Annotated in this window: 61 protein-coding genes and 1 pseudogene (2 of these 62 running past the window's edge); 30 read left to right on the forward strand and 32 right to left on the reverse strand. The window is 50.0% G+C overall.

Annotated features, from left to right (window positions below; genetic code table 11):
• The 6 genes from ESM_RS0113135 to rpiA all read right to left on the reverse strand — a co-directional run.
• On the reverse strand, positions 1-1,214 hold the 5' portion of the coding sequence (locus tag ESM_RS0113135; protein ID WP_000346404.1) for a PTS galactitol transporter subunit IIC. Its footprint begins 154 nt before the window's first position; the window shows 1,214 of its 1,368 coding nt (coding positions 1-1,214); the start codon lies at positions 1,212-1,214; its stop codon lies beyond the left edge, outside the window.
• A gap of 31 nt (positions 1,215-1,245) precedes the next feature.
• Entirely contained in the window at positions 1,246-1,524 is a 279-nt protein-coding gene (locus ESM_RS0113140) for a PTS sugar transporter subunit IIB (RefSeq protein ID WP_000725251.1), read from the reverse strand.
• A gap of 20 nt (positions 1,525-1,544) precedes the next feature.
• Positions 1,545-2,027, reverse strand: a complete 483-nt coding sequence (locus ESM_RS0113145; protein WP_000676303.1) for a PTS sugar transporter subunit IIA — start codon at positions 2,025-2,027, stop codon at positions 1,545-1,547.
• Positions 2,028-2,351: 324 nt separating this feature from the next.
• A complete protein-coding gene (locus ESM_RS1000000129655; protein WP_370567170.1) occupies positions 2,352-2,396 on the reverse strand; it encodes a hypothetical protein in 45 nt (14 codons plus the stop codon).
• A gap of 255 nt (positions 2,397-2,651) precedes the next feature.
• Complete coding sequence (serA, locus tag ESM_RS0113150; RefSeq protein ID WP_001151616.1) at positions 2,652-3,884, reverse strand: phosphoglycerate dehydrogenase; 1,233 nt, start codon at positions 3,882-3,884, stop codon at positions 2,652-2,654.
• 258 nt (positions 3,885-4,142) lie between these two features.
• Positions 4,143-4,802, reverse strand: coding sequence for a ribose-5-phosphate isomerase RpiA (gene rpiA, locus ESM_RS0113155; RefSeq protein WP_010378649.1), 660 nt, complete (start codon positions 4,800-4,802; stop codon positions 4,143-4,145).
• A gap of 375 nt (positions 4,803-5,177) precedes the next feature.
• Here rpiA and argP point away from each other — a divergent pair, with 375 nt between their 5' ends.
• The 5 genes from argP to scpC all read left to right on the forward strand — a co-directional run bounded on the left by argP (position 5,178) and on the right by scpC (position 11,706).
• Positions 5,178-6,071 carry a DNA-binding transcriptional regulator ArgP gene (gene argP, locus ESM_RS0113160; RefSeq protein ID WP_000828349.1) on the forward strand — a complete coding sequence of 298 codons (894 nt, stop codon included), beginning with the start codon at positions 5,178-5,180 and terminating at the stop codon, positions 6,069-6,071.
• Between the two features lie 202 nt (positions 6,072-6,273).
• Positions 6,274-8,418 carry a methylmalonyl-CoA mutase gene (gene scpA / locus ESM_RS0113165; protein ID WP_000073283.1) on the forward strand — a complete coding sequence of 715 codons (2,145 nt, stop codon included), beginning with the start codon at positions 6,274-6,276 and terminating at the stop codon, positions 8,416-8,418.
• Entirely contained in the window at positions 8,411-9,406 is a 996-nt protein-coding gene (gene meaB / locus ESM_RS0113170; RefSeq protein WP_000606737.1) for a methylmalonyl Co-A mutase-associated GTPase MeaB, read from the forward strand. The genes scpA and meaB overlap by 8 nt, the downstream gene beginning before the upstream one ends.
• A 10-nt stretch (positions 9,407-9,416) precedes the next feature.
• Positions 9,417-10,202, forward strand: coding sequence for a methylmalonyl-CoA decarboxylase (gene scpB / locus ESM_RS0113175; protein WP_000122073.1), 786 nt, complete (start codon positions 9,417-9,419; stop codon positions 10,200-10,202).
• A 25-nt stretch (positions 10,203-10,227) separates the two neighbouring features.
• Positions 10,228-11,706, forward strand: a complete 1,479-nt coding sequence (gene scpC, locus ESM_RS0113180; RefSeq protein ID WP_000063070.1) for a propionyl-CoA:succinate CoA transferase — start codon at positions 10,228-10,230, stop codon at positions 11,704-11,706.
• Here the strand turns inward: scpC and srsR are convergent.
• The 3 genes from srsR to argO all read right to left on the reverse strand — a co-directional run bounded on the left by srsR (position 11,703) and on the right by argO (position 14,236).
• Entirely contained in the window at positions 11,703-12,599 is an 897-nt protein-coding gene (srsR, locus tag ESM_RS0113185; RefSeq protein ID WP_000350787.1) for a LysR family transcriptional regulator SrsR, read from the reverse strand. The two genes, scpC and srsR, sit on opposite strands and share 4 nt — an antisense overlap.
• A gap of 168 nt (positions 12,600-12,767) precedes the next feature.
• A complete protein-coding gene (locus ESM_RS0113190) occupies positions 12,768-13,508 on the reverse strand; it encodes an oxidative stress defense protein (protein WP_000669823.1) in 741 nt (246 codons plus the stop codon).
• Positions 13,509-13,600: 92 nt separating this feature from the next.
• Positions 13,601-14,236 (reverse strand): arginine exporter ArgO, encoded by a 636-nt coding sequence (gene argO / locus ESM_RS0113195; RefSeq protein ID WP_000493344.1) that lies wholly within the window; start codon positions 14,234-14,236, stop codon positions 13,601-13,603.
• 214 nt (positions 14,237-14,450) lie between these two features.
• Here argO and ESM_RS0113200 point away from each other — a divergent pair, with 214 nt between their 5' ends.
• Entirely contained in the window at positions 14,451-15,380 is a 930-nt protein-coding gene (locus tag ESM_RS0113200; RefSeq protein ID WP_024257685.1) for a hypothetical protein, read from the forward strand.
• A gap of 50 nt (positions 15,381-15,430) precedes the next feature.
• Positions 15,431-16,474, forward strand: a complete 1,044-nt coding sequence (gene dctP / locus ESM_RS0113205) for a TRAP transporter substrate-binding protein DctP (RefSeq protein WP_000142897.1) — start codon at positions 15,431-15,433, stop codon at positions 16,472-16,474.
• Positions 16,475-16,515: 41 nt separating this feature from the next.
• Here dctP and mscS read toward each other — a convergent pair whose 3' ends face one another.
• From mscS to epd, 4 genes are all read right to left on the reverse strand, one after another.
• Positions 16,516-17,391 (reverse strand): small-conductance mechanosensitive channel MscS, encoded by an 876-nt coding sequence (gene mscS, locus ESM_RS0113210; protein WP_000389807.1) that lies wholly within the window; start codon positions 17,389-17,391, stop codon positions 16,516-16,518.
• Positions 17,392-17,749: 358 nt separating this feature from the next.
• Positions 17,750-18,829: a class II fructose-bisphosphate aldolase gene (gene fbaA, locus ESM_RS0113215; RefSeq protein ID WP_000034375.1), complete on the reverse strand. Its 1,080-nt coding sequence runs from the start codon at positions 18,827-18,829 to the stop codon at positions 17,750-17,752.
• Positions 18,830-18,920: 91 nt separating this feature from the next.
• A complete protein-coding gene (gene pgk / locus ESM_RS0113220) occupies positions 18,921-20,084 on the reverse strand; it encodes a phosphoglycerate kinase (protein WP_000111269.1) in 1,164 nt (387 codons plus the stop codon).
• A gap of 49 nt (positions 20,085-20,133) precedes the next feature.
• Positions 20,134-21,153, reverse strand: coding sequence for an erythrose-4-phosphate dehydrogenase (epd, locus tag ESM_RS0113225; protein WP_000218495.1), 1,020 nt, complete (start codon positions 21,151-21,153; stop codon positions 20,134-20,136).
• 371 nt (positions 21,154-21,524) lie between these two features.
• On the opposite strand from epd, the gene ESM_RS0113230 reads away from it, so the two are divergent.
• The 5 genes from ESM_RS0113230 to ESM_RS0113250 are packed head-to-tail and all read left to right on the forward strand — an operon-like array spanning position 21,525 to position 24,601.
• Positions 21,525-21,956 (forward strand): PPC domain-containing DNA-binding protein, encoded by a 432-nt coding sequence (locus ESM_RS0113230; protein WP_000988684.1) that lies wholly within the window; start codon positions 21,525-21,527, stop codon positions 21,954-21,956.
• A gap of 22 nt (positions 21,957-21,978) precedes the next feature.
• Positions 21,979-22,557 (forward strand): ECF transporter S component, encoded by a 579-nt coding sequence (locus ESM_RS0113235; RefSeq protein ID WP_000113901.1) that lies wholly within the window; start codon positions 21,979-21,981, stop codon positions 22,555-22,557.
• On the forward strand, positions 22,558-23,265 hold the full coding sequence (locus tag ESM_RS0113240; protein WP_000553213.1) for an energy-coupling factor transporter transmembrane component T: 708 nt from the start codon (positions 22,558-22,560) through the stop codon (positions 23,263-23,265).
• The gene (locus ESM_RS0113245) at positions 23,253-23,930 is read left to right on the forward strand and encodes an ABC transporter ATP-binding protein (RefSeq protein WP_010378667.1); all 678 of its coding nucleotides are present in this window, start codon (positions 23,253-23,255) and stop codon (positions 23,928-23,930) included. The genes ESM_RS0113240 and ESM_RS0113245 overlap by 13 nt, the downstream gene beginning before the upstream one ends.
• Complete coding sequence (locus tag ESM_RS0113250; protein ID WP_010378670.1) at positions 23,924-24,601, forward strand: ABC transporter ATP-binding protein; 678 nt, start codon at positions 23,924-23,926, stop codon at positions 24,599-24,601. Before ESM_RS0113245 ends, ESM_RS0113250 begins: the two co-directional genes overlap by 7 nt.
• Here the strand turns inward: ESM_RS0113250 and ESM_RS0113255 are convergent.
• From ESM_RS0113255 to cmtB, 6 genes are read right to left on the reverse strand one after another with little or no spacing between them, the layout of a single operon-like run.
• Positions 24,573-25,286, reverse strand: a complete 714-nt coding sequence (locus tag ESM_RS0113255) for a nucleoside/nucleotide kinase family protein (protein ID WP_000687729.1) — start codon at positions 25,284-25,286, stop codon at positions 24,573-24,575. The genes ESM_RS0113250 and ESM_RS0113255 overlap by 29 nt on opposite strands.
• Complete coding sequence (gene fumE, locus ESM_RS0113260) at positions 25,283-25,792, reverse strand: fumarase E (protein WP_000224155.1); 510 nt, start codon at positions 25,790-25,792, stop codon at positions 25,283-25,285. Before fumE ends, ESM_RS0113255 begins: the two co-directional genes overlap by 4 nt.
• Positions 25,793-25,813: 21 nt before the next feature.
• Positions 25,814-26,779, reverse strand: coding sequence for a class II fructose-bisphosphatase (glpX, locus tag ESM_RS0113265; RefSeq protein ID WP_000987293.1), 966 nt, complete (start codon positions 26,777-26,779; stop codon positions 25,814-25,816).
• A complete protein-coding gene (locus ESM_RS0113270; protein WP_000853166.1) occupies positions 26,776-28,053 on the reverse strand; it encodes a zinc-binding dehydrogenase in 1,278 nt (425 codons plus the stop codon). The genes glpX and ESM_RS0113270 overlap by 4 nt, the downstream gene beginning before the upstream one ends.
• A gap of 14 nt (positions 28,054-28,067) precedes the next feature.
• A complete protein-coding gene (gene cmtA / locus ESM_RS0113275) occupies positions 28,068-29,456 on the reverse strand; it encodes a PTS mannitol transporter subunit IICB (RefSeq protein WP_000428837.1) in 1,389 nt (462 codons plus the stop codon).
• Positions 29,457-29,483: 27 nt separating this feature from the next.
• Positions 29,484-29,927 carry a PTS mannitol transporter subunit IIA gene (gene cmtB, locus ESM_RS0113280; RefSeq protein ID WP_001236708.1) on the reverse strand — a complete coding sequence of 148 codons (444 nt, stop codon included), beginning with the start codon at positions 29,925-29,927 and terminating at the stop codon, positions 29,484-29,486.
• A gap of 378 nt (positions 29,928-30,305) precedes the next feature.
• On the opposite strand from cmtB, the gene ESM_RS0113285 reads away from it, so the two are divergent.
• The gene (locus tag ESM_RS0113285) at positions 30,306-31,142 is read left to right on the forward strand and encodes a prohibitin family protein (protein WP_000646932.1); all 837 of its coding nucleotides are present in this window, start codon (positions 30,306-30,308) and stop codon (positions 31,140-31,142) included.
• 42 nt (positions 31,143-31,184) lie between these two features.
• On the opposite strand, the gene tkt is transcribed toward ESM_RS0113285, so the two are convergent.
• Positions 31,185-33,176 (reverse strand): transketolase, encoded by a 1,992-nt coding sequence (tkt, locus tag ESM_RS0113290; RefSeq protein ID WP_000098628.1) that lies wholly within the window; start codon positions 33,174-33,176, stop codon positions 31,185-31,187.
• 277 nt (positions 33,177-33,453) lie between these two features.
• Here tkt and loiP point away from each other — a divergent pair, with 277 nt between their 5' ends.
• Positions 33,454-34,212, forward strand: a complete 759-nt coding sequence (gene loiP / locus ESM_RS0113295; RefSeq protein ID WP_000701822.1) for a metalloprotease LoiP — start codon at positions 33,454-33,456, stop codon at positions 34,210-34,212.
• Positions 34,213-34,352: 140 nt separating this feature from the next.
• Here loiP and speB read toward each other — a convergent pair whose 3' ends face one another.
• The 6 genes and pseudogenes from speB to ESM_RS1000000129395 all read right to left on the reverse strand — a co-directional run bounded on the left by speB (position 34,353) and on the right by ESM_RS1000000129395 (position 39,001).
• Positions 34,353-35,273, reverse strand: coding sequence for an agmatinase (gene speB, locus ESM_RS0113300; RefSeq protein ID WP_000105566.1), 921 nt, complete (start codon positions 35,271-35,273; stop codon positions 34,353-34,355).
• A 135-nt stretch (positions 35,274-35,408) separates the two neighbouring features.
• Complete coding sequence (locus tag ESM_RS0113305) at positions 35,409-36,140, reverse strand: hypothetical protein (RefSeq protein ID WP_000758927.1); 732 nt, start codon at positions 36,138-36,140, stop codon at positions 35,409-35,411.
• Positions 36,141-36,285: 145 nt separating this feature from the next.
• Entirely contained in the window at positions 36,286-38,262 is a 1,977-nt protein-coding gene (speA, locus tag ESM_RS0113310) for a biosynthetic arginine decarboxylase (protein WP_001517052.1), read from the reverse strand.
• 8 nt (positions 38,263-38,270) lie between these two features.
• A complete protein-coding gene (yqgB, locus tag ESM_RS01000000124860) occupies positions 38,271-38,402 on the reverse strand; it encodes an acid stress response protein YqgB (RefSeq protein ID WP_001338822.1) in 132 nt (43 codons plus the stop codon).
• Positions 38,403-38,495: 93 nt separating this feature from the next.
• Positions 38,496-38,639, reverse strand: coding sequence for a protein YqgG (yqgG, locus tag ESM_RS1000000129390; RefSeq protein WP_269446598.1), 144 nt, complete (start codon positions 38,637-38,639; stop codon positions 38,496-38,498).
• A 110-nt stretch (positions 38,640-38,749) separates the two neighbouring features.
• A pseudogene (locus ESM_RS1000000129395) lies at positions 38,750-39,001 on the reverse strand (hypothetical protein).
• 55 nt (positions 39,002-39,056) lie between these two features.
• Here ESM_RS1000000129395 and metK point away from each other — a divergent pair.
• The 8 genes from metK (at position 39,057) to ruvX (ending at position 46,327) form a co-directional block, all read left to right on the forward strand.
• Positions 39,057-40,211, forward strand: coding sequence for a methionine adenosyltransferase (gene metK, locus ESM_RS0113320; protein ID WP_001062125.1), 1,155 nt, complete (start codon positions 39,057-39,059; stop codon positions 40,209-40,211).
• A gap of 482 nt (positions 40,212-40,693) precedes the next feature.
• Positions 40,694-42,088, forward strand: a complete 1,395-nt coding sequence (gene galP / locus ESM_RS0113325; RefSeq protein WP_001517053.1) for a galactose/proton symporter — start codon at positions 40,694-40,696, stop codon at positions 42,086-42,088.
• A gap of 76 nt (positions 42,089-42,164) precedes the next feature.
• Positions 42,165-42,662 (forward strand): SprT family zinc-dependent metalloprotease, encoded by a 498-nt coding sequence (locus ESM_RS0113330; RefSeq protein ID WP_000856773.1) that lies wholly within the window; start codon positions 42,165-42,167, stop codon positions 42,660-42,662.
• 94 nt (positions 42,663-42,756) lie between these two features.
• Positions 42,757-43,464, forward strand: a complete 708-nt coding sequence (endA, locus tag ESM_RS0113335; RefSeq protein WP_000286521.1) for a deoxyribonuclease I — start codon at positions 42,757-42,759, stop codon at positions 43,462-43,464.
• An 80-nt stretch (positions 43,465-43,544) separates the two neighbouring features.
• Positions 43,545-44,276, forward strand: coding sequence for a 16S rRNA (uracil(1498)-N(3))-methyltransferase (gene rsmE / locus ESM_RS0113340; RefSeq protein ID WP_001517055.1), 732 nt, complete (start codon positions 43,545-43,547; stop codon positions 44,274-44,276).
• A gap of 12 nt (positions 44,277-44,288) precedes the next feature.
• Positions 44,289-45,239, forward strand: a complete 951-nt coding sequence (gene gshB, locus ESM_RS0113345; RefSeq protein WP_000593301.1) for a glutathione synthase — start codon at positions 44,289-44,291, stop codon at positions 45,237-45,239.
• A 108-nt stretch (positions 45,240-45,347) separates the two neighbouring features.
• The gene (locus ESM_RS0113350) at positions 45,348-45,911 is read left to right on the forward strand and encodes a YqgE/AlgH family protein (protein WP_010378695.1); all 564 of its coding nucleotides are present in this window, start codon (positions 45,348-45,350) and stop codon (positions 45,909-45,911) included.
• Positions 45,911-46,327, forward strand: coding sequence for a Holliday junction resolvase RuvX (gene ruvX, locus ESM_RS0113355; protein ID WP_000017106.1), 417 nt, complete (start codon positions 45,911-45,913; stop codon positions 46,325-46,327). Before ESM_RS0113350 ends, ruvX begins: the two co-directional genes overlap by 1 nt.
• Positions 46,328-46,490: 163 nt before the next feature.
• Here the strand turns inward: ruvX and ESM_RS0113360 are convergent, their stop codons facing one another.
• Positions 46,491-47,471, reverse strand: coding sequence for a PilT/PilU family type 4a pilus ATPase (locus ESM_RS0113360; RefSeq protein WP_001517057.1), 981 nt, complete (start codon positions 47,469-47,471; stop codon positions 46,491-46,493).
• Positions 47,472-47,488: 17 nt separating this feature from the next.
• Between ESM_RS0113360 and yggS the strand changes: the two genes are divergently transcribed.
• Genes yggS through hemW form a run of 5 tightly spaced genes read left to right on the forward strand, consistent with a single transcriptional unit; the run spans position 47,489 to position 50,794 of the window.
• Positions 47,489-48,193 (forward strand): pyridoxal phosphate homeostasis protein, encoded by a 705-nt coding sequence (yggS, locus tag ESM_RS0113365; protein WP_010378707.1) that lies wholly within the window; start codon positions 47,489-47,491, stop codon positions 48,191-48,193.
• A 17-nt stretch (positions 48,194-48,210) separates the two neighbouring features.
• Positions 48,211-48,777: an osmotic shock tolerance protein YggT gene (gene yggT, locus ESM_RS0113370; RefSeq protein ID WP_001094831.1), complete on the forward strand. Its 567-nt coding sequence runs from the start codon at positions 48,211-48,213 to the stop codon at positions 48,775-48,777.
• Positions 48,774-49,064, forward strand: coding sequence for a DUF167 family protein YggU (gene yggU, locus ESM_RS0113375; protein WP_001277217.1), 291 nt, complete (start codon positions 48,774-48,776; stop codon positions 49,062-49,064). Before yggT ends, yggU begins: the two co-directional genes overlap by 4 nt.
• Positions 49,065-49,071: 7 nt before the next feature.
• Positions 49,072-49,665 (forward strand): XTP/dITP diphosphatase, encoded by a 594-nt coding sequence (locus ESM_RS0113380; RefSeq protein WP_001174757.1) that lies wholly within the window; start codon positions 49,072-49,074, stop codon positions 49,663-49,665.
• Positions 49,658-50,794: a radical SAM family heme chaperone HemW gene (hemW, locus tag ESM_RS0113385; RefSeq protein ID WP_000239972.1), complete on the forward strand. Its 1,137-nt coding sequence runs from the start codon at positions 49,658-49,660 to the stop codon at positions 50,792-50,794. Before ESM_RS0113380 ends, hemW begins: the two co-directional genes overlap by 8 nt.
• A gap of 64 nt (positions 50,795-50,858) precedes the next feature.
• Here hemW and ESM_RS0113390 read toward each other — a convergent pair whose 3' ends face one another.
• The 5 genes from ESM_RS0113390 to trmB all read right to left on the reverse strand — a co-directional run bounded on the left by ESM_RS0113390 (position 50,859) and on the right by trmB (position 55,171).
• Entirely contained in the window at positions 50,859-51,866 is a 1,008-nt protein-coding gene (locus ESM_RS0113390; protein ID WP_000745199.1) for a DUF1202 family protein, read from the reverse strand.
• Between the two features lie 116 nt (positions 51,867-51,982).
• The gene (ansB, locus tag ESM_RS0113395; protein WP_000394192.1) at positions 51,983-53,029 is read right to left on the reverse strand and encodes an L-asparaginase 2; all 1,047 of its coding nucleotides are present in this window, start codon (positions 53,027-53,029) and stop codon (positions 51,983-51,985) included.
• Positions 53,030-53,204: 175 nt separating this feature from the next.
• Positions 53,205-53,924 (reverse strand): DUF2884 domain-containing protein, encoded by a 720-nt coding sequence (locus ESM_RS0113400; protein WP_000984801.1) that lies wholly within the window; start codon positions 53,922-53,924, stop codon positions 53,205-53,207.
• 201 nt (positions 53,925-54,125) lie between these two features.
• A complete protein-coding gene (locus ESM_RS0113405) occupies positions 54,126-54,452 on the reverse strand; it encodes a YggL family protein (protein ID WP_001107572.1) in 327 nt (108 codons plus the stop codon).
• Positions 54,452-55,171 (reverse strand): tRNA (guanosine(46)-N7)-methyltransferase TrmB, encoded by a 720-nt coding sequence (gene trmB / locus ESM_RS0113410; RefSeq protein ID WP_000786922.1) that lies wholly within the window; start codon positions 55,169-55,171, stop codon positions 54,452-54,454. Before trmB ends, ESM_RS0113405 begins: the two co-directional genes overlap by 1 nt.
• A gap of 160 nt (positions 55,172-55,331) precedes the next feature.
• Here trmB and mutY point away from each other — a divergent pair, with 160 nt between their 5' ends.
• From mutY to mltC, 3 genes are all read left to right on the forward strand, one after another.
• Positions 55,332-56,384, forward strand: a complete 1,053-nt coding sequence (gene mutY, locus ESM_RS0113415; protein WP_010378720.1) for an A/G-specific adenine glycosylase — start codon at positions 55,332-55,334, stop codon at positions 56,382-56,384.
• 26 nt (positions 56,385-56,410) lie between these two features.
• Positions 56,411-56,686: an oxidative damage protection protein gene (locus ESM_RS0113420; protein ID WP_000091700.1), complete on the forward strand. Its 276-nt coding sequence runs from the start codon at positions 56,411-56,413 to the stop codon at positions 56,684-56,686.
• 66 nt (positions 56,687-56,752) lie between these two features.
• Positions 56,753-57,043, forward strand: partial view of a membrane-bound lytic murein transglycosylase MltC gene (gene mltC, locus ESM_RS0113425; RefSeq protein ID WP_001517061.1) — the 5' portion only. The gene runs 789 nt beyond the window's last position; only the first 291 of its 1,080 coding nucleotides appear in the window; the start codon lies at positions 56,753-56,755; the stop codon falls past the right edge of the window.

A 57,043-nucleotide genomic window follows, 5' to 3' on the forward strand; every position in this document is an offset into this window, starting at 1 on the left:
CTATTTGATATGAGCTTACCTACAGGAATGTCTATCGCTTTGGTCACATTCCCCAGCTCAGTAATTATGGGTGCAAACTCAGTCCCCACAAATAAAAAGAATGGAATACCAATAAAACTAAGAATGACCATTCGTAAAGTATTACCCTGCGTTAACAGATAGGCCGGAACCACTAACACTATGTTAATAATGCCGGCAAAAGGAAGAATTTTATTCCCCGGTAAGATTATAGCCCAGAGCAAGGTAAGAGGAATTGCGACAATAATAACAAACCAAATTTCACTCGCCCCGCCAAGAAATGGCCAGTCAATACCAACAAAGAGCTTACGTCCTGAAAACCGTTTATTCATGTAATCACTAATCGCTTCAGAGAGTGGCGATAGTGCCTGCATAAAAAACTTCGAAATGACAGGAAATAGATGTAACGCCGTAGCCGCCTGTATTCCCAACATCAAGGTTTTCGCCACATCGTAACCCGCTACGATGCCAAAAAGTATCCCGAGGATGAAACCAATAACATGGTTTTCCGCAAAGATCCCGACTTTCTTACGTAACGTTGCCGCATCCATTGGTTTATTCAACAAAGGAATTTTGCGTAACAACACATCAAAGGGATAATAAATAGCACCGAGAAACATCATCCGGTGCGTGCAGGTAATTCCCGGGATCCCGGTCATTTTCTCGATACGATACTGGTGTAAGTCACCAGACTTTAGTTCGAGGATAATTTGCAAAGAGGCGATGATAAATGCTATCACTAATGCCCAGGTTGAGCCAAACAGTGGCGTTACCGTCCCCATAACGATAAATGCGGTAAATATTTTCCCCCAGACATTCCATAAATCTGCATTGAAAGTATCGGTCTTTTTTAACATCAGCATCAGGATATTGATGCCAATCTGCAATGGGAACATTAAAAACGCATATGGCCAGGCCCATGAAATATTTGCCATTGTGGTCCAGCCACCATCAATGATGCTAAGTTCAAGTCCTGTTCGTTTCATCATTGCTTCAGCAGCAACACCGATGGCTCCAACCATAAAGCCGATAAGCATACTCATGCCCACAAAAGCCACACCAAGTGTTATTGCAGCCGAACAGGCTTCTTTAAAACGCATTTTGACACAAAGCCCAGCTAACAGCATAATAAATGGCACGAAAACCGGAGCACCTAAATTCAGGATGTAATTAATTATTTGCGCAAGAAAATCCATAGTATTTATTCCTTGTAGACGTGATAATTGTCTATTGGCAAAGATTAATAATTTTTTGTAATTCTTGTTCCATACCGATCCCTGTTAAAAACGCGATGCCGTTTATAACAGGGATCGGATATTCCTTATCTATTTTTGTAATCGCCACATAAGCAACAGAATCCCGGAGATGATTATCCAGAGATTTGAGATCGACAACCTCAATTCTGATATCTTCAAATCCTTTTTCTTTTAACAAACGTCCCACTTTACTTGCTACTGTTTGTGAAGTTGCTACGCCACTACCACAGGCTACAACAATCTTTTTCATGATAATTCCTTATAATTTAATTAAATGTATTTATTAAGGTAATTAGTAGCGTCATGGCTACTTTGGGTTTTGCTTAACCAATCTGCATGATTCTCAGTTGAAAATAAGGTGATCAGATTTTGTAGAAAATCAATATGACTGGAAGTATCTACCAGTCCTAACAATATAATAAATTTGATTTTAAGTTTATTTTCGTCTGCCCCCATTTCATTCCATGGCATCTCTTCGGCAAGTTGATAAAAAGCGACAAATGGTTCTTTTATAAATTTAATATCTGTATGAGGAATAGCAATTGAAAACGATTCCAACGCCAATCCGGTAGGATATTCTCTCTCTCGCAAACGAATATTCTGAAGAAAGTCAATTGTTACCAAATTAGCAGCCAGAAGTTTTTCATTTACAGTATGAAAGAAATCATCAGAGTCGATAAAACGCTGTCGAAGAAAAACCAGGTCATCCGTGAATCTAATGACATTAGTAAAATTCTGATTAATTCCTTTCATAATAACACCCCATTAAATCGTAATAACGGAATAATAAATCTCATTTAAAAAACCACAAGATTATTTGCTCACAAATTTTCGGCAGCAAGTTGTCCACAATTGTGATGAAATGTGCGATTGAAATCACATATTCTGATATATGTAATTTACCTATATTCATTATGTGAATAGATCATATATAGTACTTTTCCCCAGCGCCCCAGAATACGACTGATACTGTTTATATAGATTTATATTGGCTCAAAACGACACACCTGCATCGCCCTGATTGACATCGTTTATTCTTTAACCTAATTTAGTGAGTAAGGGTCCTGAGATTGACTGTTAATAAGCTGGCAAATTTATCAGTAACAGTACAATCAGTATGATGACAAGTCACATCATACCCCTTCTCCTTTAAGCCCTCGCTTCGGTGAGGGCTTTACCGTTACAGCGCCATGCTGCACCGCCATCGTAAATCTTCTTCGAGTAAACACAACGTATTGATCTGGCTTTGATTTCTTTCTTCGAGCAGGCTCACAAAGGCGATTGCACAACCCTGCAAATGTGGTGAGAAGCATGGGGAAAAGGGACAAAAAAACGGGCAAGTCAGCGACCTGCCCGTTGTTTGTCAGAGAAGGGGAATCAGTACAGCAAACGGGCGCGAATGGTGCCAGGAATAGCTTTCATGGCCTGCAATGCTTTTTCGGCAACGTCTTCATCGGCTTCAATATCAATAACTACGTAGCCCATCTGAGCAGACGTTTGCAGGTACTGCGCGGCGATGTTAACGCCCTGCTCGGCAAATATTTTGTTCAGCGCAGTCAGCACGCCCGGACGGTTTTCATGGATGTGCATCAGACGACGACCACCGTGCAACGGCAGCGATACTTCCGGGAAGTTCACCGCAGAAAGCGTGGAGCCATTGTCAGAGTACTTGATCAATTTTCCTGCAACTTCCAGGCCGATATTCTCCTGCGCTTCCTGAGTCGAACCGCCAATGTGTGGCGTCAGCAGGACGTTGTCGAATTCGCACAGCGGAGAGGTAAACGGATCACTGTTGGTCGCCGGTTCCGTCGGGAATACGTCAATTGCCGCACCAGCAAGGTGTTTGCTCGCCAGCGCGTCACACAGTGCCGGAATATCGACTACAGTACCGCGCGAGGCGTTAATCAGTAGCGAACCGGGCTTCATCAGCGCAATCTCTTTCGCGCCCATCATATTTTTGGTGGACGGATTTTCTGGCACATGCAGACTTACCACGTCGCTCATATTCAGCAGGTCGGAAAGATGTTGCACTTGAGTCGCGTTGCCCAGTGGCAGTTTGTTTTCAATATCATAGAAGTAAACATACATCCCCAGCGACTCCGCGAGAATGCCAAGCTGCGTACCAATATGACCATAGCCAATGATACCCAGCTTTTTGCCGCGAGCTTCAAAAGAACCCGCCGCCAGTTTGTTCCACACGCCACGGTGCGCTTTAGCATTGGCCTCCGGCACTCCGCGCAATAGCAGCAAAAGTTCGCCAATCACCAGCTCAGCAACGGAACGCGTATTCGAAAACGGTGCGTTAAATACCGGGATCCCACGTTTTGCCGCAGCATTTAAATCAACCTGGTTTGTGCCTATGCAGAAACAACCAATAGCGACCAGCTTTTCTGCGGCATTGATCACGTCTTCTGTCAGATGGGTACGGGATCGCAGGCCGATGAAGTGGGCATCGCGGATGGATTCTTTTAATTGTTCATCATCCAGCGCGCCTTTGTGAAATTCGATGTTGGTGTAACCCGCCGCGCGAAGGCTTTCCAGCGCCTTTTGGTGCACGCCTTCTACCAGCAGAAACTTAATCTTGTCTTTCTCCAGCGATACCTTTGCCATTTACCCAATCCTGTCTTTGAAATGTTGTGTGTGGATTTACATCCGCCTTTCAACATATCAAAAAATAATATTGCGGCAATATGAACGTTTGCGTCGCGATGTTGAGGAAATATCACGCAAGGTTGATTAACAGAAGAAAATGCTGGAGATAAGACTTTGTTTAGAGCGTTAGGTAACAGAGGGTTAAAAACGTGACAGATGTCACCAAATTTAACAATGAAAAAAATTTTTAACGGGGGAGAGAACTCCCCCGTCAGATCATTTCACAATGGTTTTGACGCCGTCAGGTGTGCCAATCAGCGCGACATCCGCACCACGGTTGGCAAACAGACCAACAGTAACCACGCCAGGGATAGCGTTAATTGCGTTTTCCATCGCCACCGGGTCAAGAATTTCCATGCCGTGAACGTCGAGGATCACGTTGCCGTTATCAGTCACCACGCCCTGACGGTATTCCGGACGGCCGCCTAATTTCACCAACTGACGAGCTACTGCACTACGCGCCATCGGGATAACTTCTACCGGCAGTGGGAATTTACCCAGAATATCGACCTGCTTGGAAGCATCTGCAATACAGATAAACTTCTTCGCGACTGAAGCGATGATTTTTTCACGGGTCAGCGCCGCGCCGCCACCTTTGATCATCTGCATATGGCCGTTGATTTCATCTGCTCCGTCGACGTAAATTCCAAGGCTGTCCACTTCATTGAGGTCAAAAACGTGAATGCCAAGGCTTTTCAGTTTTTCAGTGGATGCATCGGAGCTGGAAACTGCCCCTTCAATCTGATCTTTCATCGTGCCGAGTGCATCAATAAAGTGTGCGGCGGTGGAACCTGTACCTACACCAACAATGGTCCCGGGCTGAACATACTGAAGTGCCGCCCATCCTACTGCTTTTTTCAATTCATCCTGCGTCATGATCGTTTCGCCTGTGGTATGAAATTTCACACGCATTATATACAAAAAACGCGGTTCAGACCCCGTCAGCAAGTCGTGCGACTAACTCATCCATGAATAACAGGCAATAGGGGGAATTCTCTTTCGTCCCTGCAAGCCTGGATATCAGCAGGCATCGGGTGACCCCTTTTATCAACCAGCGTGCATATCTGAAGCTGCACCGATAAAAGTGAAGCTCTACAGAACTTTTCCCGGGTCTCCACAAAGACAAAAAGACACGGTAACGCCACCCAAAATTTCCATTATAGCTACTTTTTCATACGCTAAATGCTCTGTACCCAAAGCAAAATTATGTCATAGTTCGGCATAAGAAAATTTGAGGAGTAGGTTAAAGCAATGAAACGCCCGGACTACAGGACATTACAGGCACTGGATGCGGTGATACGTGAACGAGGATTTGAGCGTGCGGCACAGAAATTGTGCATTACGCAATCAGCCGTCTCACAGCGCATTAAGCAGCTAGAAAATATGTTCGGGCAGCCGTTACTGGTGCGCACTGTCCCGCCGCGGCCTACTGAGCAAGGGCAAAAACTGCTGGCACTGCTTCGCCAGGTTGAGTTGCTGGAAGAGGAGTGGCTGGGCGATGAACAAACCGGTTCAACCCCGCTACTGCTTTCGCTTGCAGTCAACGCCGACAGTCTGGCAACCTGGCTGCTTCCGGCGCTCGCTCCTGTGCTGGCTGACTCGCCTATCCGTCTGAATTTACAGGTGGAAGATGAAACCCGTACCCAGGAGCGCCTGCGTCGTGGCGAAGTGGTCGGCGCGGTGAGTATTCAACATCAGGCGCTACCAAGCTGTCTTGTCGATAAACTTGGCGCGCTTGACTATCTGTTCGTCAGCTCCAAACCGTTTGCTGAGAAATACTTCCCCAACGGAGTAAGCCGCTCCGCGCTGCTCAAGGCACCGGTGGTGGCGTTTGACCATCTTGACGATATGCACCAGGCATTTTTGCAGCAAAACTTCGATCTGCCGCCAGGTAGCGTACCGTGCCATATCGTTAACTCGTCAGAAGCCTTCGTTCAACTCGCTCGCCAGGGAACAACCTGCTGTATGATCCCACACCTACAAATTGAGAAAGAACTGGCTAGCGGCGAGTTAATAGACCTGACACCGGGGCTGTTTCAACGGCGAATGCTCTACTGGCATCGCTTTGCCCCAGAAAGCCGCATGATGCGTAAAGTCACTGATGCTTTGCTCGACTATGGTCACAAAGTACTTCGTCAGGATTAATCAATCACTTAATGCCTGATAGCACATATCAGGCATTTTCCTTCTTTCTTTTTACCTTCTTTGAACAACGTCACAAAAGAGACAAATCTCACACGGCAAAAAACGACGCCTCAATGCATTTTTTTTGCTGGCGACAAACCCGTTTAAAAAGCTCACCGTAAGCGCAAATCCCCTATTTTTATTGCGCTTTATGGAGCAAATAATGTCAAACGTGCAGGAGTGGCAACAGCTTGCCAACAAGGAGTTGAGCCGTCGGGAAAAAACCGTCGACTCACTGGTACGGCAAACGGCGGAAGGGATCGCCATCAAGCCGCTGTATACCGAAGTCGATCTCAACAATCTGGAAGTGACAGGCACCCTTCCTGGCTTGCCGCCCTACGTTCGTGGCCCCCGCGCCACCATGTACACAGCCCAGCCATGGACCATCCGCCAATATGCCGGTTTCTCAACGGCCAAAGAGTCTAACGCCTTTTATCGCCGTAACCTCGCGGCCGGGCAAAAAGGTCTTTCCGTTGCCTTTGACCTCGCCACCCACCGCGGTTACGACTCCGACAATCCGCGTGTTGCTGGCGATGTCGGAAAAGCGGGCGTTGCTATAGACACCGTAGAAGATATGAAGGTGCTGTTCGACCAAATTCCACTGGATAAAATGTCGGTGTCAATGACCATGAACGGCGCAGTCCTGCCAGTACTGGCGTTTTATATCGTGGCCGCTGAAGAGCAAGGAGTTCCCCCCGATAAACTTACTGGCACCATCCAGAACGACATCCTGAAAGAGTACCTCTGCCGCAATACCTATATTTACCCGCCGAAACCGTCTATGCGCATTATCGCTGATATCATCGCCTGGTGTTCCGGCAATATGCCGCGCTTTAATACCATCAGTATTAGCGGCTACCACATGGGCGAAGCGGGTGCAAATTGCGTGCAGCAGGTGGCATTCACCCTGGCTGATGGGATTGAATACATCAAAGCTGCACTCTCTGCTGGTCTGAAAATTGACGACTTTGCCCCACGTCTGTCGTTCTTCTTCGGTATTGGCATGGATCTGTTTATGAACATCGCCATGCTGCGTGCCGCACGTTATCTCTGGAGCGAAGCGGTAAGCGGATTTGGAGCCAAAGATCCGAAATCACTGGCGCTGCGTACCCACTGTCAAACCTCCGGCTGGAGTCTCACCGAGCAAGATCCCTATAACAACGTTATCCGCACCACCATTGAGGCACTGGCCGCGACTCTGGGCGGTACTCAGTCGCTGCATACCAACGCTTTTGATGAAGCTCTTGGTCTGCCGACCGATTTCTCGGCACGTATTGCCCGCAACACTCAGATCATTATTCAGGAAGAGTCAGAACTCTGCCGCACCGTCGATCCGCTAGCCGGTTCTTATTACGTTGAGTCACTAACTGATCAGATCGTGAAACAGGCCAGAGCCATCATTGATCAGATCGACGAAGCCGGTGGCATGGCGAAAGCGATCGAAGCGGGCTTGCCAAAACGAATGATCGAAGAAGCATCTGCGCGTGAACAATCGCTGATCGACCAGGGCAAACGGGTGATAGTTGGCGTGAACAAGTACAAACGGGATCACGAAGACAAAACCGATGTACTGGAGATCGACAATGTGATGGTTCGTAACGAGCAAATTGCTTCGCTGGAACGCATTCGTGCCACCCGTGATGATGCAGCCGTAACCGCCGCGCTGAACACCCTGACTAACGCTGCGCTGCAAAACGAAAACCTGCTGGCTGCCGCTGTTAATGCAGCACGCGTTCGCGCGACATTGGGTGAGATTTCCGATGCACTGGAGGCCGCTTTTGACCGTTATCTGGTGCCGAGTCAGTGTGTTACCGGCGTGATTGCGCAAAGTTATCACCAGTCGGAAAAATCAGCCTGCGAATTTGATGCCATTGTTGCGCAAACGGAGCTGTTCCTCGCCAACAATGGTCGTCGCCCACGTATTCTGATCGCAAAAATGGGTCAGGATGGGCACGATCGCGGAGCGAAAGTCATTGCCAGCGCCTATTCCGATCTGGGTTTTGATGTTGATCTCAGCCCGATGTTCTCGACGCCAGAAGAGATCTCCAGACTGGCGGTAGAAAACGACGTTCATGTGGTGGGCGCATCCTCTCTCGCGGCTGGACACAAGACGCTGATCCCGGAACTGGTCGAAGCCCTTAAAAAATGGGGGCGCGAAGATATCTGTGTAGTCGCTGGCGGCGTTATTCCACCGCAAGATTATGCCTTCCTGCAAGAGCGTGGCGTGGCGGCGATTTATGGCCCGGGTACTCCCATGCTCGACAGTGTACGTGATGTACTGAACCGAATTAGCCAGCATCATGATTAACGAAACCACACTAGCAGACAACATTCGCCGCTTACGTGAGGGTGAACGAGCCACACTTGCCCAAGCCATGACGCTGGTAGAAAGCCGCCATCCGCGTCATCAGGCGCTAAGTAACCTGTTGCTCGATGCCATCATGCCATTCTGTGGAAATGCGCTGCGGCTGGGCGTTACCGGTACACCCGGCGCGGGGAAAAGTACCTTTCTTGAAGTCTTCGGCATGCAGCTAATTCGCCAGGGGTTGAAGGTCGCGGTGATTGCCGTTGATCCCAGCAGCCCGGTAACCGGTGGCAGCATCCTTGGTGACAAGACACGTATGACCGAACTGGCTCGTGCCGATGCGGCGTTTATTCGCCCGGTTCCGTCATCTGGTCATCTGGGCGGTGCCAGCCAACGAGCACGGGAGTTAATGCTGTTATGCGAAGCGGCGGGTTATGACGTGGTGATCGTTGAAACCGTCGGCGTCGGACAGTCGGAAACGGAAGTAGCCCGCATGGTCGACTGTTTTATCTCACTACAAATTGCCGGTGGTGGTGATGATCTCCAGGGCATTAAAAAGGGGCTAATGGAGGTGGCAGATCTGGTTGTCATCAACAAAGACGATGGCGATAACCACACGAATGTCGCCATTGCCCGCCATATGTACGAAAGCGCCCTACATATTCTGCGTCGCAAATATGAAGAATGGCAACCACGAGTCCTCACCTGTAGCGCACTGGAAAAATGCGGTATCGATGAGATTTGGCACGCGATTATCGATTTCAAAACCGCGCTTACCGCCAGCGGTCGTTTGCCCCTGATGCGGCAGCAACAATCGGTGGAATGGCTGCGTAAGCAAACCGAGGAAGAAGTGCTGCACCACCTGTTCGCTAATGAAGATTTCGATCGCTATTACCGCCAGACGCTATTAGCAGTCAAAAACAACACGCTTTCGCCGCGCACCGGCCTGCGGCAACTCAGTGAATTTATCCAGACTCAATATTTTGATTAAAGGAATTTTTATGTCTTATCAGTATGTTAATGTTGTCACCATCAACAAAGTTGCGGTAATTGAGTTTAACTATGGCCGCAAACTCAATGCATTAAGTAAAGTCTTTATTGATGACCTGCTCCAGGCATTAAGCGATCTCAACCGTCCGGAAATCCGTTGTATCATTCTGCGTGCCCCGAGTGGTTCCAAAGTGTTCTCCGCAGGTCACGATATTCATGAACTGCCATCAGGCGGCCGCGATCCACTCTCCTACGATGATCCGCTACGCCAAATCACCCGCATGATCCAAAAATGCCCCAAACCGGTAATTTCGATGGTTGAAGGGAGCGTCTGGGGAGGCGCATTTGAAATGATCATGAGTTCCGATCTGATCATCGCCGCCAGCACCTCCACCTTCTCAATGACGCCAGTTAACCTCGGCGTCCCATATAACCTGGTCGGCATTCACAACCTGACCCGTGACGCGGGTTTCCACATTGTCAAAGAGCTGATTTTTACCGCTTCGCCAATCACGGCCCAACGCGCGCTGGCTGTTGGCATTCTCAACCACGTTGTTGACATCAACGAGCTGGAAGATTTCACCTTACAAATGGCTCACCACATTTCCGAAAAAGCACCGCTGGCGATTGCGGTAATCAAGGAAGAACTGCGCGTGTTGGGCGAAGCACACACCATGAATTCAGATGAGTTTGAACGTATTCAGGGGATGCGCCGGGAGGTTTATGACAGCGAGGATTATCAGGAAGGTATGAACGCCTTCCTGGAAAAACGTAAACCTAATTTCGTCGGTCATTAATGATCTGCGAACAAAGGAGTAAAGGATGAGTATGACCTGGGCAAGGATGACCGCCGATGAAGCGGCGGAAATTATCCGGCACAACGATATGGTGGCATTCAGCGGCTTTACCCCTGCGGGTTCACCTAAAGCCCTGCCTGCTGCTATTGCCCGTCGTGCCAATGAACAGCATGAGGCGAAAAAACCGTACCAAATTCGCCTGCTAACCGGAGCGTCAATTAGCGCCGCCGCCGATGATGTACTCTCTGAAGCTGACGCTGTTTCGTGGCGCGCTCCGTATCAAACATCATCTGGATTACGCAAAAAGATCAATCAGGGTGCGGTCAGTTTTGTTGATCTACATTTGAGCGAAGTAGCGCAAATGGTCAACTACGGCTTCTTCGGTGACATTGATGTTGCGGTAATTGAAGCTTCAGAGATCGCACCGGATGGACGTGTCTGGTTGACCAGTGGGATCGGTAACGCGCCGACCTGGTTACTGCAGGCAAAGAAAGTGATCATTGAACTCAATCACTATCACGATCCGCGCGTTGCGGAACTGGCAGATATTGTGATTCCAGGAGCACCACCGCGGCGCAATAGCGTTTCGATCTTCCATGCAATGGATCGCGTCGGTACTCGTTATGTGCACATTGATCCGAAAAAGATTGTTGCGGTCGTGGAAACCAACTTACCTGATGCAGGTAATATCCTGGATAAGCAAAATCCCATGTGCCAGCAAATCGCTGACAATGTAGTCACCTTTCTGTTACGTGAAATGGCACAGGGACGTATTCCACCGGAGTTTTTGCCATTGCAAAGTGGGGTTGGCAACATCAATAATGCGGTAATGGCACGTCTCGGAGATAACCCGGATATTCCACCGTTTATGATGTATTCGGAAGTGCTACAGGAATCGGTGGTTCATCTTCTGGAAACCGGCAAAATCACCGGTGCCAGCGCCTCCAGTCTGACAATCTCTGCCGATTCACTGCGTAAGATTTACGACAATATGGACTACTTCTCCAGCCGCATTGTGTTACGTCCGCAGGAGATTTCCAATAACCCGGAAATTATCCGCCGCCTTGGTGTTATCGCTCTGAACGTGGGTCTGGAGTTTGATATTTACGGACATGCCAACTCAACGCATGTTGCCGGAGTTAATTTGATGAACGGTATCGGCGGCAGCGGCGATTTTGAACGCAATGCTTACCTGTCGATCTTTATGGCACCGTCGATCGCCAAAGAAGGCAAGATATCAACTATCGTGCCAATGTGTAGCCATGTCGATCACAGCGAACACAGCGTGAAAGTGATCATCACTGAACAAGGGATTGCCGACCTGCGCGGCCTCTCCCCACTTCAGCGCGCACGCGCTATCATCGATAACTGTGCCCATCCCATGTACCGTGACTATCTGCATCACTATCTGGAAAATGCACCTGGTGGGCATATTCACCACGATCTTAGCCACGTTTTCGATCTGCATCGTAACTTGATCGAAACTGGCTCGATGCTGAGTTAATTGCTCGTACCGTCACGATCTTCAGAAATTTGCTGTAGCATCGTGGCGGTATAGCGATGGTTTTTCAGTGAATAGAGGTATTCCTGCATATACATTGGCGTATGCGGCGCATCAAAATATTTCAGCGTTGCCGGGTTCACCAGCCGCCAGGCAAAATGTGGAATGACTGTCAGGAAATGTCCGCGCTCAACGGCGCTTATTTTGGCCATAAAACTGTAGGGACGATAAATGATTGTTGGATTAATCCCACAAGGACGCATGTTCGCATCAATCATCGCTTCATAGTTAGCGCGGTTCTGAAAGCGCATCTGTAACCACGGCAGCTCCTGTAATAACTCCTGCTCCTGGCGTTCTTCAAAACGGCGAGAAACGAGAAACCCCAGTCGCAGCGGCGAAAGTTCGCTGATAGTCAGGCTCTCCAACCCCTTTACACGCCCGGAGACATGCTGCGGAGAGATAATAAAATCAAACTGGTGGTGGAAGAGATTATCAATAACCCCATTCTCACTAAACTCAACCGGCTGGGCTGTCACCCCTTCATATTTATCACCAAGGCTGATTAGCTGATCAAAAATAATCGTCGGATAGGTATTATCTATACCAATTACAATTTCACGAGAACGACGCCCGGAATTATGAATTTCATTATCAATAGCAGAAATTCGTTGGTAAACCGGAAAAAGTTTTTGATAAAGTTCCTGTCCAGCTTTATTAAGACTAATATTGTTATCTTTACGGGTAAACAATGTATAACCAATTTGCTCCTCCAGCGCGGCAATACTTTTGCCGAACGGCGACGCCGTCATATGTATTTTCTCTGCTGCCCGGGCAATATTATTAGTTTGCGCTAATAAAATAAAATTGCGCATCTTTTTTGAAATAAAAATATCCATACCCTCTCCCCAAACATCACTGTCCGCTTAACCGTTTCAGTTATTCAATCTTTGATGAAATCGCGTGCAAAGATAGGTGATTGCATCATGGTTTTACAGAAAATTACAGAAAAAGGAGGCGATATCAGGTGAAGACATTAGCCCGACAAAGGCGTCGGGCTAAAAGTATTATTGTGCGGTAGGTGTTTTTGCAGGTTGCTGATCAACAGGTTCTAACTGGAAGACCACATCAACCTGATCATCAAACTGAATAGCAGCCTGCTCGTAAGTTTCCTGAGTGGAAACCGGCGCGGCATCAGCTTTCATCATTCGAACCATCGGGCTGGGCTGATAGTTGGAAACATGGTAGCGCACGCTATATACCGGCCCCAGCTTGCGATTAAAGCCGTTCGCCAGCTCCTGTGCCTGATGAATCGCATTATCAATCGCCGCCTTACGCGCTTTATCTTTATAGGCATCAGGTTGCGCCACACCCAAGGAAACAGAACGAATTTCGTTAAGCCCGGCCTTCAGCGCGCCATCCAGCAAAGAATTCAGTTTGTCTAACTGACGAAGCGTTACTTCCACCGTTCTCACCGCCCGGTAGCCTTTCAGAATACTTTTACCATCCTGGTAATCGTAATCAGGCTGGGTGCGTAAATTTGCAGAGCTGATATCTTTTTTCGCGATCTGATTGAGTTCAAGGAAAGAGATATATTGCGCCACACGCTCATCCGCCTGCTTCTTGGCGGTCGCGGCATCCTTCGCTGCCACGTTGACTTCAATCGCAAGGGTGGCAATGTCTGGCACCGCATCCACGCTTGCTGTTCCTGAAGTGACAATATGCGGACCATCCGGTAGTTCATTGGCCTGTACTGCCATTCCGCTGAAACCCATCAATGCCGCCAGGGCGATAACTTTGAACTTCACGTTAGTCTCTCCGTGTTAATTGACTTGCCCAAAATTCAGGACCTCTGGAGGCAAGCTTAGCGTCTCTGTTTTAATTTTCCATCAGATAGCACCTAACTGAACAAGGCTTGTGCATGGGCAATCCCCTCTTTCGCCAGTTGTAGAGCGATAAACCACATCACGCAGCCCACCACGAAATTGATAATGCGCTGCGCTTTGGCGGTACGCAAACGCGGTGCCAGCCAGGCGGCTAATAACGCCAGGCCAAAAAACCACAGGAAAGAGGCGCTAATCGTCCCGAATGCAAACCAACGTTTTGGGTCAGGATCAAGTTGACCGCCCAGGCTGCCCAGTACCACAAAGGTATCCAGATAGACATGCGGATTCAGCCAGGTCACCGCCAGCATGGTGGCGATAATTTTCCATCGCCCCTGTTTCATCACTTCGGCACTCGCCAGTTCAATATTACTGCCCATCGCAGTTTTAAAAGCGCCAAAGCCATACCACAACAAAAAGGCAACACCACCCCAGGTCACTAATGCCAATAACCACGGAGACTGCATCAGTAACGCGCTACCGCCAAAAATCCCGGCGCAAATCAGGACTAAATCGCTGATTGCACAAAGTAAGGCAATCATTATGTGGTACTGACGGCGAATGCCCTGATTCATCACAAAAGCATTTTGCGGACCGAGCGGCAGGATCATAGCCGCACCAAGCGCAAGACCTTGAAAATAATAAGAAAACACGTTAAAAATTCCGAGTTAATTACCTGATGCAGAGACTATAGCGCGGGATTGTTATTAGATAAAATTGATAATTCTAATAGCATATAAATAATTTTAATATTAATTTAAATAGTTCTACTCGGTGACTGATTTTAGAATAACAATCTCAACATTCCTCATGGCGTAAACGACGTTATGGCTCGCTTCCCTGCTCGCGTTGTAAAGGACTAACACAATGCAATCATATGATCTCACTCTGCTCCCCTACCCTATCCGCGAAAATATGCCGCGACAACAAGGTTGGTGCTTTGGACTACCACCAGGCATAACACCCGAACAGTGGCCGCTGGATCCAAATAATGGTTTCCCATTGAATCATGGATTTACCCTACTATTGCCAGAGGACTATCGGATTTATGGACCAGAGGTTGTCGCGTTATCTTTCTTTGCAGTTGCGCCAGAACACAACGATGGCGGAACTCCGTGTACAGAAGAAATATTGGATGTGTTTGAAAATTTTGAATCCTGCACGCCCCCAGAAGATCCAAATCTTTATGTTTTTTGGCTGGCAGAAAAGCAACGACATCCACGGCTATTTCGGATGGCAGATATATTAGGTTGTTCTTATGCGGTAATTTTACTAACCCAGTACGAGTTCAACGGCCCATTTTGCGAGCCACCTGAACTTATACCTGACCACTATCGCGACCAGCAAGATACGCCAGAATGGATGGCTATTGGCAGTGCATTTAGTTATTTTCAGGCTAACGTCAGACCAAAAGATACGCTTGAAAGCAATTTTATTTACCGTAAATTGGGCACCATTCCTGAGCAGTCGCTGGCGTTCAATCTGGCGATTTCATGCGAGCCGCGCGCTTTTGATCCTAATGCGGGAATTAGCCCCTCAGAAAGAAATGATACGGAATATCAGTCCATTCATTATTTTTCTAAAGATGCAGAGGGAAAGAGTAAATGTGAACCTCTCCAGTGGCATAGCGCACATCTGCCCGATCATCTCGGTGGTTCGATGGCGCTCGTGCAGCCTATACCAGACGGAATGTCGCCTTATTATATTGAGTTTGAAGAGTATTTCGGCGGGTATAATTTTGGCACAGGTAATGCCTGGCTGGACTTTAAAAATATGAAGTTTGATTTTAGTTGTTAAAGTTCACTGCTTTTAATATTAACGACGACCAACAAAATTACAGAAGGGATATGACATTCAAACACTTTTTATTTTCTCTGATATCAGGGTTACTTCTGGTATCTTTCCCCAACATTGCTGCTGAAAAAATACTTCGCTATACCGATCATGAACCTTATGGTGGAATGCGTACACAACTCATTAAAGAGGTATTATTTGCAGAAATTGGAAAAGAGTCACAAGGACGTTTGAAAATTGAACCTCACTGGAACGGTGAAATCGCCATCAGCTATGACGCACTGGCGACGATAAGTGATGGCAGCAAAGCTGATATGGGTATAGTGGTGCCAGAATACACAGCGAAACAATTACCGCTTCATCAAATATTCAAGAGCTTTGCTATTGGCCCGGAGCATGGAGCCAGTCAGGTAGAATTCTTTCGTCGCGTATATGCAGAAATTCCCGAACTTAACGCTGAAATTGAGCGTAACAATGTCGTGAACTTACAATTTTTCCTTGGCTATCCGGTAGGCTTTTTTTCTACCAAACCCATTATGAAATTAACCGCTCTTCAGGGAACTTCCTGGCGAACAGCCAGTTTCTGGCATCGGGCTTATTTAGTTAATACAGGAGCAAAAACCGTAACCTTACCGTGGAATGAGCAAATTACGACAGCACTCCGCGACGGGAAACTCGATGGCTTAATGGTCAATCTCGATAGCGGGTATGACATCCATGCTGAACGTGCTGCGCCGAATGTGTTGCTCTCTCCTTCGCTCTGGCTCGGCCATGTTTATCTTTTGACGATGAATAAACACACCTGGGAAAGCCTCAGTACTCAAGATCGCGAGGCGATTCAGCGAGCTGCTATTACAACCCAGAAGGCGCTGGGCCAGGCATTAGATAACAATCTGATCAACATGGTAAAAACGCTTGAACAGGAAGGCACACATGTTCGCTATCTGACAAAAGCAGAACTGGAGGCCTGGCGGAAAGCGATTGGTTATCAGCAAGAACAAGCTCAGTGGGTAGCAAAGCAGAAAGCTGAAGGTATAGACAATGCCAGGGAAGTGATGCAAAAAGTTGCCAATCTTCTTGATAGAACAATCCATTGAATTGTTAGTGCGCCCATGAATCTTATGGGCGCTTTACATGATTAACGCGTTACCGCATCGCTCTCTTTATTCTCTTTCACCCGCTTGAAGTTCACATCCATTTGCGGATATGGGAAGCTGATACCAGCAGCATCAAACTCGCGTTTAATACGTTCCAGCACGTCCCAGTACACGTTTTGCAGATCACCGCTGTTGCTCCAGGCACGAACGATAAAATTAACCGAGGATGCGCCAAGTTCATGCAGGCGCACGGTAATTTCACGATCTTTTAAAATACGATCTTCGGACTGAATAATATCAGTCAGGATCTGCTTAACCTGATCGATATCAGAATCATACGCCACGCCAATGATAAATTCGTTACGGCGCGCCGGCTCGCGAGAGAAGTTAATAATATTACCGGCAATAATTTTACCGTTCGGAATAACGATAATTTTACCGTCTGCGGTGCGCATAGTCGTAGAGAAAATCTGCACGCTCTGCACAGTACCGGCAACACCGCCGAGGTCAACATATTCACCGGCACGGAACGGGCGGAACATTACCAGCAACACGCCAGCGGCCAAGTTAGACAGCGAACCCTGCAACGCCAAACCTACAGCTAAACCTGCGGCACCCAGTACGGCGATAACCGATGCGGTTTGTACGCCCACGCGACCCAGTGCAGCAATTAGCGTAAAGGCAATAACTGCGTAACGGACTAATGCAGAAAGAAAATCAGCAACGGTGGCATCAATTTTACGGGAGATCATCAGGCGATTCACCGCATTGGAAATCATCCGCGCGACAATCAAACCAATGATGATAATCGCGAGAGCCGCCACGATGTTTACAGCATAACTCAGCAACAGCGCCTGATTATTCACCAACCAGGAACCTGCACCGTGTATGCTATCGACAACATTCAAATCTTCCATTCAATATTCCTTTTCAACTGACTCAAAATGGAGAAATACACTCCGCCGCCTTATGACGGGCAGTCTGACAAGGGTAAACAATAAAGTATAATTTTGCCAAATAGATCACAAATTTCTTAAGTACATCACCTTGCTTTTGGCGAAAAAAAGCCCCGCAGAGTGGGGCTCAGACATATGACAATGTGCGCTTTGTCATGCCGGATGCGGCGTGAACGCCTTATCAGGCCAATAAAAACCTGCAAATTCAATATATTGCAGGATACGTGTAGGCCTGATAAGCGTAGCGCATCAGGCAATTTTGCTTTTGGCGAAAAAAAGACCCGCAGAGCGGGCCTTGAGATAAGCAGAAAGGAATATCTTACAGAACGTCGATTGCGTTCAGTTCCTGGAATGCTTTTTCCAGACGAGCGATCATCGAAGTCTGACCAGCACGCAGCCATACGCGCGGATCGTAGTATTTCTTGTTCGGCTGATCTTCGCCTTTCGGGTTGCCCAATTGACCCTGCAGGTAAGCTTCGTTTTCTTTGTAGTAGTTCAGAACACCTTCCCAGGTTGCCCATTGGGTATCGGTATCGATGTTCATTTTCACTACGCCGTAGCTTACGGAGTCTTTGATTTCCTGAGCAGTAGAACCGGAACCGCCGTGGAATACGAAGTTCAGGCTGTTGTGCGGCAGGTTGTGTTTCTTAGAAACATATTCCTGAGAATCACGCAGGATAGTCGGGGTCAGAACCACGTTACCCGGCTTGTAAACGCCGTGTACGTTACCGAAGGAAGCCGCGATGGTGAAACGCGGGCTGATTTTGCTCAGCTCGGTGTATGCGTAATCAACGTCTTCCGGCTGGGTGTACAGTGCAGAAGCGTCCATGTGGCTGTTGTCCACACCGTCTTCTTCACCACCAGTGCAACCCAGTTCGATTTCCAGAGTCATACCGATTTTGGACATGCGCTCCAGGTATTTAGAGCAGATTTCGATGTTCTCTTGCAGAGATTCTTCAGACAGGTCGATCATATGAGAAGAGAACAGCGGCTTACCGGTAGCTGCGAAGTGTTTTTCACCTGCGTCCAGCAGACCGTCGATCCACGGCAGCAGTTTCTTCGCGCAGTGGTCAGTGTGCAGGATTACAGGAACACCGTAGTGTTCAGCCATCTGGTGTACGTGATGCGCACCAGAGATAGCGCCCAGGATTGCAGCCCCCTGCGGAACATCAGATTTCACGCCTTTACCAGCGATAAAGGAAGCACCGCCGTTGGAGAACTGAACGATAACCGGCGCTTTAACTTTAGCAGCGGTTTCCAGTACGGCGTTGATGGAGTCAGTACCGACGCAGTTTACTGCTGGCAGTGCGAAGTTATTTTCTTTTGCTACCTGGAAAACTTTCTGTACGTCATCACCAGTGATTACGCCAGGTTTTACGAAATCAAAAATCTTAGACATGTTTCTTTGTCCTGTATCGTCGGGCTTGAGAAAAAGTGCGTGCTACATGAGCGCGCTGAAACAAGGGCAGGTTTCCCTGCCCTGTGATTTTTTACTTCTTAGCGCGCTCTTCGAGCATCGCTACTGCAGGCAGTACTTTACCTTCTACGAATTCAAGGAATGCGCCGCCACCAGTGGAGATGTAGGAGATTTTGTCAGCAATGCCGAACAGGTCGATTGCTGCCAGAGTGTCGCCGCCGCCAGCGATGGAGAACGCTTCGCTATCTGCGATAGCGTTAGCCACGATTTCAGTACCTTTGCGGAAGTTCGGGAATTCGAACACGCCAACCGGGCCGTTCCACAGAATAGTTTTCGCATTCTTCAGGATTTCAGCCAGTTCCTGTGCGGAAGCATCACCGATATCCAGGATCTGCTCGTCAGCTTTCACGTCGTTAACAGATTTCAGGGTAGCCGGAGCAGTTTCAGAGAACTCAGTTGCTACGCGAACATCAGACGGAACCGGGATGTTGCAGGTGGTCAGCAGACGTTTTGCTTCGTCAACCAGGTCTGCTTCGTACAGAGATTTACCTACATCGTGGCCTTGTGCCGCGATAAAGGTGTTTGCGATACCACCACCAACGATCAACTGGTCAGCGATTTTAGACAGGGAATCCAGAACGGTCAGTTTGGTAGAAACTTTAGAACCACCAACGATAGCCACCATCGGACGAGCAGGTTCTTTCAGTGCTTTACCCAGCGCGTCAAGTTCAGCCGCCAGCAGCGGGCCTGCGCACGCAACGTCAGCAAATTTACCGATACCGTGAGTAGAAGCCTGCGCGCGGTGAGCAGTACCGAATGCGTCCATTACGAATACGTCACACAGTGCAGCATATTTTTTGGACAGGGTTTCGTCGTCTTTCTTCTCGCCTTTGTTGAAGCGAACGTTTTCCAGAACAACCAGTTCACCTTCAGCAACGTCAACGCCGTCGAGGTAATCTTTAACCAGACGAACCGGGTTAGACAGTTTGTCTTTCAGGTAGTTAACAACCGGCAGCAGAGAGAATTCTTCGTTGTACTCGCCTTCGGTAGGACGACCCAGGTGGGAAGTTACCATCACTTTCGCGCCTTGTTTCAGGGCCAGTTCAATGGTCGGCAGAGAAGCACGGATACGTGCGTCGCTGGTTACTTTCCCGTCTTTTACTGGTACGTTCAGATCCGCACGGATAAATACACGTTTCCCAGCAAGATCCAGATCGGTCATCTTAATTACAGACATGGTGAATCCTCTCGTTGATTCTAAAAGTTTTGCAGACGCTGCTTGCGTCTTACCTGAAAGCAACAGCGGCCATTGCTAACGTCGTGTCGATCATTCGGTTAGCAAAGCCCCATTCGTTATCGCACCAGACCAACGTTTTGATCAGGTGTGCGCCACTGACCCGGGTTTGGGTGCCATCGACAATGGCACTGTGCGGGTCGTGGTTAAAATCTACAGAGACCAACGGCAATTCCGTATAGTCAACTATACCATGAAATGCACCTTGTGCTGCCTTTTGCAACAACTGGTTGACTTCATTGGCTTTTACAGGTTTCTTCACCGTCACGCTCAGGTCGATTGCCGTCACATTAATGGTTGGCACACGTACCGCAATCGCTTCAAAGCGATCGTTAAACTGCGGGAAAAAACGCGTGATACCGGCGGCCAGTTTAGTATCGACCGGGATGATCGACTGACTGGCGGCCCGAGTGCGGCGCAGGTCGGGATGGTACGCATCAATAACCTGCTGATCGTGCATGGCGGAGTGAATTGTGGTCACAGTGCCGGACTCAATGCCGTACGCATCATCTAACAATTTGATGACGGGAATTATGCAATTCGTGGTACAGGAAGCGTTAGAAACAATGCGGTGTTCCGCGCGAAGTTGATCCTGATTGACGCCATAAACAATAGTTGCGTCGAGATCGTTGCTGCCAGGATGTGAAAAGAGCACTTTTTGGGCCCCGGCGGCAATATGCGCTTCGCCATGCTCGCGGGTGCCATACACGCCGGTGCAATCGAGCACCACATCGACGCCAAGTTCACGCCAGGGGAGCGATTGCAGTGAACGTTCATGCAATACGCGGATGGCGTCATCACCAACAAAAAGTTGATCGCGTTCCTGACGCACTTCCCATGCAAAACGGCCATGACTGGTGTCATATTTCAACAAATGCGCCATGCCCGCAGCATCCGCCAGTTCGTTGATTGCCACCACGGTGATTTCCGCCCGGCGTCCGGATTCATACACAGCACGAACCACATTACGCCCGATGCGACCGAAGCCATTTATCGCTACGCGTACGGTCATAGGTCTCCTGCAAGGCTTTCTCAAAGCAAATTTTCCAGACAGAGTAGTCCAGCAAATCGTTCGGGAAAACCTTACCTGTCGCAAATTGCGACTGATTGGTTAATTGTCGAACATTTAATCGACTGAAACGCTTCAGCTAGGATAAGCGAAACGCGGAATAAAAGGAATGATTGTCCAGTCAAAGAAGACAATTATCTGACTTACGTCACGTTTTTGGCCATGGTATGCCAGGAATTATTCCACTTTGCAGAATCACGAATAAGCGTAGCAAAATCTTTTCGCTGTGCCGTCATAAACCCTGATTTATATCAGAATATGACTGATGTCGCGTCGATATCATCCGCAATACGTCCGAGTTTCGGAGTACTTCAATGATGACATTGCCCCACCTTTATTCTTCAACTGCGCGCTTTTACGCGCTGCGCCTGCTTCCCGATCAGGAAGTTTTCTCTCAATTACGCACCTTCGCGCGACAGCAACAACTTCACGCCGCGTGGATTGCGGGTTGTACCGGCAGTCTGACTGACGTCGCCTTACGCTATGCCGGGCAAGAAAACACCACTCATCTTCGCGGTAAGTTTGAAGTAATCGCACTGAACGGCACACTGGAACAGACAGGTGAACATCTTCATCTCTGCATTTCAGACCCACACGGCGCAATGCTCGGCGGTCATATGATGCCTGGCTGTACCGTGCGCACCACCCTTGAACTGGTGATCGGTAGCCTGGAAGAACTGGCATTCAGTCGCCAGCCTTGCGCGCTTTCTGGTTACGACGAGTTGCATATTTCCCCTGTTAAATAACACCCTTTAGAGAGGTTTTCTTATGGCGCGTCGCCACTTTTCCAGTCAGGCTTTGGTGCTGATCGTTATCTCTATCGCCATCAATATGATCGGCGGTCAACTGGCCAGCATAGTCAAATTGCCTATTTTTCTCGACTCCATCGGCACGCTTATTAGCGCGGTACTGCTTGGTCCAGTGATCGGTATGCTGACCGGCTTACTGACCAATTTACTCTGGGGGTTACTGACTGACCCGATCGCCGCCGCTTTTGCCCCCGTGGCGATGGTCATCGGTCTGGTCGCGGGTTGGCTGGCGCGAGCGGGTTGGTTCCGTACTCTGCCGAAAGTCATTGTCAGCGGGGTGATTATTACTCTTGCGGTGACAATTGTTGCCGTGCCGCTGCGTACAGCCTTGTTTGGCGGAGTAACCGGTAGCGGAGCGGATTTGTTCGTCGCCTGGATACATTCAATGGGGCAAAACCTGGTGGAATCAGTGGCGATTACGGTGATAGGCGCTAACCTGGTCGATAAAATTCTCACGGCGGTGATTGTCTGGCTTTTACTGCGACAACTACCGATTCGCACCACACGCCATTTTCCAATGATGGCCGCCGTGCGCTAAATGCATCCGTTTACCTCATTAACGTTGTGGGCGCTGGCTGCCTGCACCACGCTTATCCTGCCCGCGCAGACCATTTTGCCGATCTATAGCGCGGCGACCTTTTTCTGCCTTATCGCGCTAAAGGCCACGCGGCGGCGGGCAAAATATGTCACCTGGCTGATGTTTTCGCTGGGCGTCGGTCTGTGGCTGGTGCACGGTGGCTGGCTGACAGAATGGATAAGTGACGCGCCACGCTCTCCAGAACGGTGGGCACATGCCATTACGCTCTGGTTGCGTATTCTGGCTATTGTTTCAACTTCACAGTTGTGGATGCAATTCGTCCCCGTGCAAGGTTTTATCCGCGCTTTGTTTGCTTCTCGCCTGCCGCCGGGCGTCGCTTATCTGTTTGCCGGGCCGTTATTGGTCGTTGAGCAGTTAAAACGACAATTAGCGATTATTTATGAAGCACAACGCGCTCGCGGCGTGCCGCTGGATGAAGGCTGGTATCAACGTTTACGTGCGATGCCCGCGTTAATTATTCCGCTAACTCATAATGCGCTTAACGATCTGGCGATCCGCGGCGCGGCGCTGGATATGCGGGCATTTCGACTCCACAACCGGCGCACTACGCTGTGGGCACCACCTGACAGTAACCTGGAAAAAGTGGCGCGTTACACCATGATCTTGCTGATGCTGGCAGAATTCGGAGCGTGGATATGGTTACGTTAGAACAGTTTCGCTATTGCCCGACACACTCAACAATTCCTCCGTTCTGTTATGACTTTTACTATGACGAACCGGGGATGATCGCCATCTTTGGGGACAACGGCAGTGGCAAAAGCACGCTGGCGCAACTGATGGCGGGGTGGTATCCCGACTTCTTGCCGGGTGACATAGCTGGTACGGAAATGCTCCTCGATACGCCCATTGGGCAACGCTCACTCAACGAACAATCTGCGACCATTCAACTCGTCCAGCAATCCCCCTACTTGCAGCTTTCTGGCTGTACCTTCAACGTGGAAGAAGAAGTCGCGTTTGGGCCAGAAAATCTGTGTCTTGCTGAAGCAGAGATTATGGCGCGTATTGACGCCGCTCTGACTCTGACCGGGTGCCAGCCATTGCGTCATCGCCATCCGGCAACACTCTCCGGCGGGGAAACCCAACGCGTGGTCATCGCTTGTGCTATCGCGATGCAACCTAAGATTTTAATTCTCGACGAAGCCTTTAGCCGACTGACGTCGCAGGCCAGCGAAATGCTGTTGCAGCGCTTACAACACTGGGCGTTGAAACGTGATTCGCTGATTATTCTTTTTGAACGCCATCAAACACCTTTCCTGAACTACTGCCAGCAAGCGTGGCAACTGCAAAACGGAGCACTCCAGCCATTATGTTAACGTTAAATCAGGTAACTTATCGCTGGCCTGACGCAGCAACGGATTGTCTTTGCAACATTTCTCTACAACTCAAAAAAGGTGAATGGCTGGCGCTGACCGGCGACAATGGCGCGGGAAAATCGACCCTGTTGCGTATCATGGCGGGTCTTCTACCCCCTTCGTCCGGCTCGGTAATGTTGCAACATCTGGCGCTACATACAATCAAGAACCGCCAACGCGCGGCAAACATTGGTGTGCTGTTTCAGGAAGCGGAAAACCAGTTATTTCACAGCACCGTCGCGGAAGAGGTCGCATTTGGTTTGAAACTGCAAAAATGCCCAACTGATGAAATTGCTCAACGCACCGACGCTGTCCTGCAATGCTGTCAGTTAACAGATGTTGCCAGCGCTCATCCGTTAGATCTGCATAGCGCCCAGCGACGGATGGTGGCCGTCGCCTGCCTGGAAGCTCTCGCCCCGCCGCTGTTATTACTTGACGAACCGAGCCGGGATTTTGATGCCCAATGGCTGGCAGTATTTGAAAGTTGGCTGGAAAAGTGCCGCCTTCGTGGCACGAGTGTGGTGGCAATCAGTCATGACGCCGCATTTACCCGGCGTCATTTTTCTCGCGTCATGCGACTGGAAGGTGGTGTAGTGAGGGAGGTCAATCTGCCAGACAGTATTCACCGTTAGGCGTCATCATTAAGGTCAAATTTGCAGGTCGACTCTGTTCCAGCACCCGACGAACATTCGGCCCGTCGGTACGTTCATAAAAAGCTTCAGCATCTGCCTGCGATAATCCCCCCGCCAACTTGCGCCCCACCAGTCGTTCCCGTAACACAGATGCGGGCGCGTTGATAAATATCGAGAAATCACAAAATTGCGCTAACGTGCGCCACTGCTCGTCATCCAGCAATAGCCAGTTTCCTTCGACGATGACCAGCGGCGCGGTAACGTGCAACGCATCTTCTACCGGATCATGTTTTTGTCGATCATACTGCGGCCACGTACAGTCGCCTTGCACGGCCTGACGCAGATTTTCCGCCAGTTTCGCCACGTCAAACGTTTGCGGCGCGCCTTTATAAGGGCGAAGCTGATGCTCATCCAGCCAGATGTTGTAATGGTGAAAACCATCCATCGGGAGCGTCTGAATAGCGGGTAATTCGGGATCTTGTTGTGCGAGATATTCCCAGAAGGTAGTTAAGGTAGATTTACCCGTCCCTGGTGGAGCACTCAGAAATACCACCGTACGCCGCTGCGGGTTTACCGCCTGTAAGGCCGCCAGCATACGCAGTAGCGGTTTATGTACATTTTCAATTTCATCATCAGAGTACTGCGCCTGTACCTTTAGTCCATTCACCGTCAGTTCGATTTTCACGGCGTTAATTCCTTTAAAGTTGTCGTTACTGCCAGCGTCAGCGCCGTTTTGACCATTCCGCTAAAACGCTCCTCTGACCAGACCGCGAAATCAGCGAACTTCATCGCTTTCAACGCATCATAGAGAGAAGTATTACGGGTTATGCTATTAACGTTGCTGATAAAATCCCAGGTAATGTCATCGACAAATCCGGGCGTTCCATTCTGCTCGTTCAGGTAATGCCAGAATTGAGAAAAGTGCGTAATATCGGCGTACAGCCATTTATCCATTTTCCCCAGCGCATAAATCAAACGCAGCGCAACATCAATATCGTCAAGCGGGCCGCTTTGGGCGAGCAACGGCTTCACTGCATATTCCACGATCTCTTCATCGTTATCGACAAACAGCGACGGCAGAAACTGGCGTATCCCCTGGAGCAAAATGGCATGCGCAGTTTTCATAAATGACAATAAATTGTCCTGTGCATCCAGTTGCTCAAGCACATCATCTTCTGTCAGCGTCGCCATTCGTCTTCCGATAGATCACCATCAATGCAGGGAGTCTATTATATTACACGTTTGGTCTGCGCCACCGATCAGTAATGTCTGCGTCCGCACCCCATTCGCCGTCTGTTGTATACCGTTCACCAGCTCTCCGCCCGCCACACCCGTGGCGCTAAAGAGGATATTTTTATCTCTCACCAGTTCGTCGAGCGAGTACACACGGTTGACCTCAACCCCCATTTCCTTGCAACGCTGGCGCTCCTGTTGTGCAATCTGCCGATTTTCCGTGTAATCACCTTTGGCCTGACAAAAATCAATAAGCTCTGCCTGCATATCTCCACCTAACGCTTTGACTGCACAGGCAGAAATAACGCCTTCTGGCGCACCACCGATGGTGTACATCACGTCGTAAGGATTATCCTGCCAGCAAGTCAGCACACTGGCAGCAACATCGCCATCCGGCAGGGCGAATACTTTCACGCCCAGTTGCGTCGCTTCTTCAATCGCGGCATGAAGACGGGGTTTATCCAGCGTAACCATGCGTAATCGATCCAATGGTTTGCCCAATGCTTTTGCCACATTGCGCAAGTTATCCGTCAGGGGCAAAGACAGATTAATCACTCCTGCAGCCAGTCGGTTAACGACCAGTTTTTTCATATACATATCGGGCGCGTGTAACAGGCTATCTCGTGGGGCGAAGGCCATTACTGCCAGGGCATTACTCTGCCCCATCGCCACCATCCGGGTGCCTTCAATCGGATCAACCGCGATATCGACTTCTGGCCCATCACCTTTGCCAACCTCTTCGCCAATCCACAGCATCGGCGCATGGTCAATTTCCCCCTCACCGATAACCACTCTCCCACGAAAAGCGACGTCGTTTAATGCCTGACGCATCGCGGTAACCGCCAGGCCATCAATTTTATTTTTGTCGCCACATCCGGTTTGCGGCCAGGCAGCCAACGCGGCCTGTTCCGTAACGCGAAATAATGGCCACGCAAGGGACATCATTGCGCGGCCTCCCCGATATCAACGCCAAATTGTGCCAGCAGATATTTCTCGGCCTGTTCATTCCAGATGCCGTGCGTTTCCTCAACCCGTCGCGCCAACTCTTTAAACAGCGGATCTGTTTTCCCTTTTTCGGCAAAATCGGCAATGGCGGTCAGCGGCATGGTGACGCCGTTATAAATGAGTTTTTTACCGCCGGGAATATCCGGCAAATTGAGTACGGTTTCTGGCACCGCATCCAGGCCACCAATATGGGTCACCATAAACGACGGCTGCAACTGCCCCGTGGCGCTAAGGGCAATCGCCTCTTTCATATCATCCGTAGAACCACCGGACGTCCCAACGACGTGAATGCTGTTGTAATGCACGTTGTAAAAGTTAAACGGCACTTTGAAGTTTTTATCCGTTGGCCCGGCAAAGAAGTTCAGACAACCATCTTCCGCCAGCAATTCATCAGCCATCTCAACGACCGAAGGCACCGCCGCATAGACAAAAACATCATCGAACCCGACATCTCCTGTCAGCGACCGCAGCATCTGTACCGGATCGCTCATCCCTTTGGTATTCACGTATACCAGCTCAACCCCTTTGCTGGCCGCCATCTCCACCGGCAGCAGCTTCTGTACTTGTGCCAGCCGTTTTTCATCGATGTCGACCACTACCACCCGTGATGGTTGAATGCCGCCGTTAATGGCGTAATCGATAGCGCCAATTCCCATCGGGCCAGCACACGCCAGTAGCGCAATATTGCCGCCAGATTTGACGCCCATTCGATGCTCATAAACATATTGCGTAGTGTGATAATTAGCATGATAAGCGCCAATAATGCAGCACATCGGCTCCGCCAGCGACGCCGCAGCAAAATAAGAGCCGTGATACGGTAATACGCAGCCTAAATTAATCGCGATTTCAGGAATAATCATATAGGTGGCATTACCACCAAAATATTCGTAGCTGTATCCCGCAGAATATCCGCTGGGTAACCCCATCGCAGGCTGTAAAACAAATCGCTGACCTTTTTTATATTTGTCGGTAAGATTTTTACCCACTTCAACAATGACTCCGGCACATTCATGCCCGGTGATCGCCGGGTGATATTCTAAATCGTCCGGCACCCGTTTATGTTCGCTACCAAGCAACGCCGCTTTCCAGGTGGATAAACAAACACTATCAGAAATTACACTGACCAGCAGTTCATTATCAGTAATTTCGGGTAACTCAAATTCACGCAGACGGATATCCCGCTTGCCATAAATAGCAGCAACTTTGGTTTTCATTTTTACCTCTGCAATCAGTTTTTATGTTCGGCGGTTAATTGATTAAATAAAGTGTCGAGTTTTGGATCGCCAATGTAGTTATTAATCAATATCAGCGGTTTATCCGTCACACGTTTCACTCGTCCTTCCAGACTGGCGTGAGTGACGACGATATCAGCATCCGAAGGCACGTTTTCTATGGCGTAATGTTTTACTTCAATGGTCAGTCCGGCTTTTTCCAGACGTTTGCGGAAGGTGGTTGCCCCCATTGCGCTGGAGCCCATTCCCGCATCACAAACAAAGGCAATACGTTTCACACGACTTAATGAAAATGCACCTTCCTGCTTCATAGCTTTTACCGCATTGGCTGACTCGGTGAACTCATCTTCGCTCTCCGTTTCCACCGTTTTTTCCATCTTCAGTATCAGGGATGTGATGACAAAGGACACCAGAGTACCGACCGTAACACCGGCAATTGTCGCCAGGAACGAGCCTTTCGGCGTCAGTGCCAGATAAGCAAAAATAGAACCCGGGCTAGGACCTGCCACCAGGCCGCCATCCAGCAAATTGAACATCCAGGTGCCAGACATACCGCCTGCAATCATGGCGATAATGGTCAACGGCTTCATCAATACATACGGAAAATACAGCTCGTGGATGCCACCGAGGAAGTGAATAATCATCGCACCAGGCGCAGAGCGTTTGCTCATCCCTTTACCAAACAGAGTGAATGCCAGCAGCAAGCCTAAACCCGGCCCAGGATTGGACGCCACCATAAAGAAGATAGATTTACCGTTAACCGATGCCTGCTGCATTCCCAACGGGTAATAGACGCCCTGATCGATCGCATTATTAAGGAAAAGCACTTTTGCCGGTTCATTGATGACTGACAGCAGAGGTAGATAACCCGCATGTACCAGCGCCTCAATACACTCTTTGACGAAAGTATTGGCAATTAACACTGCCGGACCGATGACTTCAAAGCCCAACAGGCAGAGGATCATCCCGGCAATACCTAATGAGAAGTTATTGATAACCATCTCAAAACCAGCAGGTATGCGTTTTTCCAGTGCTTTATCGACATATTTTATGACCAGACCACCTAACGGCCCCATGATCATCGAACCGAGAAACATCGGAATATCCGCACCGACGATCACACCAATCGTCCCTATTCCCCCCATGACCGCACCGCGTTTACCGCCGACCAGATGACCACCGGTAGAACCAATCATCACGGGCAATAAATAGGTAATCATGGGGCCAACAATTTTGGCGAAGTGTTCGTTAGGCATCCAACCCGTAGGAATAAATAAAGCAGTAATAAAACCCCAGGCAATGAAAGCACCGATATTGGGGATGACCATTGCAGTCAAAAAGCCACCAAAAGCCTGGACCTTTGCACGAGCAGACTTGTTTTCCATAATATTATCCTGTAGAGGAGAGAGTAATTATCCGCGGCTGATAATGTCCGCTAATTGTTTTTTTGATGTTGCTGTTAATAGTTGTTCGAGTATTTCTTCTTCGCACAGTAATTCACTTAACGCCTGAATAGCACCAATGTGAGAATCAGCATCGGCAGCAGAAAGCCCGATGAGTAATTTGATCGGCTCATCACTTCCGGGGAAACAAACTGGCTGTTCGAGTAATGTCAGTGACATCCCGGTTTTAAGCGCCCCACATTCCGGTCGTGCATGGGGCATTGCTACGCCCGGCGCGAGAATATAATAAGGCCCGTTGCGGGTAGTTGAGTCTTTAATAGACTGAATGTAATTCTCGTTGATATAATTTTTTGCTAACAATGACGCCATCGAAAAATCGATAACATCCTGCCAGTCTTTTGCTGAAGATATAACTGAGATTGATGATTCCGGGAAATAATCAATAAGCCGCATAAATTATCCTTATTTTATTTTTAGGGTGCTGTCCGGCGGTAAAAATAAAATACTCGTGCGACTTAATGAAAGCAATTGTGCACGTGAGAGCACAAACTCCACGAGCCAAAATAGCAAAGCATTAAATAACAATGACATAAAAATAATTTTACGCAAGTCAACTATATATTTGCTGCGTATGTCACATAATAGATATTTTATACGTTATTACATTCGTGATGCATATCACCATTTGTTTATTGAATGTTCGAAAACATACTTATTTCATTCGTTGGTTTTCCGCCATTCCCCCTTTATAGATTCTGAATTCTCGACTGTTGGCTGTTTTCTTCTCACCTCATGTGACATATTTCCACACTTCACTCAAGGAAGACTCACATGAAAGCACCTGTTTCAATAACCTCATTCCGCCCACAAAAATCGCTTGCCATCGCCATTGGCGTACTTGCCGTTATTGTGCTGCCATTTCTGTCGTATTACACCGTGAATGAAGGTGAACGTGGTATTTTGTTGCGCTATGGAAAAATAGTAAAAGTTGCCGATCCGGGGCTGGGTTTTAAGATCCCGTTTATGGAAAGCGTAGAGAAAATTTCCACGCGTAATCAGGCTGTTGTCTATCAGGGATTACAGGCATACAGCCGCGACCAGCAACCCGCACAAATGACTGTGTCAGTCAGTTTCCATATTAAGCCTTCGGAAGCAGGCGCGGTTTATACCACCTACAACACCATTGAAGCATTAAAAGATCGCCTGATTGTTCGCCAGTTGCCAACCCAACTGGAGAACGTTTTCGGTCAATATACGGCCATCAGCGCTGTACAGGATCGCACGAAACTGGTTCAGGATCTGCAAAATGCAATGCGCAAAGCCGTTGTTGGTCCGGTGGTGATTGACGGGGTCCAGATTGAAAATATTGATTTTTCGGACGCTTATGAAAAATCAATTGAAGATCGTATGAAAGCGGAAGTCGCCATTGCCACACGGAAACAAAATCTGGAAACAGAGAAAATCCAGGCACAAATTGCGGTAACTCAGGCGCAGGCAGAAGCAGACAGTAAACTGGCGGCAGCCAAAGCAGAAGCTATCCGCCTGCGCGGTGAAGCTCTGCGAGATAACCCAGGGCTTGTTGCCCTTACCACTGCCGAACGCTGGGACGGAAAACTGCCCGATACCATGATCCCTGGCAGTACCGTTCCGTTTATCTCAACCAAATAAAAAAGAGCCGCATTTGCGGCTCTTCACACACCATAGTGTTAATTACAGCAGTTCTTTCGCTTTCGCTACCACGTTTTCAACGGTGAAGCCGAACTCTTCGAACAGTTGCTCTGCCGGAGCAGATTCACCAAAGGTGGTCATACCGACGATAGCACCGTTCAGGCCAACATACTTGTACCAGTAGTCAGCAATACCTGCTTCCACTGCAACGCGTGCGGTGACGGCTTTCGGCAGTACGGATTCACGGTAAGCCGCGTCCTGTTTGTCGAACACGTCGGTAGACGGCATGGAAACTACGCGCGCTTTCACGCCTTCAGCAGTCAGTTTTTCGTATGCTGCAACCGCCAGCTCGACTTCAGAACCGGTGGCGATGAAGATCAGTTCCGGTTGACCGGCACAATCTTTCAGCACGTAACCACCGCGCGCGATGTTTGCCAGTTGCTCTTCCGTACGTTCCTGCTGCGCCAGGTTCTGACGGGAGAGGATCAGCGCGGTCGGGCCGTCCTGACGCTCAACGCCATATTTCCACGCAACGGCGGATTCAACCTGGTCACACGGACGCCATGTAGACATGTTCGGGGTCACGCGCAGAGAAGCAACCTGCTCAACCGGCTGGTGAGTCGGGCCGTCTTCGCCCAGACCGATGGAGTCGTGGGTATAAACCATCACCTGACGCTGTTTCATCAGTGCAGCCATACGTACAGCGTTACGTGCGTATTCCACGAACATCAGGAAGGTGGAGGTGTACGGCAGGAAGCCACCGTGCAGGGAGATACCGTTGGCAATCGCGGTCATACCAAATTCGCGAACACCATAATGGATGTAGTTACCAGCAGCATCTTCGTTGATTGCCTTAGAGCCAGACCACAGGGTCAGGTTAGACGGAGCCAGGTCAGCGGAGCCGCCAAGGAATTCCGGCAACAGCGGACCGAATGCTTCGATGGCATTCTGAGACGCTTTACGGCTGGCAATTTTAGCCGGATTAGCCTGCAGTTTAGCAATGAACTCTTTCGCTTTCGCGTCGAAGTCAGACGGCATTTCACCTTTCATACGACGGGTAAATTCAGCCGCTTCTTGCGGGTAAGCTTTCGCGTAAGCCGCAAACTTCTCGTTCCATGCAGACTCTTTCGCCTGACCGGCTTCTTTCGCATCCCACTGAGCATAGATTTCAGACGGGATTTCGAACGGCGCGTATTTCCAGCCTAGCTGCTCACGAGTCAGTGCAATTTCCGCATCGCCCAGCGGCGCGCCGTGGGAGTCATGCGTACCGGCTTTGTTCGGGGAACCGCAACCAATGATAGTCTTGCACATCAGCAGAGACGGTTTGTCAGTCACTGCACGCGCTTCTTCTACTGCGCGTTTAATAGCGGCAGCGTCGTGACCGTCAATACCGCGGATTACGTGCCAGCCGTAAGCTTCGAAACGCATTGCAGTGTCATCGGTGAACCAGCCTTCAACATGGCCATCGATAGAGATACCGTTGTCATCGTAGAACGCAATCAGTTTACCCAGCTTCAGCGTACCCGCCAGAGAGCAAACCTCGTGGGAAATGCCTTCCATCATGCAGCCGTCGCCCATGAAGGCGTAGGTGTAGTGGTCGACAATGTCGTGACCTGGACGGTTAAACTGCGCCGCCAGCGTTTTTTCTGCAATCGCCATACCGACTGCGTTAGCAATACCCTGACCCAACGGACCGGTGGTGGTTTCTACACCTGCGGTGTAACCCACTTCCGGGTGGCCCGGAGTTTTGGAGTGCAACTGACGGAAGTTCTTCAGCTCTTCCATTGGCAGATCATAACCAGTGAGGTGCAGCAGGCTGTAGATCAGCATGGAGCCGTGGCCGTTGGACAGCACGAAGCGGTCACGGTCAGCCCAGGACGGATTCTGCGGGTTGTGTTTCAGGAAATCACGCCACAGGACTTCGGCAATGTCAGCCATACCCATCGGGGCGCCCGGGTGACCGGATTTGGCTTTCTGTACTGCGTCCATGCTCAGCGCACGAATAGCATTGGCAAGCTCTTTACGTGAGGACATTTTGACTCCAGATCGGATGATGAAGGGCACGCCCTTAACGACTTGACGACAGCGCGTTTTGGGCTACGCCGGAAAATTTGCCAACAATTTACCGCAAGCCACGCGTCATGTACATGGAACATCCTTTTGCCGGTTCAGAAATCTCTGGATCATGCTCGCATGTTGCGCAATCTGCTCGCCCGTCCGCTGCGCTTTTCCTTATACTTAGACTGAGCGTCGATTCACCTGCAAACGGCGCATTTTTAGAATAATCCTGACTTTGTGCGGAAGAGAAAACATGAAAATTCGCGCCTTATTGATAGCAATGAGCGTGGCAACGGTATTGACCGGTTGCCAGAATATGGACTCCAGTGGGCTGCTCTCATCAGGAGCGGAAGCTTTTCAGGCTTACACTCTGAGTGATGCGCAGGTCAAAGCCCTGAGCGATCAGGCATGTCAGGAGATGGACAGTAAGGCGACGATTGCGCCAGCCAGTAGCGAATATGCTAAACGTCTGGCCACTATTGCCAACGCGCTGGGCAACAATATCAACGGTCAGCCGGTAAATTACAAAGTGTATATGGCAAAGGATGTGAACGCCTTTGCGATGGCCAACGGCTGCATCCGTGTTTATAGCGGACTGATGGATATGATGACTGATAACGAAGTCGAAGCGGTGATCGGTCACGAAATGGGACACGTGGCGTTAGGCCATGTGAAGAAAGGGATGCAGGTCGCGCTTGGAACAAACGCAGTGCGAGTAGCTGCGGCATCGGCGGGCGGGATTGTCGGTAGTTTATCTCAATCACAACTAGGCGATCTGGGCGAGAAATTAGTCAATTCGCAATTCTCCCAGCGTCAGGAAGCTGAGGCGGACGATTACTCCTATGACTTGCTGCGCCAACGCGGCATCAGTCCGGCAGGCCTTGCCACCAGCTTTGAAAAACTGGCGAAGCTGGAAGAAGGCCGTCAAAGCTCAATGTTTGACGACCATCCAGCATCCGCGGAACGCGCCCAGCATATTCGCGACCGTATGAGCGCTGATGGGGTTAAGTAAGACCTGGTGGTGCCGAACGTAGGTCAGATAAGGCGTTTAGGCCGCATCTGACATATATGGCTCATTCGTTACCCAGAGCACATCGCCGGATGCGATGCTGGCGCATCTTATCCGGCCTACGGTGGCATCACATCCGGCGCTTACTCGCCCTTTTTCGCTGCCTGAATATACAGCATCTCCAGCGCCAGCGTTGCCGCTGCCAGAGCAGTGATTTCCGACTGATCGTATGCCGGAGCCACTTCCACTACGTCCATCCCAACGATGTTGAGATCTTTCAGGCCGCGTACCAGTTTAATGGCGCGATCGGAGGTCAGGCCGCCAATTACCGGCGTACCCGTTCCCGGCGCAAACGCAGGATCCAGGCAATCGATATCAAAAGTCAGGTAGACCGGCATATCACCAACAATCTGCTTCACCTGGGCGATAACGTCATCCACGCTGCGATCGTTCACCTGGCAGGCGTCCAGCACGGTAAAGCCGTTGTCTTTATCGAACTCAGTACGAATACCAATTTGCACGGAATGATTCGGGTCAATCAGACCTTCTTTCGGCGCGGTATAAAACATAGTGCCGTGGTCAAACTCACAACCGTTCGCGTAGGTATCGGTGTGGGCGTCAAAGTGTACCAGCGCCATTTTGCCAAAATGTTTAGCATGAGCACGCAGCAGCGGCAGCGTAACAAAGTGGTCACCACCGAAGGAGAGCATACGCTTACCGGCAGCCAGCAACTTCTCAGCGTGCGCCTGCAGTTTCTCGCTCATTTCACGGGCATCACCGAAGGCATATACCAGATCACCACAGTCGACGACATTCAGACGTTCACGCATGTCGAAATTCCACGGGAAGCGGTTGTGTTCCCAGGCCAGATTAGTCGAAACCTGGCGAATAGCTGCCGGACCGTGACGCCCCCCCGCACGACCAGAAGTAGCCATATCGAACGGCACGCCGGTAATTACCCAGTCAGCATCGCTGTCATACGGCTGGAAGTTCATCGGCAGGCGTAAAAAACCAAAGGCGTTGGAAACCAGTGAGTTATCGTATTGATGACCTAAGGTGCTCATGGATGGACTCCTTTTACAAAGTCGATATAAAAAAACCCTTCCGCGTCGTTAGGCCCGACGAGGAAGGGTTGGATTTGCGAAACACAAGTTTGTGCTAATTATCGCCCTAAATGGGTGAAGCATCAAGCGGGGTTGCTATTTACGACACGGTGGTGGAGCATAGCCATTGTTGTCTGCCGGAAAGGCTTGTCCAGAGCACGGCGGTAGCGCATTTTTCGCTGAGCCTTGTAATTCAAAAGCGGCAAAACCAATCACCCCTGTGTTACGTACATCGCCTTGCGCCGAATTGGCGGCGTAGGAATCAGCAACGTTGGCAAACTGAAAAGCAGCTTCGGTATGTTTATCTTTACGGAAACCTTTAATCGCTAACGAATCACCGGCATTCACAATATAGCCATTGTTATTCAGCGAACCTTGCTTGCCGTTCAGAACATCCAGCCCATCAACTGTGGCAACGATCTCATAGTTAGTGTTACGGCTATAGTTACGAACATATAATTGATAATTCATTCCCACTCTGGCATGAACAATATATCGAGGTTTATTATTCGATGAATCATATACCCGCGTAATAGGAAGCGAATTAAAATTAGCATCGCGAATAGCATATTCCAGTTCGTTAATCCGAATGCTATAAACGCGGTCGTATCCGGAAGGAATGTTAGTCGAATAACTAATAACGATCATCTCTGCCGGATCGCGCCAGGCGCGTTCAGCAGATACGCCTTGAACCGTTGAGTGCACATCCCCGCCCCAGGCAGTGCCGACATTGCCAGATGCACTACTATTATACTGCGCATTACTGGAACAACCTGCCAGCAGTACGAACAATCCCACCAGCGCAACGCGTACTTTCCATTTTTTCATAACCGATCCCTCTGCATTTAATTAATGCAGCGATTGTAGGGAGATTATATTAGAAGGAAAGTAACCAGATTATTTTTAAGAATATATAAATAAAAAGCGGGCCGAATTAATCAATTAAATCGGCCCGCCAGCAGAATAATCTTAATTATTCATCTTCAAGGTAGGTATAACCGTACAAACCTGCCTCGAACTCTTCAAGGAACTGTTGTTGCAGTTCGGCATCAAGATCGGTTTTCTTCACCTGGTCACGGAACTGGGTTAACAACGTTTTTGGATCGAGCTGCACATATTGCAGCATATCCGCAACGGTATCGCCCTCGTCAGACAGCTCCACTTCTACGCTGCCGTCAGGGAAGACGAACACGTCAACCGCTTCGGTATCACCAAACAGATTGTGCATGTTGCCGAGGATCTCCTGATAGGCACCGACCATAAAGAAACCGAGCATCGGCGGATTCTCCGGATCGTACTCCGGCATTGGCATTGTCGTAGCAATGCCGTCACCATCGATATAGTGGTCGATGGCTCCATCAGAGTCACAGGTGATATCCAGCAGCACAGCGCGGCGTTCCGGCACTTGATCCAGCCCTTCCAGCGGCAGAACCGGGAACAACTGGTCGATACCCCATGCATCCGGCATCGACTGGAATAGCGAGAAGTTGACGTACATTTTGTCCGCCATACGCTCCTGTAATTCGTCGATAATCGGGCGATGGGCGCGGTTTTGCGGATCCAGTTGCTTCTGCACTTCATGACACATGCTCAAATAGAGCTGTTCTGCCCATGCACGTTCTTGCAGATTGTAAGTGCCAGAAGAATAACCAATATGGATATCGTGCAGATCCATCTGGCTATCATGCAGCCATTCACGCAGAGAGCGGCGAGTTCCCGGTTCGTGCATCTCCTTCCAGGTTTCCCACATGCTTTGCAGTGCGCGCGGCGCATCCTCTGCTGGTGCGGTTGGAACGGTGTATTCGTTACGTTCCACACCGATAATATTGGAAACCAGCACAGTGTGATGCGCAGTCACCGCACGACCCGATTCGGTGATCACCGTCGGATGTGGCAGACCATTCTCTTCACAGGCATCGCCAATTGCCCAGATAATGTTATTAGCGTATTCATTGAGGCCGTAGTTCACCGAACAATCGGATTGCGAACGGGTGCCTTCATAATCCACGCCCAGACCACCGCCAACGTCAAAGCACTGAATGTTGACGCCCAGCTTATGCAGCTCAACATAGAAGCGCGCAGATTCACGAACGCCTGTCGCGATATCGCGAATATTCGCCATCTGCGAACCGAGGTGGAAGTGCAGCAGTTGCAGGCTATCGAGACGTCCGGCTTCACGCAGTGTCTCAACCAGTTGCAGTACCTGGGTTGCCGCCAGACCGAACTTCGATTTTTCACCACCGGAAGACTGCCATTTACCAGACCCCTGCGAGGCCAGACGCGCACGTACGCCAAGACGAGGGATCACGTTCAGACGTTCCGCTTCATCCAGCACAATGGCGATTTCAGACATCTTCTCGATAACCAGATAAACCTTATGGCCCATCTTCTCGCCAATCAGCGCCAGGCGGATATATTCGCGGTCTTTATAGCCGTTACAGACGATGACGCTGCGGGTCATGCCAGCATGCGCCAGCACCGCCATCAACTCAGCTTTTGAACCTGCTTCCAGCCCCAGCGGTTCACCAGAATGAATCAGGGACTCAATCACGCGGCGGTGCTGGTTAACCTTGATCGGGTAAACGAGGAAGTAGTCACCGTTATAGCCATAGGATTCCCGCGCACGTTTAAACGCGGCGTTAATAGAACGCAAACGGTGCTGCAGGATCTGCGGAAAGCAGAACAGTGCAGGCAGGCGCTGGCCCTGCGCTTCGCGGGTCTTCACTAACTGCGCGAGATCAACGCGAGCTTCCGGGACGTCCGGGTCAGGGCACACGCTAATGTGACCCAGCTCGTTAACGTCATAGTAGTTATTGCCCCACCAGGCAATATTGTAAGTACGCAGCATCTTGCTGGCTTCCTGGGAGCTCATTGCAACCTCCTGCATGGAGCGTAGTACACCGTGTTCGCCCGCTGACGAAGGCAAACTCATAGACATGTCGTCAGACATAGCGAACCTCAAATTATTTTATTAAGTGTAAAACAGTTAACCACTATCGCAGCCTGAAACTGCGATAACAACCCATAAGCACACGGATTTTCCAGCAGCGTATGCTGACGCTCCGACTGCGCAACCGGTTTCTTTTTCATAACATTATTAAGCACATAACCGAACGTAAGTGTGACAGTCCGGCGAAACCACGAGAAAACTCTTGTATTTACAAGAGCGCCCTTGTTCAGTCATCAGTAACTGTTGCCAGCTCTTGAATCCTGAGAAGCGCCGAGATGGGTATAACATCGGCAGGTATGCAATGCAGAGATGCAGAGTGCGGGGAACGAATCTACACCAGAACGGTGCGACAGATTAAGCAGCAGACAACGATTCATTATTTCGTATCACCTCCACGGCCGCCTGCGAAGACGAACCAACAAGCTAAAACACTGATTTCAACCCGGCTGGAAGTGGCAACACGAAAGGAACGTCGTGTGCTTTTTATTTAAGCCGCGCGCCGCGTTTTATACCCCACAATGGCAGAAAATTGCAAAAGATAAATACACAGAATGCCAGCATTGTCAGGAAAAATTTCCAGCTACGTTTTTAACGGAATGAGATACGCTTCAAAAAAAAGTGGAAATCGGATGACGTCTTGACCTAAAATAGCCATCCAGATGTTAATCCATCCATACTGATTAACACTCAGACTGCCAGTGTTTTTAACCTGCAGAGTCGTGGAAGGAGCCACTACCACAGAAAATCCACACAACAGTTTGAGCTAACTAAATTCTCTTTAGGTGATATTAAATATGGCAAAACACCTTTTTACGTCCGAGTCCGTCTCTGAAGGGCATCCTGACAAAATTGCTGACCAAATCTCTGATGCCGTTTTAGATGCGATCCTCGAACAGGATCCGAAAGCACGTGTTGCTTGCGAAACCTACGTAAAAACCGGCATGGTTTTAGTTGGCGGTGAAATCACCACCAGCGCCTGGGTGGACATTGAAGAGATCACCCGTAACACCGTTCGCGAAATTGGCTATGTGCATTCCGACATGGGCTTTGACGCTAACTCTTGTGCGGTTCTGAGCGCTATCGGCAAACAGTCCCCTGACATTAACCAGGGCGTTGATCGTGCTGATCCGCTGGAACAAGGCGCTGGCGACCAGGGTCTGATGTTTGGCTATGCCACCAACGAAACCGATGTGCTGATGCCTGCGCCAATCACCTATGCACACCGTCTGGTACAACGTCAGGCTGAAGTGCGTAAAAACGGCACTCTGCCGTGGCTGCGCCCGGACGCAAAAAGCCAGGTTACTTTCCAGTATGACGACGGCAAAATCGTTGGCATCGATGCAGTAGTGCTTTCCACCCAGCACTCTGAAGATATCGATCAGAAATCCCTGCAAGAAGCGGTAATGGAAGAGATCATTAAGCCGATCCTGCCAGCAGAATGGCTGACTTCCGCAACCAAATTCTTCATCAACCCGACCGGACGTTTTGTTATCGGCGGCCCGATGGGTGACTGCGGTCTGACGGGGCGTAAAATTATCGTTGATACCTACGGCGGCATGGCTCGTCACGGTGGCGGCGCGTTTTCTGGTAAAGATCCATCCAAAGTGGACCGTTCCGCAGCTTACGCAGCACGCTATGTTGCGAAAAACATCGTGGCAGCGGGTCTGGCTGACCGTTGTGAAATTCAGGTTTCCTACGCGATCGGCGTGGCTGAACCGACTTCCATCATGGTAGAAACTTTCGGTACTGAGAAAGTCCCTACTGAACAACTGACCCTGCTGGTGCGCGAGTTCTTCGACCTGCGTCCATACGGTCTGATTAAGATGCTGGATCTGCTGCACCCAATCTATAAAGATACCGCTGCATATGGTCACTTTGGTCGCGAGCATTTCCCGTGGGAAAAAACCGACAAAGCGCAGCTACTGCGCGATGCCGCCGGTCTGAAATAATCTTTCATCCCCGCTTTCTAAGGCCAGCCTCGCACTGGCCTTTTTCTTTTCTAAAAAATGCCCGATGCGCTACGCTTACCAGGCCTACAACCATTGCTACATGTAGGCTGTCTAAAACGTTCACGCCGCATCCGGCAAAAGCCGCCCACACGATAGCAACATTCCGTTGCTGAACACGTTTATCCGTAGTTCATCTACAACAACTGAAACCGATTACACCAACCATAGCAACCCAGTATTTATAATATTTTCATCATATTATTCAGTTTTCATGATTGTTACATTTCTTTTCAGCAAAGTCTTAATTTCAGATAACTTCGCTTAATCTATGATGTTATAACTCAATTGTTTTCATGTACTTAAATTATAACCACTATAAATGTTAGTGTAAGCGATTACACTGATGTGACATGCTTCACATCTTTTTGCGTCGTACTCACCTATCTTAATTCACAATAAAAAATAACATATTGGAGGGCATCATGCCTGACGCTAAAAAACAGGGGCGGTCAAACAAGGCAATGACGTTTTTCGTCTGCTTCCTTGCCGCTCTGGCGGGATTACTCTTTGGCCTGGATATCGGTGTAATTGCTGGCGCACTGCCGTTTATTGCAGATGAATTCCAGATTACCTCGCACACGCAAGAATGGGTCGTAAGCTCCATGATGTTTGGTGCGGCAGTCGGTGCGGTGGGTAGCGGCTGGCTCTCTTTTAAACTCGGACGTAAAAAGAGCCTGATGATCGGCGCTATTCTGTTTGTTGCTGGTTCGCTGTTCTCAGCCGCAGCGCCAAACGTTGAAGTACTGATTCTTTCTCGCGTTCTGCTGGGTCTGGCGGTGGGTGTTGCTTCCTATACCGCGCCACTATACCTCTCCGAAATTGCGCCAGAGAAAATTCGTGGCAGTATGATCTCGATGTATCAGTTGATGATTACCATCGGCATTCTCGGCGCTTATCTTTCTGATACCGCCTTCAGCTACACCGGCGCATGGCGCTGGATGCTGGGTGTGATTATCATCCCGGCAATTCTGCTACTGATTGGTGTTTTCTTCCTGCCAGACAGCCCACGTTGGTTTGCCGCCAAACGCCGTTTTGTTGATGCCGAACGCGTGCTGCTGCGCCTGCGCGACACCAGCGCGGAAGCGAAACGCGAACTGGATGAAATCCGTGAAAGTTTGCAGGTCAAACAGAGCGGTTGGGCACTGTTTAAAGAAAACAGCAACTTCCGTCGTGCGGTATTCCTTGGCGTGCTGTTACAGGTGATGCAGCAATTCACCGGGATGAACGTCATCATGTATTACGCGCCCAAAATCTTCGAACTGGCGGGTTATACCAATACTACCGAGCAAATGTGGGGGACAGTGATCGTTGGTCTGACCAACGTACTCGCCACCTTTATCGCTATTGGTCTGGTTGACCGCTGGGGACGGAAACCGACGCTGACGCTGGGCTTCATGGTAATGGCTGCTGGCATGGGCATACTGGGTACGATGATGCATATCGGTATCCACTCACCGTCGGCGCAGTATTTTGCCATTGCCATGCTGCTGATGTTTATTGTCGGTTTTGCCATGAGCGCAGGTCCGTTGATTTGGGTACTGTGTTCTGAAATTCAGCCGCTGAAAGGCCGCGATTTTGGCATCACCTGCTCCACCGCCACCAACTGGATTGCCAACATGATCGTCGGCGCAACGTTCCTGACTATGCTCAACACGCTGGGCAACGCCAACACCTTCTGGGTGTATGCGGCTCTGAACGTGTTGTTTATCCTGCTGACATTGTGGCTGGTACCGGAAACCAAACACGTTTCGCTGGAACACATTGAACGTAATCTGATGAAGGGTCGTAAACTGCGCGAAATCGGCGCTCACGATTAATCGTCTCTGGCTTCCTCCCGTCGCGGAGGAAGCCACCTCTTGCAGTCATCTTTTCTTCGCTTTATCCTCAGCCGCTATGAAAACGCCCCGTCTCCCTATCGCCATCCAACAGGCCGTTATGCGTCGTCTGCGGGAAAAACTCGCCCAGGCCAACCTGAAGCTGGAGCGTAATTACCCGGAGCCAAAAATCGCTTACACCCAGCGTGGTACATCCGCCGGTACTGCCTGGCTGGACAGCTATGAAATTCGTCTCAATCCGGTGCTGTTGATGGAAAACAGCGAAGCTTTTATAGAAGAAGTCGTACCGCACGAGCTGGCGCATTTACTGGTGTGGAAACACTTTGGTCGCGTGGCACCGCATGGCAAAGAGTGGAAATGGATGATGGAAAGTGTGCTGGGTGTTCCCGCCCGCCGCACGCATCAATTTGAGCTACAATCCGTACGCCGCAACACCTTCCCCTACCGCTGTAAATGCCAGGAGCATCAGCTTACCGTGCGCCGCCATAACCGTGTGGTGCGTGGAGAGGCCGTCTATCGCTGCGTTCATTGCGGCGAACAACTGGTTGCGAAATAACCACCTGAACTATCAGGAACTTTCCTGATCTGGCTGATTGCATAGTAAAACAACTTTCGCTACGTTGCTGGCTCGTTTTAACACGGAGTAAATGATGTACCGTTATTTGTCTGTTGCTGCGGTGATACTGAGCGCAGCATTTTCCGGCCAGGTATTGGCCGAAGGCATCAATAGTTTTTCCCAGGCGAAAAATGCGGCAGTAAAAGTCTATGCTGACGCACCGGGAACATTTTACTGCGGCTGTAAAATCAACTGGCAGGGTAAAAAAGGCGTTGTGGATCTGGAGTCATGCGGATATCAGGTACGCAAAAATGAAAATCGCGCCAGTCGTGTGGAGTGGGAACACGTGGTTCCCGCCTGGCAGTTCGGCCACCAGCGTCAATGCTGGCAAGACGGCGGACGTAAAAACTGCGCCAAAGATCCGGTTTATCGCAAAATGGAAAGCGATATGCATAACCTGCAGCCCTCGATAGGCGAAGTGAACGGCGATCGCGGCAACTTTATGTACAGTCAGTGGAATGGTGGCGAGGGTCAGTATGGACAGTGCGCCATGAAGGTGGATTTCAAAGAAAAAGTGGCGGAACCACCAGCTCATACGCGAGGCATCATTGCCAGAACTTATTTCTATATGCGTGACCAGTACAACCTGACACTCTCACGCCAGCAAACGCAACTGTTTAACGCCTGGAACAAGATGTATCCGGTCACCGATTGGGAGTGCGAGCGCGACGAACGCATTGCAAAGGTGCAAGGCAATCATAACCCGTATGTGCAACGCGCTTGCCAGGCGCAAAAGAGCTAACCTACACTAGCGGGATTCTTTTTGTTAAACCCCTACCCCACGCAGGCAACTGCGTGGGGAGACGACGCGGATTTTTAACCATGCGTATCCCCCGCATTTATCATCCTGAACCATTAATCAGCAACTCGCACATTGCACTTTGCGAAGATGCCGCTAACCATATCGGCCGTGTACTGCGTATGGGGCCTGGTCAGGCGTTACAGTTATTTGACGGTAGCAACCAGGTCTTTGACGCAGAGATTACCAGCGCCAGCAAAAAAAGCGTGGAAGTTAACGTGCTGGAAGGTCAGCTCGACGATCGTGAATCGCCTCTGCATATTCATCTCGGTCAGGTAATGTCACGCGGTGAAAAAATGGAATTCACTATCCAGAAATCGATCGAACTTGGAGTAAGCCTCATTACGCCACTTTTTTCTGAACGCTGCGGCGTTAAACTGGATAGCGAACGTCTGAACAAGAAGCTCCAGCAGTGGCAGAAAATTGCGATTGCCGCCTGCGAGCAGTGTGGTCGTAACCGGGTGCCGGAGATCCGTCCTGCAATGGATCTGGAAGCCTGGTGTGCAGAGCAAGATGAAGGACTGAAACTGAATCTTCACCCGCGCGCCAGTAACAGCATTAACACGCTGCCGTTGCCGGTCGAACGCATCCGCCTGCTGATTGGCCCGGAAGGCGGATTATCAGCAGATGAAATTGCCATGACTGCCCGCTATCAATTTACTGATATCCTGCTGGGACCTCGCGTTTTGCGTACAGAGACAACTGCGCTCACCGCCATAACTGCGCTACAAGTACGTTTTGGTGATCTGGGCTAACGGAGAAAAATAATGATCAAGCTCGGCATCGTGATGGACCCCATCGCAAGCATCAACATCAAGAAAGATTCCAGTTTCGCTATGTTGCTGGAAGCACAACGTCGTGGTTACGAACTTCACTATATGGAGATGGGCGATCTCTATTTGATCAATGGTGAGGCTCGCGCTCGTACCCGTACTTTGAGCGTCGAACAGAACTACGATAAATGGTACGAGTTCACGGGTGAGCAGGATCTGCAACTGGCCGATCTCGACGTGATCCTGATGCGTAAAGATCCGCCGTTTGATACCGAGTTTATCTACGCCACTTATATTCTGGAACGTGCTGAAGAGAAAGGAACGTTGATCGTTAACAAGCCACAGAGCCTGCGCGACTGTAACGAAAAACTGTTTACCGCCTGGTTCTCTGACTTAACACCAGAAACGCTGGTCACGCGTAATAAAGCACAGTTGAAAGCGTTCTGGGAAAAGCACACTGACATTATCCTTAAACCGCTGGACGGCATGGGTGGCGCGTCGATTTTCCGCGTGAAAGAAGGCGATCCGAACCTCGGCGTGATTGCCGAAACCCTGACTGAGCACGGTACTCGCTACTGTATGGCGCAAAATTACCTGCCTGCCATTAAAGATGGCGACAAACGCGTTCTGGTGGTGGATGGCGAGCCCGTACCGTACTGCCTGGCGCGTATTCCGCAGGGTGGCGAAACCCGTGGCAATCTGGCTGCCGGTGGTCGCGGCGAACCTCGTCCGCTAACTGAAAGTGACTGGAAAATCGCCCGCCAGGTAGGGCCGACGCTGAAAGAAAAAGGGCTAATTTTTGTTGGCCTGGATATTATCGGAGACCGCCTGACTGAAATTAACGTCACCAGCCCAACCTGTATTCGTGAGATTGAAGCAGAGTTTCCGGTCTCGATCACCGGAATGCTAATGGATGCCATCGAAGCACGTTTACAGCAACGATAACCCAGCTTAACGAGAGGGATCTCGTTGAGACTATGAGTGACAGCGCCCGTCTTTCCACGCATACTGGGCGCTGTTGCTTTTTTGAACCAGGAAACAGAACCTCTGACAATGAATTTACAGCATCACTTTCTTATTGCCATGCCTGCTCTCCAGGATCCGATTTTCCGTCGTTCGGTGGTCTACATTTGCGAACATAATCCAGAGGGTGCAATGGGGATTATCATTAACAAGCCTCTGGAAAATCTTAAAATTGAAGGGATTCTGGAAAAATTAAAGATCACGCCGGAGCCGCGTGATGAGTCAATCCGTCTGGACAAGCCTGTTATGCTCGGTGGCCCACTGGCTGAAGATCGTGGGTTTATTTTGCATACTCCACCATCAAATTTTACTTCCAGTATTCGCATTTCAGACAACACAGTGATGACCACTTCCCGTGATGTGCTGGAAACGCTCGGCACCGATAAACAACCCTCTGACGTGATGGTTGCGTTGGGTTACTCCTCCTGGGATAAAGGCCAACTGGAACAAGAAATTCTCGACAACGCCTGGCTAACCGCTCCGGCAGATCTGAATATTCTGTTCAAAACACCGATAGCCGACCGCTGGCGCGATGCGGCAAGGCTGATTGGTGTTGATATTCTTACCATGCCTGATGTGGCGGGACACGCCTGATGAGCGGGACTTTACTTGCCTTCGACTTCGGCACCAAAAGCATTGGCGTAGCGGTTGGTCAACGCATTACTGGCACCGCTCGCCCTTTGCCTGCGATTAAAGCGCAGGACGGTACGCCGGACTGGAATATTATCGAGCGTTTGTTGAAAGAGTGGCAGCCAGACGAAATCATCGTCGGTTTGCCGCTGAACATGGACGGCACCGAACAACCGCTAACCGCCCGGGCGCGTAAATTCGCCAACCGTATTCATGGTCGTTTCGGTGTTGAAGTAAAGCTACATGACGAACGTCTTAGCACCGTGGAAGCGCGTTCCGGCCTGTTTGAACAGGGCGGTTATCGGGCGCTCAACAAAGGCAAAGTCGACTCTGCCTCTGCGGTTATCATTCTCGAAAGTTATTTTGAGCAGGGATATTAAGGCGATTTGCAAGCCTGGCAAATTGTAGATAGCGTCATCGCCCGTCTTGCCGGATGCGGCGTAAACGCCTTATCCGGCCTACATTTGGCAACGATTGTAGGTCTGATAAAACGCGTCAGCGTCTCATCAGGCATATTTACGATGCTAATCAGCCGCTTTAGCCTCACAAGCGCCCTTCTTTCACCCGCTGCTGATAACTCTGCTGAAAAGTTAACATCCCCACCTGCTGCCCGGTTTGAATAACATGTGGCAACTGGTGGGTTTTCCCTTCGCGTATCAAATTCCCCACCGCTGGCGTGTTAATCAACAATTCAAACAGCGCCACGCGCCCTTCCTGCTTATCCACTTCCAGCTTTTGTGACAACACCGCCCGCAAACTACCGGCCAGTTGATTACGCACGGGATCTTTTTCCTGTGCCGGAAATGAATCTACCAGCCGCTCGACCGCCTGCGCTGCACCGCGCGTATGTAAGGTTGCCAGCACCAGATGCCCGGTTTCTGCCGCCGTCAGCGCCAGACGGATTGTCTCGCTATCACGCAGCTCTCCGAGCAATATCACATCGGGATCTTCCCGCAATGCCGCACGTAATCCCGATGCAAACGTCATACAGTGCAAACCAATCTCTCGCTGCTGGATCAAGCATCGCTGGCTGGCATAGAGATATTCAACAGGATCTTCCAGCGTCAGAATATGCGCATCGGCATGTTGATTGAGATAACCAACCATCGCCGCCAGTGTGGTCGATTTGCCGCTCCCCGTCGCTCCCGTCACCAGAATCAGGCCATTCTCGCTATTGAGTAATTCCGGCAATACCGGCGGCGCGCCAAGTTGTTCGAGCTGCGGGCAATGCGCAGGTAACAACCGTAACGCCAGAGAAATGCCTTGCCGCTGCGCAAACGCACTGCCTCGTAGCCGCTGGTTTTCAGCCAGCGATACCGCAAAATCAAGCTGGCCATTCTCAAGCAATATCGCCCGTTGATCGTCATCCAGCCACTCCCGCAACAACTCTTCGACGTCTGGCGCGTCAAACGGCGCGACCTCCATTCTCCCTCGAATGCGCCATCGTGCTGGCCAGGCGCTGCACAGGTGTAGATCCGAGACGTTATGCTTTACACTAAGGGTCACAATTTCTTCCATATTCATACTAAGATCCTCGGAAAATGAACGATATTGCGCATAACCTGGCACAGGTTCGGGACAAAATCTCAACGGCTGCAACGCGTTGCGGCCGTTCTCCAGAAGAAATTACGCTGCTTGCAGTCAGTAAAACAAAACCTGCGAGCGCCATCGCAGAAGCCATCGACGCGGGGCAGCGTCAATTTGGTGAAAACTATGTTCAGGAAGGGGTAGATAAAATTCGCCACTTTCAGGAACTGGGCGTAACAGGATTAGAGTGGCATTTTATTGGCCCGTTGCAGTCTAATAAAAGCCGCCTGGTGGCAGAGCATTTCGACTGGTGTCATACCATCGACCGTTTGCGTATCGCCACCCGTCTTAACGATCAGCGTCCGGCAGAACTTCCCCCTCTTAACGTACTGATTCAAATCAACATTAGCGATGAAAACAGTAAGTCAGGCATTCAACTGGCAGAGCTGGACGAGCTGGCAGCAGCGGTCGCAGAACTACCGCGTTTACGCCTGCGCGGGCTAATGGCGATCCCCGCGCCAGAGTCAGAATATGTAAGGCAGTTTGAAGTTGCACGCCAAATGGCTGTAGCATTTGCCGGACTGAAAACGAGCTACCCGCATGTCGACACCCTCTCTCTGGGGATGTCAGATGATATGGAAGCCGCCATTGCGGCAGGTAGCACGATGGTTCGCATCGGCACTGCTATCTTTGGTGCACGTGATTACTCTAAAAAATAAGGAATTAAAGGAACGCCATGAATACGTTGACTTTCCTGCTTTCAACGGTCATTGAGCTGTATACCATGGTGCTGTTATTACGCATCTGGATGCAGTGGGCTCATTGTGATTTTTATAACCCCTTCTCACAGTTTGTGGTGAAGGTGACGCAGCCGATTATCGGGCCACTGCGCCGCGTTATTCCGGCAATGGGGCCGATTGACAGCGCCTCACTGCTGGTGGCGTACATTTTGAGTTTCATCAAAGCCATCGTCCTGTTCAAAGTCGTAACCTTCCTGCCGATCATCTGGATTGCCGGTTTGCTGATTCTGCTGAAAACTATCGGCCTGCTGATCTTCTGGGTACTGCTGGTGATGGCGATAATGAGCTGGGTAAGTCAGGGTCGCAGCCCAATTGAATATGTGCTGATCCAGCTTGCCGATCCGCTACTGCGTCCGATTCGCCGCCTGCTACCGGCAATGGGAGGGATTGATTTCTCACCAATGATCCTCGTACTGCTGCTGTATGTCATCAATATGGGTGTCGCAGAAGTATTACAGGCAACCGGAAACATGCTGCTGCCGGGGCTGTGGATGGCGTTATGAGTGCCGTAACAGTAAACGATGACGGTCTGGTATTACGGCTTTATATCCAGCCGAAAGCCAGCCGTGATTCTATTGTCGGTTTACATGGCGACGAAGTAAAAGTCGCCATTACCGCACCGCCGGTCGACGGCCAGGCCAACAACCATCTGGTGAAGTTTCTCGGTAAGCAGTTCCGGGTCGCGAAAAGCCAGGTGGTGATTGAAAAAGGCGAACTTGGCCGCCACAAACAAATTAAAATCATTAATCCGCAACAAATCCCGCCAGAAATCGCGGCGTTAATTAATTAGGTATCCTATGCAAAAAGTTGTCCTCGCAACCGGCAATGCCGGTAAAGTGCGTGAGCTGGCGTCGCTGCTTAGCGACTTCGGTCTTGATATCGTGGCCCAAACGGAACTTGGCGTCGATTCCGCCGAAGAGACCGGCCTGACCTTTATCGAAAACGCGATCCTGAAAGCGCGCCACGCGGCCAAAGCGACCGGTTTACCGGCGATTGCCGACGATTCCGGTCTGGCGGTTGATGCGCTTGGCGGAGCGCCGGGTATTTACTCCGCTCGTTATTCCGGTGAAGACGCAACCGATCAAAAGAATCTGCAAAAACTGCTGGAAACCCTGAAAGACGTACCGGACGACCAACGCCAGGCACGTTTCCACTGCGTGCTGGTGTATCTGCGTCATGCGGAAGATCCGACTCCGCTGGTGTGCCACGGTTGCTGGCCTGGCGTGATTACCCGTGAACCTGCTGGTACTGGTGGCTTTGGTTATGATCCGATTTTCTTCGTGCCTTCTGAAGGCAAAACCGCTGCCGAACTGACTCGCGAAGAGAAGAGTGCCATTTCCCACCGTGGTCAGGCGTTGAAACTGCTGCTGGACGCGCTACGTAATGGTTAAGTTACCGCCGCTCAGTCTCTACATTCACATCCCGTGGTGTGTGCAGAAATGCCCGTACTGCGATTTCAACTCTCACGCGTTGAAAGGAGAAGTGCCGCACGACGATTATGTTCAGCATCTGCTTAACGATCTGGACAATGATGTGGCTTATGCTCAGGGTCGTGAAGTGCAGACAATATTTATTGGCGGTGGTACGCCGAGCCTGCTTTCTGGCCCGGCGATGCAAACGCTGCTGGACGGCGTGCGTGCGCGTTTGCCGCTGGCAGCGGATGCAGAAATTACTATGGAAGCGAATCCTGGTACGGTAGAAGCCGATCGCTTTGTTGATTATCAGCGTGCCGGTGTGAACCGCATCTCTATTGGTGTGCAGAGTTTTAGCGAAGAAAAGCTGAAACGACTTGGACGCATTCATGGCCCGCAAGAAGCGAAACGGGCAGCGAATCTGGCAAGCGGGCTGGGGCTGCGTAGTTTTAATCTTGATTTGATGCACGGGTTGCCTGATCAATCACTGGAAGAGGCACTTGGCGATCTGCGCCAGGCCATTGAACTGAATCCGCCGCATCTTTCCTGGTATCAGTTGACCATCGAACCCAATACGTTGTTTGGTTCGCGGCCACCGGTGCTACCGGACGACGACGCACTGTGGGATATTTTCGAACAGGGGCATCAGTTATTAACCGCAGCGGGTTATCAGCAATATGAAACCTCCGCTTACGCCAAACCGGGTTATCAATGCCAACACAATCTCAACTACTGGCGATTTGGTGACTACCTCGGCATCGGCTGCGGCGCGCATGGCAAAGTGACCTTCCCGGACGGGCGCATTCTGCGTACCACCAAAACGCGTCACCCGCGTGGTTTTATGCAGGGGCGTTATCTGGAAAGCCAGCGTGATGTAGAAGCCGCTGATAAGCCGTTCGAGTTCTTTATGAATCGCTTCCGTTTGCTGGAGGCCGCGCCACGCGTGGAGTTTAGCCAGTATACCGGCCTTTGCGAAGAAGTGATTCGCTCTCAGTTAGACGAGGCTATCGCTCAGGGTTATCTCACCGAATGTGCGGATTACTGGCAGATAACGGAACATGGGAAGTTGTTTTTAAATTCACTGCTGGAACTGTTTCTGGCCGAGTAAACTTGTTCTGCCGGATGCGGCGTAAACGCCACATCCGGCTACAAGCCATGCATCATCGCAAAAATTACTTAATCACCCCATTACGCCGCAGTTGTTCGGTATCTTTTTTCCAGCGTTCATTAGCCTGGTTGATATCGTCAATCTTCATCAAAATCGCGACTTTTTTACTGTTTATTTCCGAAACTTTCATCGTTAACGGATATTGCCCTTTTTCAAGCTTTATCCAGTCATCCTGCAATTTACGGCTGAGTTTTTGTGATTGCAGAAAAGTCTGTCGCCGCTGCTCGTTGATATCAAAATCCCGTTTCTGCTGAATCGGCACTTCATAACACTCTTCACTCTGTTTATGACATGCCGCAATCGCCGGTTGATAGACCTCTTTGTCATATTTAGCCGCGAACACCTCGCTATCATTCTGTTTATTAAACGCATCCCGTTGCTGGTGTATTTTTTTAAAAGCGTCTTCACGAGTCATTTGCTTGCCATCTGCCCCTTTTCCCCAATAAGCATTCGCCGCTTTCTGTGCCGCAACCATTTGCTTATCAAGCTCTTTCACTTCCTTTTCCAGCCCCGAAATCGAATTCATCTGCACATTCAGCGCTGACTCAAGCTGACTAAAGCGATAATTGAAATCTTCGCTATTCACAATCAGGTACTTATTATTCGTTTTGATATCATCAACAAACCGCCCACTATCGCTGGCTGCTGCCTGAAAAGAGTAAAAATTCACCGTCCAGCCAGACGCGGGCGTTCCTTTACTGGTTAACATCGCTGAGAATTTTACGGGTTTATCTTTCACCCAGGTCTGTTCCAGAAGTTGATAATCTGCCAACTGACCGATCCAGGTATAGAGATCATCGTTAGAAGAGACATCACCTTCCGCAGACCAGGTGGCCTGATTCCCCTTCGCATCAAGGTTTTTTAAATTGATGGCGTCCAGTTTGAGAATGCCGTGATATTGCTTTTTGAATTGATCTTTTAAGACATTTTCAGTTGGCGGTTCACCATCGGCCCAGCCATAACCTGACATCAACACAAACAACGCCGTACCTACAATCCATTGTTTTTTCACAGTGAAAGTCTCGTGTGGAATAATTTATTCCTGTGATTATCATCATGATAATTATAATTGACAATGGACGTGAGTCTGAAGTGAGAAAGCCCCGGCACGATACCGGGGCGAGGCGATTAGTACTGATTGAAAATCTGCTGGATCTGCTGTGGATCTTTAGTTTGCGTCAGCGCCAGTTGCAGCAGAACGCGCGCTTTTTGCGGGTTCAGCGTACCAGAGGCGACGAAACCGTATTTCGCATCATCCACTTCGGCATCCTGAGTGGTTGCGCCCGTCGGTACGCGAGAAGAACGCACTACCGCAGTGCCGTTTTTCGCCGCGGTTGCCAGGGTGTCGAATACGGTTTTATACAGGTTACCGTTACCCACACCGGCGCTAACGATGCCGTCATAGCCCGCATCTACCAGTGCTTTTGCCGGAAGATCGGATGCGTTAGCATAGTTATAAACGATACCAACTTTCGGCAGTTCATTCAGCTTAGAGACATCAAACGGCGTATCGCTGGTGTGCTTACGCGCCGGAGTACGCTGATAGTCGATTTTACCGTTGTGAATGTAACCCAGTGGACCGAAGTTAACAGACTTGAAGGTCGCTACATCGGTAGTGTTGGTTTTGGTCACGTCACGACCATCCAGCACGGTGTCGTTCATCACTACCAGCACGCCACGGTTAGCGGAGGCTTTATCTGCTGCGGTCACTACCGCGTTATACAGGTTGAATGGACCGTCTGCGCTCATGGAGGTGGACGGACGCATTGCGCCGACCATCACTACTGGCTTATCACATTTTACGGTCAGATCGAGGAAGTAAGCGGTTTCTTCCATCGTGTCTGTACCGTGAGTAATGACGAAGCCGTCAGTTTTATCGCAGTCGGTATTAATTTTTTTCGCCAGTGTCAGCCAGACATTATCATTCATGTCCTGGGAGCCGATGTTAACGACCTGCTCGCCTTTAACGTTCGCAATGTCCTTCAATTGCGGCACCGCATTGACCAGGTTTTCTACGCCAACTTTACCCGCTGTGTAGTTAGATTTGGTTGCGGAGTCACCACCACCGGCAATCGTCCCGCCGGTCGCTAAAATGGTGATATTCGGTAATGCTAATGCTGCACCACTAAAACCCATAACCAGTGCGGCAAGTGCCGTCTTTCTGAAAAACTCCATTTCATTCCTCCAGTTACGTGAACGCTACGTATTATCCCTTAGCTTTGTATAGGAAATTTGACGTTAAACAATTTACAACGTGAATGGATTTTGGAGATCTATAAAGTTAGAGGCAGGTAACAAAACGAAGAATTAAACGGCATAAAAAAGTATTATGCCGTCTTAAAATAGAGGATTATTTCAAATTCCCGACCAGGGCTTTGCGGCTATCTTCCAGGGTCACCACACGGCTACAGACATCTTTGCCAAACTGCTGGAAATCTTTTTCCTGCTTTTTCCACTCGGTTTGGATGGAGGATTGCAAACCGCCCAGGCTTCCCAGCACATTCTGTAACGGATTACCGCCGCTTTTCAGTACCGCTTTCGCGCCCATTTCATTAATGCTGTCCTGCAAAATTCCACCCATCGCCTGATTCACTAGTTGCTGGCCTTCGGCGCGAACCTGATCAATGGCTTTATAGTGGAACGTCAGGCCATCGCTGCGCGTTTCAATAATGCGATTCATCTGTTCTTTCAACTGCGCATCGAGCTTGGTCAGACGGCTGCGCATTTTACTGCTTTCACCCATCTCCTGAACGATAATTTTATCCAGTGCGACGCGGGCTTTCTCAACGCGGCTCTTAGTCCCTTCATCAATCCACGGCAACGTGCTGCGCAGTTCTGCCTGATAATCCTTCGCCTGCTCGCGCTGGGCGGCACTCAGAGAATATTGCTTGCCGTTGTACATCACATTGCCGTCTGGCGTGATCACCAGATTGCCGTTTTCGCCCTTCACCTGTACGGTTTGCGGGCTGACAATCACATCGTCACGCGGTGTGACGCTGCACTGGTAGTCGGCGTGAGCAGTCATTGCCGTTACTGAAAGTGCTGCCGCCAGCAGCATTTTGCGCATCATAATCTTCCCTCAAGAACAAATCAGGCCAGCATTTGCTGGCCCGGATTGATAACAAAGTGCGCATTGTCCATGCCGGATGCGGCGTAAATGCCTTATCCGGCCTACTCAATCGTGCAACCTCAATATATTGCATACCCATTGTAGGCCTGATAAGCGTAGCGCATCAGGCAGTTTTGCGTTTGTCATCGCCCGTATGCTTTCTTAGTCCCACCAAACGTCGAAAAGTTCGCTGGTGCGTACCTCATCCAGTTTGCGCTCTTCCAGCCACTTACGCACAATCGCCTGATGTTCTTCGGTACATTTGCCAATTTCCTGCATGCAGATCAGACCTTCCCAGGCCAGATAACCACTGCCGTCAAAAGCCAGCTTGTTCGGTTCGACAACCTCGTTAATAAAATCATCAACGGTTTTATCAATCTGTTCTTCCGATGTACCTTCCGGGAATCGCCATGCCACCGAAAATCCTAATTCCTGGAATTCGTCGATGTGCATTTTTTTACGCAGACGACGGCTACGGTTCTTTGCCATTATTTCACCCTCTCGAACATTAAGTCCCATACTCCGTGACCAAGACGATGACCACGTTGTTCAAATTTCGTCACCGGACGTGATTCCGGGCGCGGTACGTAATCGTTACTTTCTGACAGGTTTTTATAACCGTCAATGGAAGACATCACTTCGAGCATATGTTCCGCATAAGGTTCCCAGTCGGTCGCCATATGGAATACGCCCCCCAGTTGCAGTTTGCTTTTTACCAGTTCAGCAAACGGCACCTGAACGATACGGCGTTTATTATGACGTGCTTTGTGCCACGGGTCAGGGAAAAAGAGCTGAACCATGCTCAATGAATTGTCAGGAATCATTTTATGCAGCACTTCGACCGCGTCATGACACATCACGCGCAGATTGCTCAGCCCCTCTTCATGCGCGGAAGCCAGGCAAGCGCCAACGCCCGGCGAATGCACTTCAATGCCGAGGAAATCCTGCTCCGGACGCTCTTTCGCCATTGCCACCAGCGAAGCACCCATGCCAAAACCAATCTCAAGCGTCACCGGCGCTTCACGGCCAAACAGCGTCGGGAAATCCAGCATATCTTCGCTGAACTCAACGCCCATCACCGGCCAGTAGTTTTCCAGCGCATGTTCCTGGCCTTTGGTCAGTCGCCCCTGGCGGCGTACAAAACTACGGATACGGCGCAGAGGACGGCCGTTTTCATCAAATTCCGGTGAGATGACGTCGTTTTTCATAAAGATTTAGTCGCTTGTGAAAGTGTTCTGAAAACGGGCATTATCCAAAGTTAGTTGCCGGATGCAAGCATGATAAGGCCGTGGCTGCGGAAAGTTCCGGTTTACACCCTGTCGTCGCTGTGCTGCAATCTTGCCCCCAACAACTGTGAATTTGGTGACCATGCAAGCGTCGCAATTTTCAGCCCAGGTTCTGGACTGGTACGATAAATACGGGCGGAAAACCCTGCCCTGGCAAATTGACAAGACGCCCTACAAAGTATGGCTCTCAGAAGTGATGTTGCAACAAACTCAGGTTGCGACTGTTATCCCCTATTTTGAACGCTTTATGGCGCGCTTCCCGACGGTGACCGATCTCGCCAATGCGCCGCTGGATGAAGTTCTCCACTTATGGACCGGGCTTGGCTATTACGCCCGCGCGCGCAATCTACATAAAGCGGCACAGCAAGTTGCCACCTTACACGGCGGAAAATTCCCGGAAACCTTTGAGGAAATCGCCGCACTACCGGGCGTCGGGCGTTCCACCGCGGGCGCGATCCTCTCACTTTCTCTGGGTAAGCACTTTCCGATTCTCGACGGTAACGTCAAACGCGTGCTGGCGCGCTGCTATGCTGTAAGCGGCTGGCCAGGGAAAAAAGAGGTCGAGAATAAACTGTGGAGTTTGAGCGAACAGGTGACGCCCGCCGTCGGTGTGGAGCGGTTTAATCAGGCGATGATGGATTTAGGCGCGATGATCTGCACGCGCTCGAAGCCAAAGTGTTCGCTCTGCCCGCTACAAAACGGCTGCATTGCCGCGGCCAATGATAGCTGGTCACTTTATCCAGGCAAAAAACCGAAACAGACGCTGCCGGAGCGCACCAGCTACTTTCTGCTATTACAGCACGAAAATGAAGTATTTCTGGCGCAGCGTCCGCCAAGTGGATTGTGGGGCGGTTTATACTGCTTCCCGCAGTTTGCTGATGAAGAAAGTATGCGGCAATGGCTGGCGCAACGGCAGATCAACGCCGGTCACCTGACGCAACTCACCGCGTTTCGTCATACCTTCAGCCATTTCCATTTAGATATTGTGCCTATGTGGCTTCCCGTGTCGTCATTCACCGGTTGCATGGATGAAGGCAATGCGCTCTGGTATAACTTAGCGCAACCGCCGTCAGTTGGCCTGGCGGCTCCCGTGGAGCGTTTGTTACAGCAGTTACGCACTGGCGCGCCGGTTTAGCGCGTGAGTCGATAAGAGGATAATTTATGAGCAGAACGATTTTTTGTACTTTCCTGCAGCGTGAAGCAGAAGGTCAGGATTTTCAGCTATACCCCGGCGAACTGGGAAAACGCATCTACAACGAGATTTCCAAAGAAGCCTGGGCGCAGTGGCAGCACAAGCAAACCATGTTGATCAACGAAAAGAAACTTAACATGATGAATGCTGAGCACCGCAAGCTGCTGGAGCAGGAGATGGTCAATTTCCTGTTCGAAGGTAAAGAGGTACATATCGAAGGCTATACGCCGGAAGATAAAAAATAAAAAGACATTGCCGGAGCACGCCTCCGGCAACTTGCATAAAAACAAACACAACACGCACCCGGAATGATGAAAAAATATCTCGCGCTGGCTTTGATTGCGCCGTTGCTCATCTCCTGTTCGACGACCAAAAAAGGCGATACCTATAATGAAGCCTGGGTCAAAGATACCAACGGTTTTGATATTCTGATGGGGCAATTTGCCCACAATATTGAAAACATCTGGGGATTCAAAGAGGTGGTGATCGCCGGTCCTAAGGACTACGTGAAATACACCGATCAATATCAAACCCGCAGCCACATCAACTTTGATGATGGTACGATCACTATCGAAACCATCGCCGGGACGGAACCTGTCGCA

Source organism: Escherichia sp. TW09308 (genome assembly GCF_000208565.1).
In the GTDB taxonomy this organism is placed as follows: domain Bacteria; phylum Pseudomonadota; class Gammaproteobacteria; order Enterobacterales; family Enterobacteriaceae; genus Escherichia; species Escherichia marmotae.

Bases quoted from the DNA above. Each gene is read 5' to 3' on its own strand.
- ESM_RS0113140 (WP_000725251.1), bottom strand. From the start codon at position 1,524: ATGAAAAAGATTGTTGTAGCCTGTGGTAGTGGCGTAGCAACTTCACAA.
- ESM_RS0113145 (WP_000676303.1), bottom strand. From the start codon at position 2,027: ATGAAAGGAATTAATCAGAATTTTACTAATGTCATTAGATTCACGGAT.
- serA (WP_001151616.1), bottom strand. From the start codon at position 3,884: ATGGCAAAGGTATCGCTGGAGAAAGACAAGATTAAGTTTCTGCTGGTA.
- rpiA (WP_010378649.1), bottom strand. From the start codon at position 4,802: ATGACGCAGGATGAATTGAAAAAAGCAGTAGGATGGGCGGCACTTCAG.
- argP (WP_000828349.1), top strand. From the start codon at position 5,178: ATGAAACGCCCGGACTACAGGACATTACAGGCACTGGATGCGGTGATA.
- scpA (WP_000073283.1), top strand. From the start codon at position 6,274: ATGTCAAACGTGCAGGAGTGGCAACAGCTTGCCAACAAGGAGTTGAGC.
- meaB (WP_000606737.1), top strand. From the start codon at position 8,411: ATGATTAACGAAACCACACTAGCAGACAACATTCGCCGCTTACGTGAG.
- scpB (WP_000122073.1), top strand. From the start codon at position 9,417: ATGTCTTATCAGTATGTTAATGTTGTCACCATCAACAAAGTTGCGGTA.
- scpC (WP_000063070.1), top strand. From the start codon at position 10,228: ATGAGTATGACCTGGGCAAGGATGACCGCCGATGAAGCGGCGGAAATT.
- srsR (WP_000350787.1), bottom strand. From the start codon at position 12,599: ATGGATATTTTTATTTCAAAAAAGATGCGCAATTTTATTTTATTAGCG.
- ESM_RS0113200 (WP_024257685.1), top strand. From the start codon at position 14,451: ATGCAATCATATGATCTCACTCTGCTCCCCTACCCTATCCGCGAAAAT.
- dctP (WP_000142897.1), top strand. From the start codon at position 15,431: ATGACATTCAAACACTTTTTATTTTCTCTGATATCAGGGTTACTTCTG.
- mscS (WP_000389807.1), bottom strand. From the start codon at position 17,391: ATGGAAGATTTGAATGTTGTCGATAGCATACACGGTGCAGGTTCCTGG.
- fbaA (WP_000034375.1), bottom strand. From the start codon at position 18,829: ATGTCTAAGATTTTTGATTTCGTAAAACCTGGCGTAATCACTGGTGAT.
- pgk (WP_000111269.1), bottom strand. From the start codon at position 20,084: ATGTCTGTAATTAAGATGACCGATCTGGATCTTGCTGGGAAACGTGTA.
- epd (WP_000218495.1), bottom strand. From the start codon at position 21,153: ATGACCGTACGCGTAGCGATAAATGGCTTCGGTCGCATCGGGCGTAAT.
- ESM_RS0113230 (WP_000988684.1), top strand. From the start codon at position 21,525: ATGATGACATTGCCCCACCTTTATTCTTCAACTGCGCGCTTTTACGCG.
- ESM_RS0113235 (WP_000113901.1), top strand. From the start codon at position 21,979: ATGGCGCGTCGCCACTTTTCCAGTCAGGCTTTGGTGCTGATCGTTATC.
- ESM_RS0113240 (WP_000553213.1), top strand. From the start codon at position 22,558: ATGCATCCGTTTACCTCATTAACGTTGTGGGCGCTGGCTGCCTGCACC.
- ESM_RS0113245 (WP_010378667.1), top strand. From the start codon at position 23,253: ATGGTTACGTTAGAACAGTTTCGCTATTGCCCGACACACTCAACAATT.
- ESM_RS0113250 (WP_010378670.1), top strand. From the start codon at position 23,924: ATGTTAACGTTAAATCAGGTAACTTATCGCTGGCCTGACGCAGCAACG.
- fumE (WP_000224155.1), bottom strand. From the start codon at position 25,792: ATGGCGACGCTGACAGAAGATGATGTGCTTGAGCAACTGGATGCACAG.
- glpX (WP_000987293.1), bottom strand. From the start codon at position 26,779: ATGATGTCCCTTGCGTGGCCATTATTTCGCGTTACGGAACAGGCCGCG.
- ESM_RS0113270 (WP_000853166.1), bottom strand. From the start codon at position 28,053: ATGAAAACCAAAGTTGCTGCTATTTATGGCAAGCGGGATATCCGTCTG.
- cmtA (WP_000428837.1), bottom strand. From the start codon at position 29,456: ATGGAAAACAAGTCTGCTCGTGCAAAGGTCCAGGCTTTTGGTGGCTTT.
- cmtB (WP_001236708.1), bottom strand. From the start codon at position 29,927: ATGCGGCTTATTGATTATTTCCCGGAATCATCAATCTCAGTTATATCT.
- ESM_RS0113285 (WP_000646932.1), top strand. From the start codon at position 30,306: ATGAAAGCACCTGTTTCAATAACCTCATTCCGCCCACAAAAATCGCTT.
- tkt (WP_000098628.1), bottom strand. From the start codon at position 33,176: ATGTCCTCACGTAAAGAGCTTGCCAATGCTATTCGTGCGCTGAGCATG.
- loiP (WP_000701822.1), top strand. From the start codon at position 33,454: ATGAAAATTCGCGCCTTATTGATAGCAATGAGCGTGGCAACGGTATTG.
- speB (WP_000105566.1), bottom strand. From the start codon at position 35,273: ATGAGCACCTTAGGTCATCAATACGATAACTCACTGGTTTCCAACGCC.
- ESM_RS0113305 (WP_000758927.1), bottom strand. From the start codon at position 36,140: ATGAAAAAATGGAAAGTACGCGTTGCGCTGGTGGGATTGTTCGTACTG.
- speA (WP_001517052.1), bottom strand. From the start codon at position 38,262: ATGTCTGACGACATGTCTATGAGTTTGCCTTCGTCAGCGGGCGAACAC.
- yqgB (WP_001338822.1), bottom strand. From the start codon at position 38,402: ATGAAAAAGAAACCGGTTGCGCAGTCGGAGCGTCAGCATACGCTGCTG.
- yqgG (WP_269446598.1), bottom strand. From the start codon at position 38,639: ATGAATCGTTGTCTGCTGCTTAATCTGTCGCACCGTTCTGGTGTAGAT.
- metK (WP_001062125.1), top strand. From the start codon at position 39,057: ATGGCAAAACACCTTTTTACGTCCGAGTCCGTCTCTGAAGGGCATCCT.
- galP (WP_001517053.1), top strand. From the start codon at position 40,694: ATGCCTGACGCTAAAAAACAGGGGCGGTCAAACAAGGCAATGACGTTT.
- ESM_RS0113330 (WP_000856773.1), top strand. From the start codon at position 42,165: ATGAAAACGCCCCGTCTCCCTATCGCCATCCAACAGGCCGTTATGCGT.
- endA (WP_000286521.1), top strand. From the start codon at position 42,757: ATGTACCGTTATTTGTCTGTTGCTGCGGTGATACTGAGCGCAGCATTT.
- rsmE (WP_001517055.1), top strand. From the start codon at position 43,545: ATGCGTATCCCCCGCATTTATCATCCTGAACCATTAATCAGCAACTCG.
- gshB (WP_000593301.1), top strand. From the start codon at position 44,289: ATGATCAAGCTCGGCATCGTGATGGACCCCATCGCAAGCATCAACATC.
- ESM_RS0113350 (WP_010378695.1), top strand. From the start codon at position 45,348: ATGAATTTACAGCATCACTTTCTTATTGCCATGCCTGCTCTCCAGGAT.
- ruvX (WP_000017106.1), top strand. From the start codon at position 45,911: ATGAGCGGGACTTTACTTGCCTTCGACTTCGGCACCAAAAGCATTGGC.
- ESM_RS0113360 (WP_001517057.1), bottom strand. From the start codon at position 47,471: ATGAATATGGAAGAAATTGTGACCCTTAGTGTAAAGCATAACGTCTCG.
- yggS (WP_010378707.1), top strand. From the start codon at position 47,489: ATGAACGATATTGCGCATAACCTGGCACAGGTTCGGGACAAAATCTCA.
- yggT (WP_001094831.1), top strand. From the start codon at position 48,211: ATGAATACGTTGACTTTCCTGCTTTCAACGGTCATTGAGCTGTATACC.
- yggU (WP_001277217.1), top strand. From the start codon at position 48,774: ATGAGTGCCGTAACAGTAAACGATGACGGTCTGGTATTACGGCTTTAT.
- ESM_RS0113380 (WP_001174757.1), top strand. From the start codon at position 49,072: ATGCAAAAAGTTGTCCTCGCAACCGGCAATGCCGGTAAAGTGCGTGAG.
- hemW (WP_000239972.1), top strand. From the start codon at position 49,658: ATGGTTAAGTTACCGCCGCTCAGTCTCTACATTCACATCCCGTGGTGT.
- ansB (WP_000394192.1), bottom strand. From the start codon at position 53,029: ATGGAGTTTTTCAGAAAGACGGCACTTGCCGCACTGGTTATGGGTTTT.
- ESM_RS0113400 (WP_000984801.1), bottom strand. From the start codon at position 53,924: ATGATGCGCAAAATGCTGCTGGCGGCAGCACTTTCAGTAACGGCAATG.
- ESM_RS0113405 (WP_001107572.1), bottom strand. From the start codon at position 54,452: ATGGCAAAGAACCGTAGCCGTCGTCTGCGTAAAAAAATGCACATCGAC.
- trmB (WP_000786922.1), bottom strand. From the start codon at position 55,171: ATGAAAAACGACGTCATCTCACCGGAATTTGATGAAAACGGCCGTCCT.
- mutY (WP_010378720.1), top strand. From the start codon at position 55,332: ATGCAAGCGTCGCAATTTTCAGCCCAGGTTCTGGACTGGTACGATAAA.
- ESM_RS0113420 (WP_000091700.1), top strand. From the start codon at position 56,411: ATGAGCAGAACGATTTTTTGTACTTTCCTGCAGCGTGAAGCAGAAGGT.